General features: G+C 66.2%; 48 protein-coding genes and 1 pseudogene (1 of these 49 cut by a window edge). 15 read left to right on the top strand and 34 right to left on the bottom strand.

Features of this window, described 5'->3' with window-relative positions; genetic code table 11:
* From ACNJYD_RS00245 to sdhC, 10 genes are all read right to left on the bottom strand, one after another.
* Positions 1-1,985 carry the 5' portion of an OmpA family protein gene (locus tag ACNJYD_RS00245; RefSeq protein WP_439365030.1) on the bottom strand. It extends 193 nt beyond the left edge of the window, so only the first 1,985 of its 2,178 coding nucleotides appear in the window; it begins with the start codon at positions 1,983-1,985; its stop codon lies off the left edge, out of view.
* 185 nt (positions 1,986-2,170) lie between these two features.
* The gene (locus tag ACNJYD_RS00240; RefSeq protein ID WP_246570841.1) at positions 2,171-2,413 is read right to left on the bottom strand and encodes a hypothetical protein; all 243 of its coding nucleotides are present in this window, start codon (positions 2,411-2,413) and stop codon (positions 2,171-2,173) included.
* An 82-nt stretch (positions 2,414-2,495) separates the two neighbouring features.
* On the bottom strand, positions 2,496-2,882 hold the full coding sequence (locus ACNJYD_RS00235; RefSeq protein ID WP_212255550.1) for a VOC family protein: 387 nt from the start codon (positions 2,880-2,882) through the stop codon (positions 2,496-2,498).
* Between the two features lie 25 nt (positions 2,883-2,907).
* The gene (locus ACNJYD_RS00230; RefSeq protein WP_172788007.1) at positions 2,908-3,732 is read right to left on the bottom strand and encodes an FkbM family methyltransferase; all 825 of its coding nucleotides are present in this window, start codon (positions 3,730-3,732) and stop codon (positions 2,908-2,910) included.
* Between the two features lie 227 nt (positions 3,733-3,959).
* Positions 3,960-5,915, bottom strand: a complete 1,956-nt coding sequence (locus ACNJYD_RS00225; RefSeq protein ID WP_212255552.1) for an ABC transporter ATP-binding protein/permease — start codon at positions 5,913-5,915, stop codon at positions 3,960-3,962.
* 53 nt (positions 5,916-5,968) lie between these two features.
* Positions 5,969-8,116 carry a hybrid sensor histidine kinase/response regulator gene (locus tag ACNJYD_RS00220; RefSeq protein WP_212255553.1) on the bottom strand — a complete coding sequence of 716 codons (2,148 nt, stop codon included), beginning with the start codon at positions 8,114-8,116 and terminating at the stop codon, positions 5,969-5,971.
* Positions 8,117-8,303: 187 nt separating this feature from the next.
* Positions 8,304-9,086, bottom strand: a complete 783-nt coding sequence (locus ACNJYD_RS00215) for a succinate dehydrogenase iron-sulfur subunit (protein ID WP_172788004.1) — start codon at positions 9,084-9,086, stop codon at positions 8,304-8,306.
* A gap of 42 nt (positions 9,087-9,128) precedes the next feature.
* Positions 9,129-10,964 carry a succinate dehydrogenase flavoprotein subunit gene (sdhA, locus tag ACNJYD_RS00210; protein WP_212255555.1) on the bottom strand — a complete coding sequence of 612 codons (1,836 nt, stop codon included), beginning with the start codon at positions 10,962-10,964 and terminating at the stop codon, positions 9,129-9,131.
* 3 nt (positions 10,965-10,967) lie between these two features.
* Entirely contained in the window at positions 10,968-11,384 is a 417-nt protein-coding gene (sdhD, locus tag ACNJYD_RS00205; protein ID WP_246504571.1) for a succinate dehydrogenase, hydrophobic membrane anchor protein, read from the bottom strand.
* Positions 11,381-11,779 carry a succinate dehydrogenase, cytochrome b556 subunit gene (sdhC, locus tag ACNJYD_RS00200; protein WP_172788002.1) on the bottom strand — a complete coding sequence of 133 codons (399 nt, stop codon included), beginning with the start codon at positions 11,777-11,779 and terminating at the stop codon, positions 11,381-11,383. Before sdhC ends, sdhD begins: the two co-directional genes overlap by 4 nt.
* 519 nt (positions 11,780-12,298) lie before the next feature.
* Between sdhC and ACNJYD_RS00195 the strand changes: the two genes are divergently transcribed.
* Positions 12,299-13,159, top strand: a complete 861-nt coding sequence (locus tag ACNJYD_RS00195; protein WP_439365026.1) for a sulfite exporter TauE/SafE family protein — start codon at positions 12,299-12,301, stop codon at positions 13,157-13,159.
* 165 nt (positions 13,160-13,324) lie between these two features.
* On the opposite strand, the gene ACNJYD_RS00190 is transcribed toward ACNJYD_RS00195, so the two are convergent.
* Positions 13,325-14,854 carry a malonate--CoA ligase gene (locus ACNJYD_RS00190; protein WP_439365024.1) on the bottom strand — a complete coding sequence of 510 codons (1,530 nt, stop codon included), beginning with the start codon at positions 14,852-14,854 and terminating at the stop codon, positions 13,325-13,327.
* 86 nt (positions 14,855-14,940) lie between these two features.
* Between ACNJYD_RS00190 and ACNJYD_RS00185 the strand changes: the two are divergent.
* From ACNJYD_RS00185 to ACNJYD_RS00170, 4 genes and pseudogenes are all read left to right on the top strand, one after another.
* Positions 14,941-15,700, top strand: a pseudogene (locus ACNJYD_RS00185) (SDR family oxidoreductase).
* A gap of 309 nt (positions 15,701-16,009) precedes the next feature.
* The gene (locus ACNJYD_RS00180; RefSeq protein WP_212255572.1) at positions 16,010-16,564 is read left to right on the top strand and encodes a fasciclin domain-containing protein; all 555 of its coding nucleotides are present in this window, start codon (positions 16,010-16,012) and stop codon (positions 16,562-16,564) included.
* Between the two features lie 182 nt (positions 16,565-16,746).
* Positions 16,747-17,376: a cytochrome b/b6 domain-containing protein gene (locus tag ACNJYD_RS00175; RefSeq protein WP_439365022.1), complete on the top strand. Its 630-nt coding sequence runs from the start codon at positions 16,747-16,749 to the stop codon at positions 17,374-17,376.
* A 14-nt stretch (positions 17,377-17,390) separates the two neighbouring features.
* Positions 17,391-18,173 carry a molybdopterin-binding protein gene (locus ACNJYD_RS00170; RefSeq protein ID WP_439365021.1) on the top strand — a complete coding sequence of 261 codons (783 nt, stop codon included), beginning with the start codon at positions 17,391-17,393 and terminating at the stop codon, positions 18,171-18,173.
* 111 nt (positions 18,174-18,284) lie between these two features.
* On the opposite strand, the gene ACNJYD_RS00165 is transcribed toward ACNJYD_RS00170, so the two are convergent.
* Positions 18,285-19,475: a YbfB/YjiJ family MFS transporter gene (locus ACNJYD_RS00165; RefSeq protein ID WP_439365019.1), complete on the bottom strand. Its 1,191-nt coding sequence runs from the start codon at positions 19,473-19,475 to the stop codon at positions 18,285-18,287.
* Positions 19,476-19,774: 299 nt separating this feature from the next.
* Between ACNJYD_RS00165 and leuB the strand changes: the two genes are divergently transcribed.
* Positions 19,775-20,887, top strand: coding sequence for a 3-isopropylmalate dehydrogenase (gene leuB / locus ACNJYD_RS00160; protein WP_260381391.1), 1,113 nt, complete (start codon positions 19,775-19,777; stop codon positions 20,885-20,887).
* Between the two features lie 155 nt (positions 20,888-21,042).
* Entirely contained in the window at positions 21,043-21,681 is a 639-nt protein-coding gene (locus ACNJYD_RS00155; protein WP_439365017.1) for a DapH/DapD/GlmU-related protein, read from the top strand.
* Positions 21,682-21,863: 182 nt separating this feature from the next.
* On the opposite strand, the gene ACNJYD_RS00150 is transcribed toward ACNJYD_RS00155, so the two are convergent.
* Both ACNJYD_RS00150 and ACNJYD_RS00145 read right to left on the bottom strand, forming a co-directional pair.
* Positions 21,864-22,250, bottom strand: coding sequence for a hypothetical protein (locus tag ACNJYD_RS00150; protein WP_212255578.1), 387 nt, complete (start codon positions 22,248-22,250; stop codon positions 21,864-21,866).
* Positions 22,251-22,420: 170 nt separating this feature from the next.
* Positions 22,421-23,209, bottom strand: a complete 789-nt coding sequence (locus tag ACNJYD_RS00145) for a hypothetical protein (protein WP_212255579.1) — start codon at positions 23,207-23,209, stop codon at positions 22,421-22,423.
* Positions 23,210-23,326: 117 nt separating this feature from the next.
* Here ACNJYD_RS00145 and ACNJYD_RS00140 point away from each other — a divergent pair, with 117 nt between their 5' ends.
* A complete protein-coding gene (locus ACNJYD_RS00140) occupies positions 23,327-24,361 on the top strand; it encodes an aspartate-semialdehyde dehydrogenase (protein ID WP_036002717.1) in 1,035 nt (344 codons plus the stop codon).
* Between the two features lie 5 nt (positions 24,362-24,366).
* On the opposite strand, the gene ACNJYD_RS00135 is transcribed toward ACNJYD_RS00140, so the two are convergent.
* The 4 genes from ACNJYD_RS00135 to murJ form a co-directional block, all read right to left on the bottom strand.
* Positions 24,367-24,936, bottom strand: a complete 570-nt coding sequence (locus tag ACNJYD_RS00135) for a NifU family protein (RefSeq protein WP_212255581.1) — start codon at positions 24,934-24,936, stop codon at positions 24,367-24,369.
* A gap of 295 nt (positions 24,937-25,231) precedes the next feature.
* On the bottom strand, positions 25,232-25,726 hold the full coding sequence (locus ACNJYD_RS00130) for a universal stress protein (protein WP_172787987.1): 495 nt from the start codon (positions 25,724-25,726) through the stop codon (positions 25,232-25,234).
* A 106-nt stretch (positions 25,727-25,832) separates the two neighbouring features.
* The gene (trpS, locus tag ACNJYD_RS00125; protein ID WP_212255583.1) at positions 25,833-26,885 is read right to left on the bottom strand and encodes a tryptophan--tRNA ligase; all 1,053 of its coding nucleotides are present in this window, start codon (positions 26,883-26,885) and stop codon (positions 25,833-25,835) included.
* A gap of 81 nt (positions 26,886-26,966) precedes the next feature.
* A complete protein-coding gene (gene murJ / locus ACNJYD_RS00120) occupies positions 26,967-28,499 on the bottom strand; it encodes a murein biosynthesis integral membrane protein MurJ (RefSeq protein WP_212255585.1) in 1,533 nt (510 codons plus the stop codon).
* 124 nt (positions 28,500-28,623) lie between these two features.
* On the opposite strand from murJ, the gene ACNJYD_RS00115 reads away from it, so the two are divergent.
* The 3 genes from ACNJYD_RS00115 (at position 28,624) to ACNJYD_RS00105 (ending at position 32,059) form a co-directional block, all read left to right on the top strand.
* On the top strand, positions 28,624-29,625 hold the full coding sequence (locus ACNJYD_RS00115) for an adenosine kinase (RefSeq protein WP_439365014.1): 1,002 nt from the start codon (positions 28,624-28,626) through the stop codon (positions 29,623-29,625).
* A 509-nt stretch (positions 29,626-30,134) separates the two neighbouring features.
* Positions 30,135-30,455 carry a hypothetical protein gene (locus ACNJYD_RS00110; RefSeq protein ID WP_172787983.1) on the top strand — a complete coding sequence of 107 codons (321 nt, stop codon included), beginning with the start codon at positions 30,135-30,137 and terminating at the stop codon, positions 30,453-30,455.
* A 110-nt stretch (positions 30,456-30,565) separates the two neighbouring features.
* Positions 30,566-32,059 carry an NAD-dependent succinate-semialdehyde dehydrogenase gene (locus tag ACNJYD_RS00105; protein WP_212255589.1) on the top strand — a complete coding sequence of 498 codons (1,494 nt, stop codon included), beginning with the start codon at positions 30,566-30,568 and terminating at the stop codon, positions 32,057-32,059.
* A 188-nt stretch (positions 32,060-32,247) separates the two neighbouring features.
* Here ACNJYD_RS00105 and ACNJYD_RS00100 read toward each other — a convergent pair whose 3' ends face one another.
* From ACNJYD_RS00100 to ACNJYD_RS00090, 3 genes are all read right to left on the bottom strand, one after another.
* Entirely contained in the window at positions 32,248-32,523 is a 276-nt protein-coding gene (locus ACNJYD_RS00100; RefSeq protein WP_212255591.1) for a hypothetical protein, read from the bottom strand.
* 205 nt (positions 32,524-32,728) lie between these two features.
* Complete coding sequence (locus ACNJYD_RS00095) at positions 32,729-33,643, bottom strand: phosphoribosylaminoimidazolesuccinocarboxamide synthase (protein ID WP_212255592.1); 915 nt, start codon at positions 33,641-33,643, stop codon at positions 32,729-32,731.
* A gap of 63 nt (positions 33,644-33,706) precedes the next feature.
* The gene (locus ACNJYD_RS00090) at positions 33,707-34,624 is read right to left on the bottom strand and encodes a pirin family protein (protein ID WP_212255594.1); all 918 of its coding nucleotides are present in this window, start codon (positions 34,622-34,624) and stop codon (positions 33,707-33,709) included.
* 288 nt (positions 34,625-34,912) lie between these two features.
* Here ACNJYD_RS00090 and ACNJYD_RS00085 point away from each other — a divergent pair, with 288 nt between their 5' ends.
* Both ACNJYD_RS00085 and ACNJYD_RS00080 read left to right on the top strand, forming a co-directional pair.
* Entirely contained in the window at positions 34,913-35,968 is a 1,056-nt protein-coding gene (locus tag ACNJYD_RS00085; protein WP_212255596.1) for a helix-turn-helix domain-containing protein, read from the top strand.
* Between the two features lie 140 nt (positions 35,969-36,108).
* Positions 36,109-37,533, top strand: a complete 1,425-nt coding sequence (locus tag ACNJYD_RS00080) for a serine hydrolase domain-containing protein (RefSeq protein ID WP_439365011.1) — start codon at positions 36,109-36,111, stop codon at positions 37,531-37,533.
* A gap of 152 nt (positions 37,534-37,685) precedes the next feature.
* Here the strand turns inward: ACNJYD_RS00080 and ACNJYD_RS00075 are convergent, their stop codons facing one another.
* Positions 37,686-39,053, bottom strand: coding sequence for an MmgE/PrpD family protein (locus ACNJYD_RS00075; protein ID WP_439365009.1), 1,368 nt, complete (start codon positions 39,051-39,053; stop codon positions 37,686-37,688).
* 117 nt (positions 39,054-39,170) lie between these two features.
* Here ACNJYD_RS00075 and ACNJYD_RS00070 point away from each other — a divergent pair, with 117 nt between their 5' ends.
* Together ACNJYD_RS00070 and ACNJYD_RS00065 are read left to right on the top strand one after the other, a co-directional pair.
* The gene (locus ACNJYD_RS00070) at positions 39,171-40,286 is read left to right on the top strand and encodes an FUSC family protein (protein ID WP_260381377.1); all 1,116 of its coding nucleotides are present in this window, start codon (positions 39,171-39,173) and stop codon (positions 40,284-40,286) included.
* A 300-nt stretch (positions 40,287-40,586) separates the two neighbouring features.
* Positions 40,587-41,081, top strand: a complete 495-nt coding sequence (locus tag ACNJYD_RS00065; RefSeq protein WP_172787975.1) for a septal ring lytic transglycosylase RlpA family protein — start codon at positions 40,587-40,589, stop codon at positions 41,079-41,081.
* Between the two features lie 35 nt (positions 41,082-41,116).
* Here the strand turns inward: ACNJYD_RS00065 and ACNJYD_RS00060 are convergent, their stop codons facing one another.
* The 12 genes from ACNJYD_RS00060 to dnaA form a co-directional block, all read right to left on the bottom strand.
* On the bottom strand, positions 41,117-41,605 hold the full coding sequence (locus ACNJYD_RS00060; protein WP_439365005.1) for a DUF2867 domain-containing protein: 489 nt from the start codon (positions 41,603-41,605) through the stop codon (positions 41,117-41,119).
* Positions 41,602-42,996, bottom strand: a complete 1,395-nt coding sequence (locus ACNJYD_RS00055) for an MATE family efflux transporter (protein WP_439365003.1) — start codon at positions 42,994-42,996, stop codon at positions 41,602-41,604. Before ACNJYD_RS00055 ends, ACNJYD_RS00060 begins: the two co-directional genes overlap by 4 nt.
* A 350-nt stretch (positions 42,997-43,346) precedes the next feature.
* On the bottom strand, positions 43,347-44,642 hold the full coding sequence (gene murA, locus ACNJYD_RS00050) for a UDP-N-acetylglucosamine 1-carboxyvinyltransferase (protein ID WP_172787972.1): 1,296 nt from the start codon (positions 44,640-44,642) through the stop codon (positions 43,347-43,349).
* Between the two features lie 106 nt (positions 44,643-44,748).
* Positions 44,749-45,216, bottom strand: coding sequence for a hypothetical protein (locus ACNJYD_RS00045; RefSeq protein ID WP_439365001.1), 468 nt, complete (start codon positions 45,214-45,216; stop codon positions 44,749-44,751).
* 518 nt (positions 45,217-45,734) lie between these two features.
* Complete coding sequence (gene gyrB / locus ACNJYD_RS00040; RefSeq protein ID WP_439364999.1) at positions 45,735-48,170, bottom strand: DNA topoisomerase (ATP-hydrolyzing) subunit B; 2,436 nt, start codon at positions 48,168-48,170, stop codon at positions 45,735-45,737.
* 283 nt (positions 48,171-48,453) lie between these two features.
* The gene (locus tag ACNJYD_RS00035) at positions 48,454-49,149 is read right to left on the bottom strand and encodes a hypothetical protein (protein WP_439364997.1); all 696 of its coding nucleotides are present in this window, start codon (positions 49,147-49,149) and stop codon (positions 48,454-48,456) included.
* A 133-nt stretch (positions 49,150-49,282) separates the two neighbouring features.
* Positions 49,283-51,436, bottom strand: coding sequence for a hypothetical protein (locus ACNJYD_RS00030; RefSeq protein ID WP_439364995.1), 2,154 nt, complete (start codon positions 51,434-51,436; stop codon positions 49,283-49,285).
* 130 nt (positions 51,437-51,566) lie between these two features.
* Positions 51,567-52,310, bottom strand: a complete 744-nt coding sequence (locus ACNJYD_RS00025; RefSeq protein WP_439364993.1) for a hypothetical protein — start codon at positions 52,308-52,310, stop codon at positions 51,567-51,569.
* A 110-nt stretch (positions 52,311-52,420) separates the two neighbouring features.
* Positions 52,421-53,557: a DNA replication/repair protein RecF gene (gene recF / locus ACNJYD_RS00020; RefSeq protein WP_439364992.1), complete on the bottom strand. Its 1,137-nt coding sequence runs from the start codon at positions 53,555-53,557 to the stop codon at positions 52,421-52,423.
* A gap of 89 nt (positions 53,558-53,646) precedes the next feature.
* Positions 53,647-54,012 (bottom strand): endonuclease domain-containing protein, encoded by a 366-nt coding sequence (locus tag ACNJYD_RS00015; protein WP_439364990.1) that lies wholly within the window; start codon positions 54,010-54,012, stop codon positions 53,647-53,649.
* 209 nt (positions 54,013-54,221) lie between these two features.
* Entirely contained in the window at positions 54,222-55,340 is a 1,119-nt protein-coding gene (dnaN, locus tag ACNJYD_RS00010; protein ID WP_172787964.1) for a DNA polymerase III subunit beta, read from the bottom strand.
* A 259-nt stretch (positions 55,341-55,599) separates the two neighbouring features.
* Positions 55,600-57,009, bottom strand: a complete 1,410-nt coding sequence (dnaA, locus tag ACNJYD_RS00005; protein ID WP_172787963.1) for a chromosomal replication initiator protein DnaA — start codon at positions 57,007-57,009, stop codon at positions 55,600-55,602.
* Positions 57,010-57,067: the final 58 nt, after the last annotated feature.

The following is a 57,067-nucleotide window of genomic DNA, read 5'->3' as shown; positions in this document are numbered from 1 at the left end:
TGCGCGCGGCGGTCCGACAGCGACAGATTGTCGACCTCGTTGCCGACCGCATCGGTGTGGCCCTCGATCAGGAACACCTCCTGCGGGTTGGCCTGGAGCGCCTGGTTGATGCCGTCGGCGATCACTTGAAGCCGCGCCGCCTGGTCCGGCGGAATGGTCCACGATCCCGTCTCGAAGTTGATCGTGTTGACGTCGATGCTCGGCATCTGCATGCGAACATTCGGGCTGTAGCGGATCTCGTCGAGCGAGTAGCGCCGATCGATCCGCTGCACCGGCGGAGCCCGCATCGTTTCGTAGATCACCTGCGGCGGCGCCTCCTGGGCGTCGACGATGTAGCGATCGTAGGGAATGCTGACCACCGGCGGCGGCACGTCGACGTAGAAGCCGCCGACCGCCCGCGGATCGCGGTAGGTGTTGTCGATGATCACGATCTCGCGTCCGCGCGGGTCCCTGCGGATACGACGGAGCAGCGAGCCGTCCGGCCCGACCACGGTGATCACCTCGCTGCCATCGGGACGGATCACGACGGTGCGGGTTTCGCCGCCGACGGTGTCGGTGCGGATGTCGCGGGCGCCGTAGCGGAAGCGATAGAGATCGTTGCCGCGGACATAGGCCTGGCCGCCCGGATCGCGGATGATGATGCGGTCCGGCTCGGTGTAGACGGTGCGGCCGCCTTCGACGACCTCGCGTCGCTGGCTATGGAGATCGGCGATGGTGGCGCCGATCACGGCGCCGGCCACCACGCCGGCACCGATCGCGAGCGGCGTCAGGTCACGCTGTTGCGGACGCGGCGGCGGCGGCAAGGGCGCTGCGACCGTCGGCGCGGCGCGGAACGCGGGCGCGACCGTCGGCGGTCTGTATTGTGCCCTGTCGGGCGGCGGCGCTGCGGCGGGCGTGCCGGGGACCACGGTCGGAGCCGCGGCGCCGGCGGGAGGTGCCGGCGGCCGGGCAGGGGCACCCGCCTGCGGGGGCGCAGCCGGAGTCCCGGCGGCGGGCGCGCCGGCAGGAGGCGTTCCACCCTGTTGTCCCGGGGCTGGCGTCGCCGTCGGAGCCGGGGTGGCGCCGGGTGCGGGCGTTGCCGACCCCGGTCGTCCGGCCGGCGGCGGCGGAGTGCTGCCGGGCGCCGGCGTGGCCGTTGGCGCGGGCGTGGCGCCCGGGGCCGGTGATCCCTGAGGGGGTGGCGGCGCGCCAGGACGTACGCCGGGCGGAGGTGCGCCGGGGCGACCAGCCGGCGGTGCGCCGGGCGTGCTGCCCGGAGCCGGCGTTGCGGTCGGTGCGGGTGTCGCCGTCGGAGCCGGCGTTGCTGCCGGCGCGGGCGCGCCGGGGCGTGCCGTGGGCGCAGCTGTCGGAGCAGGCGGTGTTGCCGTCGGCGCAGGCGCGGGCGTCGGCCGGGCCGGCGGAGCCGCTGCCGGAGGCGGCGGCGGAGGGGGCGGGGTCGGGCGAGCCGCAGGCGGCGGCGTGGTCGGGGCCTGCTGCTGCGGCGCCGCCGCGGGAGGCGGCGGGGGAGCCGGGCGTGCGGCAGGCGGCGGCGCCGGCGGTGTGGGAGCGGGCCGCGCGGCAGGGGGAGGCGGAGGCGGCGGTGTCGGGGCGTGCTGCTGCGGCGCCGCGGCCGGAGGCGGCGAAGGCTGCTTCGGAGCAGCAGGCGGCGGCGGGGGCGGCGGAGGTGCCGGACGGGCCGCAGGGGGAGGCGGAGGCGGTGGCGGCGCTGCCGGGCGCGGCGGGGCAGCTGCCGGCGGGGGCGCTGCAGGCGGGTGGGGCGGTGCTGCCGCGGGCGGCGGAGCCGCGGGGCGCGCGGGTGCTGCAGGCGGCGCGGCTGCGGGCGGTCCCTTCGGCGGCTGCTTCGGTTTTCCGTCAGGGCCCGTGTCTTGCGGCTGGGCCTGCGCGACCACGAGCGGCGCGGCGTCTTGCGCATGCGATGCGGTGTTGGCCAATTGCATCGCGGTCAGAGCCGTCGTCGCAAGCAGCACGAAACGAAGGTTGGTCATGGTGGTGAACTTCCCCGGAAGGTTCTTTGTCGAAGTGTCGTGATGAACGGCTACGCGTTAGGCCGCATTGTGGCGGGCGATGCAACCGCGGCTCGATTTATTTCTGCACGCAAATCATCTCACTATGGCAACGTTCATTGCGCATTCAGAAGCTGGTTGCAATCGCCTTGCACTCGTTGGCCCTTTCACACGTGATCCCGCGGCGGAATTGCATCCGTCGCAGGATTGGGCGTAAGCGGTCCATGCGGGCCGCGCGATGGAATCTCTTCAGGCATGCGGCCCGGCAATTCGTCGGGCCGCGGCGGCGAGCCGGGCTCGCGCACCGGCGGCGTGATTTCGGGCTGCGGATTGCCGGGCGGGATTCCGGGCGGTGGCTCAGTTGGCGTAGCGGGCGTCGAGGGCGGAATCTCGGGCGGTTCGATCGGCATCGGCACCATCGGGATCGTTGTGCAGAGAACAACAACGACGGCGCAGCGCCGATGTTCCGCGCCACCCGCTTCGAAGCCCGGTTTATTCCGGCGTGTGGCAGACCGCCTCGATATTGTGGCCGTCGGGATCGAGCACGAAGGCGCCGTAATAGTTCGCGTGATAATGCGGGCGGATGCCGGGCGGACCGTTGTCGCGGCCGCCGGCCGCCATCGCCGTCTTGTAGAATGCATCGACCGTGGCGCGGTCCTTGGCGCGAATGGCGACATGCACCGGCTTGTTCATCGCGCCCTCGCCGCCGATCCAGAAATCGGGCTTGCCCTCGGCGCCGAAGCCCGCGGCCGCAGCGTGACCGGTCTGCTCGGCCGTGACTTCCATGATCAGGCTGTAGCCGAGCGGCGCCAGCGCCTTCACGTAGAACGCTTTGGCGCGCTCATAGTCGGAGACGGAGAAACCCAGATGGTCGATCATCGCTAACCTCCCTTGTTCGTCCCTGTCAGCGGGACAGAAACGTATTGCTTCGTGTCTTCCGCACGATCGTAAAGCCGCGCCCGACCATGTCGGCAATACAATCCTGCTGCCATTCGTTTTGTGACAGATGCTCGATCACCACCGCCCGCGGCCACAGCGATTGTGGCGCGTCGCGGAAGAAGCCGATCAGCACGCGGTCCTCGAAGCCCTCGACGTCGATCTTGAGCGAATCGACCTGCCCGACGCCGGCCTCCTCCAGAATGCGCATCAAGCGCAGCGACGGCACCTTGATCGCCTCGGCACTGGCCGTGCCGGTGACGACGTGGGTGGCGCCGAGATTGCCGCCGCCGCTCTCGATCATCAGCTCGCCGTCGCTGTCGCCCGCGGCGGCCTGGACCAGGCGAACCTGCGGCGTCTTCGATGCGGCGTGGTTGAAGGAGAGCCGTGCGAAGGTCAGCGGATGCGGCTCGATCGCCACCACTTTTCCTGATGGCCCGACCTGCCGTGCCATCACCAGTGCGAACGTGCCGACATTGGCGCCGACATCGACGAACACCCCGCCCGCGGGGGTGTGCTGGCGCAGGAAGTCGAGCTCGTCGAGATTGTAGTCCGGATTGAACAGCGCGCCGCGCTCGGTCGCGCTGCCCTGGTGATGGAGGCGGAACGAGGCGCCCTGGTATTGCACGTCGACAGGGCCGCTGCGCAGCAGGTTGACCAGCCGCGACATCCAGGGCCGGAACGCGCCGCGCTTCAGCCCGGATCGTTGAGCGAGGCGGATGATTGCGGCCTGCGCCGCATTGGGCGCGAACGCGCCGAACGGCGCGGACGAAGGGGCATTGTCGGACGTCAAGCAGCAGATCCTCGTTGCAGGCGCATGCATAGCCGGTTTTGCGGGGGACTCCAACGCTCGATCATCGGTGTCGTCCCGGGGCGCGAAGCGAACCTGGGACCCATAACCCCAGGGAGGAGTGTGATGCGACCCGCTCACTCCGAGTCTTCGTCAAACTTCCTTCCTGTGGGTATCGGTCCCGGATCTGCGCGCTTGGGGCGCGCTTGTCCGGGACGACGGAGAGAGCCTCACGCCGCCTTCCTTGGCGCCTTGCGCTGCCGCAAGAATCGCCCGAGCAGCCGGCGCCGGCCCTTGCGCGGAATCAGGTCGATATCGCTGACGAGCTTGGCGCCGCCCTTGCGCCGCTCCAGCACGATCTTGCGGCTGTGGAAAGCCTCCAGCTCGGCGCGGTGCGCGACGCTGACGATGGTCGCCTTGGGCAACGCGTCGGTGACCATCTTCATCATCTTGTCCTGGCTCTTCTCGTCGAGCGCGGAGGTCGCCTCATCGAGCACGACGATATCGGGGTTGTGCAGCAGCAGCCGCGCAAAGGCGAGGCGCTGCTTCTCGCCGCCCGACAAGGTCTGGTCCCATGGTCCTTCCTCCTCGATCTTCTCCTTGAGATGATCGAGGCCGACCTTGTGCAGGGCTTCGCCGATTTCGTCCAAGGTCCAGTGGTCGGCCGCGCCGGGATAGGCGACCGCCCGCCGCAACGAGCCGGAGGGCACATAGGGCCGCTGCGGCAGCATGAACAGTCGGCGATCGGCATGGAAATTCACGCTGCCGCCGCCCCAGGGCCATAGGCCGGCGATGGCGCGCACCAGCGTGCTCTTGCCGGTGCCGGATTCGCCGGCGACCAGGAGCCGCTCGCCGGGCTCGATCACCACCTCGGTCTCGCCGACCACCGCGGTGCCGTCGTCGAGCGTGACCGAGAGATCCTTCAGCTCCAGCATGGCCTCGCTGCTGGTCTCGCCGCGCTTGATGCGGCCGAGGCCATCGCCCTGCTCGGCGCGCTCGAGGCCGTCGAGCGACATCATCAATGAGGCGATGCGGCGCGCGCAGGCGTTCCAGTCGGCGAGCCGCGGATAATTGTCGACCAGCCAGCCGAACGCGCTCTGCACGATGGTGAAGGCGGATGCGGCCTGCATCACCTGCCCCAGCGTCATGGAGCCGTCGAGGAATTTTGGCGCGCAGAGCAGAAGCGGCACGACCGGCGCAACGAGGCTCGATCCTTGCGACACCAGCGTGGTGCGCATGTGCTGGCCGGCGAGCCGCGCCCATTGCCGCAGCACGTTCGTGAAGTTGCGATCGAGGCCGTCGCGCTCCTCCTCTTCGCCGCCGAGCAGTGCGATGCTTTCGCCGTTCTCGCGTACGCGTGTCAGGGTGTAGCGGAAATCGGCCTCGGCCTGGTTCTTATCCTCCGAGACTTGCACGAAGCGCCGGCCGATCACCGTGATCGATCCGGATGCGATCGCGGCGTAGAGCATCGCGGCGATCACGAGGAAGCCGGGAATGGTCACCGACGAGCCGCCGAGCGTGACGGTGAGCGCGCCGCCGATGGTCCAGAGCACGACGATGAAGGTCGCGGCCGACAGCAGCGCGGAGGTGACGCCGGCAATGAAATCGACCGGCGCGTCGGTGGCAATGCGAAGATCCTCCGCGATCCGGTATTCCGGATTCCCGTGATCGCCGCCGACGAGGTTGAGCTGGTAGTAGCGCCCGTTCTTGAGCCACCGTGTCAGCACGCTCGCGGTCAGCCAGGCGCGCCAGCGCCGCTGGATGCCCATGCGCGCGAACACCTGCACGACTGCGAGCACGATGCTGCCGATCGCGAGCGGGAAGAACATTGCGGTGAGATGGAAGACACTCGCCGCATCGCGCTTCTCGATGGCGTCGAAGATCGCACGATTCCAGACATTGATGCCGTATTGGAAGCCGACGGTCAGCACGATCAGCAGGACGAGACCGATCGAGAACGGCCAGGCGAGGCGGTCGCCGTTGCGGCCCCAGAAACCGCGGGCGCTGATCCAGAACCGCGTCAGCAGATAATCCTTGCGGACCTGCTCGGCTTCCTCCGGCGACAGTTCAGGGTCGGGTTCGACCAGCTCGGGCGGCGGCGGTGTCACGTCGTCGCCGTTCTCGCCTTGGATATCGATGATGGGCGGCTTCTTGCCCTGTTCGCGCGTCGCGGCCGGTTTGTGCATGAGCGGACAACGCGAAGGGAACTCAGCCGGTTCCCGTGAGGTTCCGCGGGCCCCTATTCGGCGGCGCCGTCCCTGACGCGCCTGATCCGGGCTGCCCGATGCAGAACGCGCGACAATTCCTCGATCGAATAGGGCTTTTGCACGAGATCGAAGCCGGCAACGCCCTCTTGCGACAGGGCCTGGCTGTAGCCGGTGGTCAGCACGACCGGCACGCCGATGCTGCGGTCGCGGATCGCTTGCGCCAGATCGAGCCCGGTCATCCCGGGCATCACCACGTCCGAGAACACGACGTCGAAGCGGTCGGCGTCCACGACGAGCTCGGCGAGCGCATCGGTCGCGTTGTCGATCAGAGTGATGCTGTAGCCGAGCTCGGTGAGGCCGTCGGCGGCGAAATTCGCCAGCTCGATATTGTCCTCGACCACCAGGACCGACATGCCGCTGCCGGCCACCGCCGGCGCCGTGTTGGGCGCCTGGCGCTGCGGCAGCAGGTCCGGCGGCACGCGCGGTAGATAGAGCGAGAAGGTGCTGCCGCGCCCCACCTCGCTCGTGACAGTCACTTCGCCGCCGGACTGTCGGGCGAAGCCGAACACCTGGGACAGGCCGAGGCCGGTGCCGTGGCCGACCTGCTTGGTGGTGAAGAACGGCTCGAAGATGCGCCCGAGCCGCGCGGCGGGAATGCCGACACCGGTGTCGCTGACGGTTACGCGGACGAAGCCGTGGCCTGCCATGCCCGGGCCAGTCGATGCCAGCGTGTCCGGAACGGCCGTCGTGGCCTCGACCTTGAAGACGATTCGCCCCTGGCCCTGCATGGCATCGCGCGCATTGGTCGCCATGTTGATCAGCGCCGTCTCGAACTGGCTGGCATCGGCATTGACGAGGCACGGCTCCGCCGGCAGCTGCATGACGATCTCGATCGCGGGGCCCAGCAGCGTGGCGAGCATGTCGTGCAGCGACTGCACCCGCGCGCCGACGTCGAACACCTCCGGCTTGAGGGTCTGGCGCCGCGCGAAGGCGAGCAGCTGCGAGGTCAGCTTGGCCGCGCGCGCCACCGAATCCGCGATGGCCGTGATGTAGCGCTGTCGCCGCTCCTCCGTCAGCTGCGGGCGGTTCAGGAGGTCGACGGAAGCGCGGATCACCGTCAGGAGATTGTTGAAGTCGTGCGCGACGCCGCCGGTGAGCTGGCCGAGCGCTTCCAGGCGCTGGCTGTGCTTCAGCGCCTCCTCGGCCTCGCGCCGCTTTGCAGCCTCCGCCTGGAGGTGCTGGGTGCGCCGCAGAGCGAGCGCCAGCAGCAGGAACAGCAGCGCGGTGGCGGGAATGCCGAACACCAGATGCTGGCCGATGGTGGCGAGCCAGCGGGCGCGGATCGCCGAGGTCTCGAGTCCGGCGCTGACATAGATCGGATATTCGGCGACGCGCCGGTAGGCGATGCGCCGCTCGATTCCGTCCGAGGGCCAGGCGACGGTGATCAGGCCGTGCTGGGGCTGGGCCGCGATTTTCTGGCCCACCGGTCCGGTCGGATCGAGCCGAAGCTCGTGGTCGAGCCGGGGAAAATGCGTGAGCATCGCGCCGTCGGTGCGGCCCATCGCAAGGAAGCTGCCGGGATCGGACCCGATTCTGGCGTAGAAGCTCTCGAAATATTCCGGCAGCACCGAAGCCTGGATCACGCCGATGAAGCGGCCGTCGTCGGACTCGCGGCGGCGGCTGACCCCGAAGAAGCGGGCGCCCTGATAGGGCGGCCGTGGCGTCAGGGCCGTGCCGATGAACGTGCCGATGCTCTGGTCGACATGGGCATAGAAGTAATCGCGGTCGGCAAAGCTCAGGTCCGGCGGCGGCGAGACGAGGCTGTTGACCAGCGCCTTCCCGTTCGCATCGAAGATCCAGGCCGATTTGAGCTGCGGCAGCGAATCGCTCAGCCGCTTCAGCCGGCGATGCAACGTCGGCTCCCGGGCGCGGATGACGTCGTCGGGCAGGCCGCGCACGACCTCGTTGAGCTCGGCGAGGCTGCGATCGATGGTCTCGAACACCTTGAGCGCGTGCTCATGGGCGACATCGACCGTGCGCTCGATCTCGCGGTCGGCGGTATCCTTGGTCGATGTGTAGGAGATCGCAGCGGCGACGGCGAACAGCGCAATCGGCAGCGCCAGGGATGCCGCCATCATCCACTGCAACAGCCTCAGCGAGTTGCGTTGCGCCCTCTGCACAGTCGCTCCGTCCCTGACGGGAGCTTAACTGAATCCCGCGTGAGGAAGGAAGCAGCTTGTGCTGGAACCGCTGGTTGTGAGCCGGAAACTTGCGCGCCCAGCGGGTCGGAGAAAATTCTGCTCGAATTGACGGCAAATGCAGGACACCCCGGCCGGTTTGGCCGGGGCGCAAAGGGGGGACTTCGCCTCAGATTTGCCGTTCGACCATCTTGAGCTTGAGCTCGGCGATGGCTTCGGCCGGGTTGAGGCCCTTCGGGCAGGCCTTGGCGCAGTTCATGATGGTGTGGCAGCGGTAGAGCCGGAACGGATCCTCGAGATTGTCGAGCCGCTCGCCAGTCGCCTCATCCCGCGAATCCGACACCCAGCGGTTGGCCTGGAGCAGCGCGGCGGGGCCGAGATAGCGCTCGCTGTTCCACCAATAGCTCGGGCAGGAGGTCGAGCAGCAGGCGCAGAGGATGCACTCGTAGAGACCGTCGAGCTTCTCGCGGTCCTCGTGGCTCTGGCGCCATTCCTTCTGCGGCGTCGGCGAGGTGGTCTTCAGCCAGGGCTCGACCGAGGCGTACTGCGCGTAGAAATTGGTGAGGTCAGGGACGAGGTCCTTCACCACCGGCTGGTGCGGCAGCGGGTTGATCTTCACCGCGCCGTCCTTCACGTCGTGCATCGACTTGGTGCAGGCCAGCGTGTTCTGGCCGTCGATGTTCATCGCGCAGGAGCCGCAGACGCCTTCGCGGCAGGAGCGGCGGAAGGTCAGCGACGGGTCGATGTGGTTCTTGATCCAGATCAGGCCGTCCAGCACCATCGGACCGCAATCATTGGTGTCGACATAATAGGTGTCGACGCTCGGATTCTTGCCGTCATCCGGATTCCAGCGATAGACCTTGAACTCGCGGAGCTCGGTCGCGCCCGCAGGCTTCGGCCAGGTCTTGCCGCCTGATATCTTGGAGTTCTTCGGAAGTGCGAATTCAACCATTCGATTAAGGCCTTCGCTGTTCGATCAATACAAGCGCGACGTTTAGTAAACGCGAGCTTTGGGCGGGATGTACTGAACGTCGTTGGTCATGGTGTAGTTGTGAACCGGGCGATACTCGATCCTGACCTTGCCGGCATCGTCCAGCCAGGCCAGCGTGTGCTTCATCCAGTTCTTGTCGTCGCGCTCCGAGAAGTCCTCGCGGGCATGGGCGCCGCGGCTCTCGGTGCGGTTGGCGGCCGAGTTCATCGTCACCACCGCCTGCGAGATCAGGTTGTCGAATTCCAGCGTCTCGACGAGGTCCGAATTCCACACCAGCGAGCGGTCGGACACGGCGATGTCGGTGATGCCGCTGTGGACCTTCGCGATCAGGTTCTGGCCTTCGCTCAGCACCTCGCCGGTGCGGAACACCGCGCAATTGTTCTGCATCACGTGCTGCATGCCTTCGCGCAGCTTTGCGGTCGGCGTGCCGCCCGAGGCGTAGCGGTAATGGTCGAGACGGCCGAGCGCCATCTCGGCCGAGTTCGCCGGCAGCTCGGGCTGCTCGGCGTTGGGCGTGAGCTTTTCCGCGAGGCGCAGCGCGGCGGCGCGGCCGAACACGACGAGGTCGATCAGCGAGTTGGAGCCGAGGCGGTTGGCGCCGTGCACGGAGACGCAGGCGGCTTCGCCGATCGCCATCAGGCCGGGGATCACCGCGTTGTCGTCGCCGTCCTTCTTGGTCAGCACCTCGCCGTGATAGTTCGTGGGGATGCCGCCCATGTTGTAATGCACGGTCGGCACGATCGGGATCGGCTCGCGCGTCACGTCGACATTGGCGAAGATCTTGGCCGATTCCGAGATGCCCGGCAGGCGCTCGGCGAGCACGGCCGGATCGAGATGGTCGAGATGCAGGAAGATATGGTCCTTCTTCTTGCCGACGCCCCGTCCTTCGCGGATCTCGATGGTCATCGCGCGCGAGACCACGTCGCGCGAGGCGAGGTCCTTGGCCGACGGCGCGTAGCGCTCCATGAAGCGCTCGCCCTCGGAGTTGACGAGATAGCCGCCTTCGCCGCGCGCACCCTCGGTGACGAGACAGCCCGAGCCGTAGATGCCGGTCGGATGGAACTGGACGAACTCCATGTCCTGCATCGGCAGGCCGGCGCGCAGCACCATGCCGCCGCCGTCGCCGGTGCAGGTGTGCGCCGAGGTGCAGGAGGCATAGGCGCGGCCGTAGCCGCCGGTCGCCAGGATCGTGGTCTGGGCGCGGAAGCGATGCAGCGTGCCGTCGTCGAGCTTGAGCGCGATGACGCCGCGGCAGGTGCCCTGGTCGTCCATGATCAGGTCGATGGCGAAGAACTCGATGAAGAACTCGGCCGCGTGGCGCAGCGACTGACCGTACATCGTGTGCAGCATGGCGTGGCCGGTGCGGTCGGCGGCGGCGCAGGTGCGCTGCGCCTGGCTCTTGCCGAACTCGGTGGTCATGCCGCCGAACGGACGCTGGTAGATCTTGCCGTCCTCGGTGCGCGAGAACGGCACGCCCCAATGCTCGAGCTCGTAGACCGCGTCGGGCGCGTTGCGCACCATGTATTCGATTGCATCCTGGTCACCGAGCCAGTCCGACCCCTTCACGGTGTCGTACATGTGCCAGCGCCAGTCGTCCTTGTGCATGTTGCCGAGCGAAGCGGAGATGCCGCCCTGCGCCGCGACCGTGTGTGACCGGGTCGGAAACACTTTCGTAATGCAGGCGGTGCGGAGGCCGGCCTCGCTGCAGCCGACGACCGCGCGCAGGCCCGCGCCGCCGGCGCCGACCACGACGACGTCATAGGTGTGGTCTTCGATCGGATAGGCTTTTCCGTTGGTGGCGGGAGCGCCGTTGCCCTTGCCATTCGTCTCAGCGGCCATGGGTTACACTCCGGAAGAAAGCTTCAGGATCGCATAGGTCGAGGCGAGCGCCACGGCGACCGAGAAGAAATTGTTGAGCATGATCGCGGTGAGCTTCAGCTTCTCGTTATGGACGTAGTCCTCGATCACCACCTGCATGCCGATCTTCATGTGCCAGGCGCTGGCGAAGATGAAGAGGAGCAGGATCACCGCAACGGGAATGGAGCTCAGGGTCTGCGCCGCGTAGACCTGGTTGCGGCCGAGCAGCATCATGATGATCACCAGCGCGGGGATCATCAGCAGCGTCATGGCAACGCCGGTGATGCGCTGGCGCCAGAAATCGGTCGTGCCGGAATGCGCGGCGCCGAGATTGCGGACGCGCCCGAGCGGCGTGCGCATCGAGGGACGCTTCGGAGAGCCGTGGGATTCGTCAAAGCTCATCGGCCGCCTCCGTTCGCATAGGCGATGATCCAGATCAGCACCGTCAGCGCGATGCCGCCGATCAGGGCGCCCCAGGTCAGCGCTTCGCGCTCATTGGCCTTGAAGCCGTAGCCGAGATCCCAGACGAAATGCCGGATGCCGCTGAGCATATGGTGCATCAGGGCCCAGGTGTAGCCGAACACGATCAGCCGGCCGATGATGCTGCCGGAGAAGGCCTGGACATGGGCATAGGCGGCCGGGCCGGAGGCCGCGGCAACCAGCCACCAGACCAGCAGCAGGGTTCCGACATAGAGGGCGATACCGGTGGCACGATGGACGATGGACAGGGCCATCGTCAGCGTCCAGCGATAGGTTTGGATGTGCGGCGAAAGCGGTCGTTCGATCCGTGCGGTCATGGGCGGCTTTTGATGTTTGTTGCGGCCCAGCATGGGGCGCGCGGGGATCGCGAGAGGTCGGCTCTATTTACGGAGTCGATTTGGCCTGCGCAATCACCAAATCGCCATAAACGGAACCTGGGTTCAGCTCTATGGCCTTGATGAACCAAGGCCAATCAAGGTCTTGGTATACCAGCATATCGGTCCGCCAACGAACGTGTGAATATAAGTTCACTTTTTGATTCCGAGCGTATGGCGCATTGAAATCACTATTGGAACGCCTCTAAGCCGCCTCGGGCCCCGTGATCGCAACTCGCGAGGGGCATCGCCGAGGGTGAACCAGCCCGGCTGCCGCCCCATCGCGGTGCTCGCCGCGCGCCACGGTTCCTGCAGCGCGGGCGGATATGCGCAGCCTGCATTCCACCCCAGCCGGGCCCCGCGACGCGTCGACCGCCGAAATCGGATCGCCTACAGCTGCCGATGCGGCCGGCTCCGAACGTGCGTATCGGGCGGGCAGACCGGGCGCCGGGCAGGTCTGAGGTGATTGCAGGTCTTGATATCAGGGACATTGTCGAGCTCGCGCTGTTGCTGATCGCAACCGGCGCGCTCTCGGGATTTCTGGCCGGCGTGTTCGGCATCGGCGGCGGCGCGATTCTCGTGCCGGTGTTCTACGAATGCTTCCGCATCGCCGGCGTGCCGCTGGAGGTGCGGATGCCGCTCTGTGTCGGCACTTCGCTCGCCGTGATCATCCCCACCTCGATCCGCTCGTTCCAGGCGCATTACAAGCGCGACGCCGTCGACATGGCGATCCTGCGGGTCTGGTGGCTGCCGATCCTGATCGGCGTCATCGCCGGCAGCGTGGTCGCGCGCTTCGCGCCGGAGCGGCTGTTCAAGATCGTATTCGTCGCCGTCGCCTGGTCAGCCGCGGTCCGGCTGATCTTCGCCCGCGAGATCTGGAAGCTCGGCGATGATCTGCCGAAGGGCGGATTGATGCGCGTCTACGGCTTCTGTGTCGGCATCCTCTCGACCCTGATGGGCATCGGCGGCGGCCTGTTCTCGAACCTGCTGATGACCTTCTACAGCCGTCCCATTCATCAGGCGGTCGCGACCTCCTCGGCGCTCGCGGTGCTGATCTCCATCCCCGGCGCGCTCGGCTACATCTATGCCGGCCGGCCTGCTGCCGCGAACTATCCGGCCGTCGCAGCGCTGCAAGTGCCATTCGCGCTCGGCTACGTCTCGCTGATCGGCGCCGTGCTGGTGATGCCGATGAGCCTCGTCACCGCGCCGCTGGGCGTGAGAGCAGCGCATGCGATGTCGAAGCGCGCGCTGGAGATGGCGTTCGGGTGCTATCTGTTGATCGTCGGCAGCCGGTTTGTGCTGAGCTTGGTCGGCGGGCTGTAAGGGGTTGGGGCGCGCGCCCCACACACTCAGTGTCATTCCCCGCGAAGGCGGGGAATCCAGTATTCCAGAGGCGACAGTGATTGAACGAGAGGTCGCGGCGTACTGGATGCCCCGCCTTCGCGGGGCATGACAGCGAGCGGGGGGCGCGCCTAAAGCTCGCGCCCCTCACTTCCTCGCGTAGATATCCTTGTACGTCTCGCGCAAGACATTCTTCTGCACCTTGCCCATCGTGTTGCGCGGCAGCTCGTCGACCACGAACACCCGCTTCGGCATCTTGAATTTCGCGAGGCGCCCTTCGAGGCCCTTCAGCACGGCTGCTTCATCGATGCTCGCGCCGGGCTGGCGCACCAGCACCGCGGTGACGCCCTCGCCGAAATCGGCATGCGGCACGCCGATCACGGCGGACTCCACCACGCCGGGCATGGCGTCGATCTCGCTCTCGATTTCCTTCGGGTACACGTTGAAGCCGCCCGAGATCACGAGATCCTTGCCGCGGCCGAGGATGTGCACGTAACCCTTCGCATCGATCTTGCCGAGGTCGCCGGTGATGAAGAAGCCATCAGGCCGGAACTCGGCCTTGGTCTTCTCCGGCATGCGCCAATAGCCCTTGAAGACGTTCGGCCCCTTCACCTCGATCATGCCGATTTCGTCGCGCGGCAGCTCTTTCCCCGTCTCGGGATCAGTGACGCGCACAGAGACGCCCGGCAGCGGGAAGCCGACCGCGCCGGGCACGCGCTCGCCGTCATAGGGATTCGACGTGTTCATGTTGGTTTCGGTCATGCCGTAGCGCTCGAGCACGGCATGTCCGGTGCGCGCCGACCATTCGCGATGGGTCTCGGCCAAGAGCGGCGCCGAGCCCGAGATGAACAGCCGCATGTGCTTGGTCGTCTCATGCGACAGCGCGGGGTTCTGCAGCAGGCGGGTGTAGAAGGTCGGCACACCCATCAGCACCGTCGCGCGTGCCATCAGCTTGATGATCAGGTCCGGATCGAGCTTCGGCAGGAAGATCATCGAGGCGCGCGCGAACAGCGTCACGTTGGTCGCCACGAACAGGCCGTGGGTGTGGTAGATCGGCAGCGCGTGGATCAGGACGTCCCTATCGGTGAAGCGCCAATAGTCGACGAGCGAAAGCGAGTTGGACGCCAGATTGTCATGCGTCAGCATGGCGCCCTTGGAGCGGCCGGTGGTGCCCGAGGTGTAGAGGATCGCGGCGAGATCGTCGTTTTCACGCGGCACTGTCGTGAACTCGCGGCTCGCTCTGTCGGCGGCTTCCGTCAGCGAGCCCTTGCCGTCAGCCCCGAGCGTCTCGACCTTCGCGTTCACCTTGGCGGCGATCGGGGCGAGCCCTTCCGCCTTGGCGGGATCGCAGACCACGAGCGACGGCTCGGCATCGCCGATGAAGTAGTCGAGCTCGTTGAGCGTATAGGCCGTGTTCAGCGGCAGATAGACCGCGCCGGCGCGCACCGTGCCGAGATAGAGCACGATGTTGGCGACCGACTTCTCCACCTGCACCGCGACGCGGTCGCCGGGCTTCACGCCGCGGGCGACCAGCACGTTCGCCATCTGGCCCGCGCGCGCGATCAGATCGCCATAGCTGATATGGGCGCCGTCATGCGTCTCGATCGCGAGCCGCTTCTGATCGGCGAGGCCCTCGAACAGGCGGGAAAACAGGTTGGCGTTGGCAGCTTGGTTCATGCAACATTCCTCGCCGGCACAGGCCGGTCAAAACCGAGGGCTGGATTAGCAAAAACCGCCCCGATGAAGCAACGGAGACAGTTTGCATGTCAAAAAGCGGGAAACGCGTGGCCTGGGTCGGGCGGTGGCAGCGGGATCGGGGAGGCCGGCGCCGAGGCGCTAGCGGCCGACGGCTGGACGGTAGTGGTGTCCGGCCGGCGCAAGGATGCGCTGGAGGCCGTGGTGGCGAACATCACTGGGGAAGGTGGGGCGGCCGAGGCCATTGCACTCGACGTCTCCAGCGCGGCCGCAGCCCAGAAGGCAGCCGACCAGATCGTCGCAAAGCACGGCCGCATCGACCTCCTCGTCAACAATGCCGGCATCAATGTTCCCAAGCGCAGCTGGAAGGACATGGAGCTGGAAGGCTGGGACAGACTGGTCCAGGTCAATCTCAACGGCGTGCTCTATTGCATGCGCGCGGTGCTGCCGACGATGCGCAAGCAGCAAGACGGCGCAATCATCAACGTCTCGTCCTGGGCCGGCCGCCACGTCTCGAAGATGCCGGGCCCGGCCTACACCACTACCAAACATGCGGTGCTGGCGCTGACGCATTCCTTCAACATGGACGAATGCGTCAACGGCCTGCGCGCCTGCTGCCTGATGCCGGGCGAGGTGGCGACGCCGATCCTGAAGCTGCGTCCGGTGGTGCCGAGCGAAGCGGAGCAGGCGAAGATGCTGCAATCGGAAGACCTCGGCCGCACCATCGCCTTCATCGCGGGCATGCCGGCCAGAGTCTGCATCAACGAAGTGCTGATCAGCCCGACGCATAATCGCGGATTCATCCAGACCCCGAACAACAGGGATTGAGGCGAGGCGGAGCCGCAAACTCGTCATTGCGAGCGAAGCGAAGCAATCCAGAAATGTGCCCGCGGAGACAGTCTGGATTGCTTCGTCGCAAGGGCTCCTCGCAATGACGGCGGATGGGCCCCCACGAACATCCCCGCCGATAGTTTCACCCATCACAAAGAATTTTTCCTCGAAACCGCACCACAAACCCTCCCGTAGTTCGGTCCAACGACGGCACTGCTGCATCACCCCTCGACTGTCACAGGCGCCGTTGTTGCCCCAACTCAACGCCGGCCATCGCCGGTCTCAATTCAATCGGGAGACTTTCTCATGTCGAAGCGCATTGCCTATCTCGCTGCCGCCGCCTTCAGCGCCCTGGCCATCACTGCGACCGTCGTCGCGCCCGCAAGCGCCGAGGAAAAGACCGTCATGGTCGGCGGCGCCGCGATGTTCCCCTCGAAGAACATCGTCCAGAACGCGGTCAACTCCAAGGACCACACCACGCTGGTGGCGGCGGTGAAGGCCGCGGGCCTCGTGCCGACGCTCGAAAGCAAGGGCCCGTTCACCGTGTTCGCGCCGACCAACGCCGCCTTCGGCAAGCTGCCGGCCGGCACCGTCGACAGCCTCGTCAAGCCCGAGAACAAGGCGACGCTGACCAAGATCCTCACCTACCATGTCGTGCCCGGCAAGCTCGAAGCCTCCGACCTCACCGACGGCAAGAAGCTGAAGACGGCGGAAGGCGAGGAGCTGACGGTGAAGAAGATGGACGGCAAGGTCTGGATCGTCGACGCCAAGGGCGGCACCTCCATGGTGACGATCTCCAACGTCAACCAGTCCAACGGCGTGATCCATGTGGTCGACACCGTGCTGATGCCGGCCTCGTAACACCGCGCGATCCTGTTTCATCCCCGAACAGGATGGTCTCAGACCGCGAGCCGGGGATACCCGGCTCGCTTTTTTGTGACCACAATAGCCTCGCGGCATCGATTCGATGGCGGGCGGGATGTAACGAAAGCCGAAACACCGGCGTATAATTGCTGTCACACGACCTCAGAATGGAACCCGCCATGGCGAGCCTCACAGTCACCGACGAGCAGGTCACGGCTATCAAGTCCAAAGTGATCCAGCCGACCTGGGTGCGGGTCATGCACTGGGTCAACGCTTTCGCCATGATCCTGATGATCCTGTCGGGCTGGCAGATCTACAACGCCTCGCCGCTGTTCGACTTCCGCTTTCCGCGCGAGTACACGCTCGGCGGCTGGCTCGGTGGCGGCCTGCTCTGGCACTTTGCGGCGATGTGGCTCTTGATGATCAACGGCCTCGCCTATCTCATCACCGGCTTCGCCACCGGCCGCTTCCGCAAGAAACTGCTGCCGATCACGCCGTCGGGCGTGCTCCACGACGTCAGGGCTGCCCTGACCTTCAAGCTCGGCCATGACGATCTCACCGTCTACAATTACGTGCAGCGCCTGCTCTATGCCGGCATCATCGTGGTCGGCGTGCTGATCGTGCTCTCAGGCCTCGGCATGTGGAAGCCGGTGCAGCTCTATTATCTCGTGATGTTGTTCGGCGACTATCCGACCGCGCGCTACGTGCACTTCTTCTGCATGGCCGCGATCTGCGCCTTCCTCGTCGTTCACGTCCTGCTCGCGCTGCTGGTGCCGAAGAGCCTGCGCGCGATGATCATTGGCCGCTGATTAGGAGAATTATCATGGCCAAGCGTCCGTTTCTGATCCCCGGCGTCGACAAACGATTGCTGATCAAGGACTCCATCAAGACCATGCCCGACGTCACCCGCCGCCGCTTCATCGCCGGCGGCGCCAGCCTGGGCGCGCTGACGCTGCTGACAGGCTGCGACGTCGTCGACTCGTCCTCGGCCGAGGAGATGCTGAAGAGCGTCTCGAAGTTCAACGACGCGGTGCAGGCCTTCATCTTCAATCCCGACGCGCTGGCGCCGACCTTCCCCGAGAGCGCGATCACAAAACCGTTCCCGTTCAACGCCTATTACGATCTCGACGACGCGCCCGAGGTCTCGGCCGCGGACTGGAAGCTCGAGGTGCGCGGCCTCGTCGACAACAAGAAGTCCTGGACGCTGGAGGAGCTCTACAAGCTGCCGCAGGTGACGCAGATCACGCGACACATCTGTGTGGAGGGCTGGAGCGCGATCGGCAGCTGGACCGGCACGCCCTTGCGCGATTTCCTGAAACTGGTCGGCGCCGACACGCGCGCGAAATATGTCTGGTTCCAGTGCGCCGACAAGGACGGCTACAACTCGCCGCTGGACATGCGCGGCGCGCTGCATCCGCAGACGCAGATGACGTTCAAATACGCAAACGAGATCCTGCCGCGCGCCTACGGCTTCCCGATGAAGATCCGCGTGCCGACCAAGCTCGGCTTCAAGAACCCGAAATACGTGGTCTCGATGGAAGTCACCAACGACTACAAGGGCGGCTATTGGGAAGACCAGGGGTATAATTCGTTCAGTGGGAGTTGAGGCGAACTCCACTGCCGTAGGGCGGATTAGCGAAGCGTAATCCGCCATGCGTCCGCGCTTGCCGAACGAAGTTGGTGGATTACGCTTCGCTAATCCACCCTACGGCACCGTCTATTTGGCTGGGCCCACCTTGCGCTGGCACAGCGCCGCTACCGCCCCCAGCGCCAGCAGCGCCGCCGACACATTCAGCGCGTAGCTCAAGCTCCCCAGCGCATCGGTGATCGCGCCGACCACGATCGGCCCGAGCGTCTGGCCGACGCCGAACGAGATGGTCATCGCCGCGATGGCGGTCGGCCACACAGGCGGCGCATAGTTGAAGCGGACGAAGGCGGTGGTCGAGCCGACCACGGCGAAGAAGGCGACGCCGAATACAACCGCGGAGACCGCGAGCCAAGCCGGCGAATGCCCGAGCATCGGCAGGGCTGCGCCCAGCGCGTTGGTGCCGAGGATGATGGCGGTGGCAAGTCCGCCGCGATCGAGCGCCAGCACGGCGCGCCAGGCCCAGGGCGTCACGAAGGCGGACAGGCCGATCAGGCTCCAGAACGCCGCCTGCGCCGCGGCTCCGCCGCCGCCGTCGCGCACATAGGCGATCATGAAGGTCATGTAGGCGATGTAGCCCGCGCCGAACAGGAAATAGGCGGCGAGATAAATCAGCACGGGCAGGATCGCGAACGCGGTGTGGCCGCCTTCCGAGAAGCGCGCGCCGCTCTCGATGCGGATCAGGAACAGCGGCACGGTCATCGCGACCGACAGCAGCGTCAGCGCCCACCAGACGATCCACCACGAGCCCGGCCCGAAATATTGCAGCGTGAACGGAGCGATCAGCCCCGAGGACAGAATGCCGATGCCGGGCCCGGCATAGAACAGGCTCAGCAGGAAATTGGCCCGCTCCGGACGCGACTGGGCGATGGTGGCGGCAAGCGCGCCGCCGGCGACGAAGCCGGCCGCCGCGCCCAGGCCCAGCACGAGGCGCGCCAGGCTCAGTGCCACGAAATTGCCGGTCAGTGCGCAGGTCGCGAGCGCGGCGACGCAGGCGAGGGTTCCGCCGCGGATCGCGGCGGCCCAGCCGACGCGCTGGATCAGGCGGGAGGCCACCAGCGCGCCGACGAGATAGCCGACGGCGTTGATCGTGTTCATGAAACCGGCCGCCGAGTAGGACCAGCCGAGGTCCTCCCGCATATCCGGCAGCACCAGCGCATAGGCAAAGCGGCCGATGCCGAGCCCGACCGTCGCTGCCAGCGACAGGGTCAGGATCAGCCGCGCGGGATGCGCGTCGGGCAGGGGGCGATCAGGCGCGTGCAAGGGGTACTCCGGCCTGCCCAGTGTGGCAGGCCCCGCCCCCCTTGCACAGCCGCACCCCGGCAATGGTGTCTTGCCAAGCGTGCAACGCCGCTCTAGCACTCCGGCCGACCTGTCATTCCGGGGCGCACGCGAAGCGGGCGAGCCCGGAATCCATAACCCCGGCTGGTGGTTATGGATTCCGGGCCCGCGCATCCAAGTCGGCTGTTGCCGACTTGGACAACCAAGATGCCGAACTCGGGTAAACCCGAGGTCGGCGGCGCGTCCCGGAATGACGAGAGAGGATCAAGAAGGACACGACCATGGCGACCCACAAATTGCTGCTGCTCCCCGGCGACGGTATCGGCCCCGAGGTGATGGGCGAGGTGAAGCGGCTGATCGACTGGCTCAATGCGGCCGGGATCGCCAAGTTCGAGACCGACACCGGCCTCGTCGGCGGCTCCGCCTATGACGCGCACAAGGTCTCGATCTCCGAGGGCGACATGGCCAAGGCCAAGGACGCCGACGCTGTGATTTTTGGTGCGGTCGGCGGCCCGAAGTGGGATGCCGTGCCTTACGAGGTGCGCCCGGAAGCCGGCCTCTTGCGCCTGCGCAAGGATCTCGCTTTGTTCGCCAACCTCCGCCCGGCCGTGTGCTACCCGGCGCTGGCGGATGCCTCGAGCCTGAAGCGCGAGGCGGTCGAGGGCCTCGACATCGTCATCGTGCGCGAGCTCACCGGCGGCGTCTATTTCGGCGAGCCGAAGACCATCACCGATCTCGGCAACGGCCAGAAGCGCGCCATCGATACCCAGGTCTACGACACCTATGAGATCGAGCGCATCGGCCGCGTCGCCTTCGAGCTTGCCAGAAAGCGCAAGAACAAGGTGACGTCGATGGAGAAGCGCAACGTCATGAAGTCGGGCGTGCTCTGGAACGAGGTCATGACCCAGGTCCACAAGCGCGAATATCCCGACGTCACGCTCGAGCATCAGCTCGCCGATTCCGGCGGCATGATGCTGGTGAAGTGGCCGAAGCAGTTCGACGTCATCGTCACCGACAATCTGTTCGGCGACATGCTGTCCGACATCGCGGCGATGCTCACCGGCTCGCTCGGCATGCTGCCCTCGGCCTCGCTCGGCGAGGTCGACGTCAAGACCAAGAAGCGCAAGGCGCTGTACGAGCCCGTGCACGGCTCGGCCCCCGACATCGCCGGCAAGGGCCTCGCCAATCCCATCGCGATGATCTCGTCCTTCGGCATGGCGCTGCGCTATTCCTTCGACATGGGCGATCTCGCCGACAAGGTCGACCAGGCGATCGCCGCCGTGCTCGCCAGCGGCCTGCGCACCGCCGACATCAAGTCGGAAGGTACCACGTCCGCCTCGACCACGCAGATGGGCGAAGCGATCCTGAAGGAATTGCAGAAGCTGCACGCGTAAGCGGAAAGCACAGAAACGTAGGGTGGGTTAGCCATGCGGCCTGCGCGAAGCGCAGACTGCAAGGCGTAACCCACCTCTTCTGTTCTCCGCGGAAACCAGAGTGGTGGGTTACGCTGCGCTAACCCATCCTACGCACCTGTTCTCGGAGCCCGCTCATGGATGCCTCACCCCGCCCCAAGATCGCGGAAACCATCATCCATGAGACGGTGCGCTTGCGCGAGGCGCAGATCGGGCGGCGCTGCGAGGTGCTCGCGGGCACGCGCATCGAATATGCTTCGCTCGGCGACTACTCCTATCTCGGCGAGAATTGCGACGTCGCCGACGCCGTGATCGGCAAGTTCACGGCGATCGCCAATTCGGTGCGGATCGGTGCGCCGAACCATCCGATGGGCCGTCCCTCGCAGCACCGCTTCACCTATGTCCCCGAATATTACGAGGCGGGCGCGACGCGCGACCGCGACTTCTTCGCAGGTAGGCGCGGCGACCGGGTGATCGTCGGCAACGATGTCTGGATCGGCCACGCCGCCATCCTGCTGCCGGGCGTGAGCGTCGGCGACGGCGCGGTGATCGCCGCGGGCGCGGTCGTCAGCCGCGATGTCGCGCCCTACACCATTGTCGGCGGCGTTCCCGCCCGTCCCATCCGCAAGCGCTTTGACGGGTCCGTTGCCGCAAGCCTGCGCCGCATTGCCTGGTGGGATTGGCCGGATGAGCTGATCTTCGAGGTCCTCGGCGATTTCCGCTCGGAAGCGATCGAGGAGTTTTGCAGGCGCTACGATCCGGCTGCGAAAGCGTAGCCTCAAGCCGTCATTGCGAGGAGCGAAGCGACGAAGCAATCCGGAATCTGCCCGCAGAGAGTTCTGGATTGCTTCGCTGCGCTCGCAATGACGAGGGAGAGGCAGGTGTGCCCTACGGCATCTCGCCAAAACAAAAATGGCCGGACTTCGGCCCGGCCATTTTGACTTCAAGTCGACCCGCCTCAGTACAGCGGGAAGTTCTGCGGATAGCCGCCGACATCCTGCGGCGGCGAGAGCGGCTGGCGGTCGATCGGACGGTTGAGGTTCTCGCGGGCGAAGGACGGATAGCCCACGGCCGGCGGGAAGGCGTAGTCGGTGAACTTGCGGTCGCCCGGATTGACCTCGGTGCCGCCGTCGAGCCAGGAGCGCTTGCTCACATAGATGCGGGTGCGGCCCTGCTGGTAGACCGCGTTGGGGCCGCTCGGGCCGTAATAGGGCCGGCCGCGCTCGTCATAGCGCTGCTTGGTCCTGGTCTCGGCGGAAGCCGGGGTCGCGAACGCGATGGCAATCGCGGCGCCCGCCGCAAGCAATGTCGCCAGTTTGTTCGCGGCAGAAAATTTCAAGCTCATCACGTCCCCTTCAGGCGGCAGGCCGCCAGTCGATTTCACCCCATACTAGCCCGGCCAGGGCGGATGCAACTAGGTCAATTGGGTCACACCAGCGCGGAATAATCGTGCGCGCCGGCAAAAGTTGCATGCAAACCAGCCACTTGAGCTTGATGCAGAATCCTTGATGCAGGTCAAAGCGCTCCGCGCAATTGCGCGTTCGCGGCGCCGAGCAGCCAGTCCGGCGAGCCCTGCGGGGCACAGCCGCGGCGCCTGAGCTCGGCATGGGCGAACAATTCGGCCAGCTTCGGCTCGTTGCCCGAGGCCAGCAGCGTGAGCCGGTTCAGCGTGCAGGCGATCGCCGCGCGGCGGGCGGGCAAGCTGTCGCCCTGGCAAGAGAAGCCGGAGATCTGCAAGCCTGGCTCCTCATAGCGCTTGAGATAGCCGAGGCAGGCCCGCGTCCCCTCCGCCGCGCCGACCGGTCGGAACAGGGCAACGGGGCCTAATTTGGTGTCGATCAGGCCGGCCTGCTCGAGCGGGGCATCCGCACCCAAACCCATCTGAGCGGCCAAGCCTGCGGCTGCCGGCCGCGTCACGTCGAATTCGGCGCCCTGGCGGTAGATTTCGAGCTCGGCCACCGGCTTGTCCGCCGCGTCGGTCCAGCGCAGCACGTCCCTGCGGCCGCCTTCGGGATGCCGAAAGATGGTGTAAGAGGCTGTTTTCTCTGATGAATCGATCCGACTGACGGCGAAGCGCGGATGCGAGCGGTCTGCCGTAGTCCAGCTTGGCTTGTCCGCGGGACCGTCACCGCGCAGGTCAGGCAGCTGTCCCAGGCCTGCGAGGGCGAGGATGGCAAACAGGGCGAGCGCCCCCACATACACGACCAGATGCGCGAGCGTGCCGACCACCTCATCGGCGATAGCCAAAAGCCTCAGCTGGATCTGGGTAGGGCTAACGGCCGTGCTGGCCTCAGGCGACTGCATCCACGTCCCTAAGGCATGGTCTTGACGTTGTCTTGAGGCCGGTTCTCGCATAGAAGCGCTGCTCTTCCTGTTTAAGCGTCAGCTTCGGGAACGGGCTTTTTCATCGGAGAGTGAACGATGGGTTACAAAGTCGCAGTCGTCGGCGCGACCGGCAATGTCGGTCGGGAAATGCTCAACATCCTGGATGAGCGCAAATTCCCCGCGGACGAGGTCGTGGCCCTGGCGTCGCGCCGCAGCGTCGGCGTCGAGGTCTCCTATGGCGACCGCACCCTGAAGGTCAAAGCGCTCGAGCATTACGACTTCTCCGACGTCGACATCTGCCTGATGTCGGCGGGCGGGTCGGTGTCGAAGGAATGGTCGCCGAAGATCGGCGCCGCCGGCGCCGTGGTGATCGACAATTCCTCGGCCTGGCGCATGGACCCGGACGTGCCGCTGATCGTGCCCGAGGTGAATGCGGCCGCGACCGAAGGCTTCAAGAAGAAGAACATCATCGCCAACCCGAACTGCTCGACCGCGCAGCTCGTGGTCGCGCTCAAGCCGCTGCACGAGAAGGCGACGATCAAGCGCGTCGTGGTCTCGACCTATCAATCGGTGTCGGGCGCCGGCAAGGACGCGATGGACGAATTGTTCTCCCAGACCAAGGCCGTCTACACCAATGACGAGCTGGTCGCGAAGAAATTCCCCAAGCGCATCGCCTTCAACGTCATTCCCCACATCGACGTCTTCATGGAGGACGGATACACCAAGGAAGAGTGGAAGATGATGGCGGAGACCAAGAAGATCCTGGATCCCAAGATCAAGCTCTCCGCCACCTGCGTGCGCGTGCCTGTGTTCGTCGGCCATTCCGAGGCCGTCAACATCGAGTTCGAGAATCCGATCACCGCCGATGAAGCGCGCAACATCCTGCGCGTGGCGCCGGGCTGCCTCGTCATCGACAAGCAGGAGCCCGGCGGCTACGCCACGCCGTATGAAGCGGCCGGCGAGGACGCGACTTACATCAGCCGCATCCGCGAGGACGCGACGGTGGAGAACGGCCTCGTGCTCTGGTGCGTGTCCGACAACTTACGCAAAGGCGCTGCCCTCAACGCGATCCAGATCGCGGAAGTGCTGATCAACCGCAAGCTGATCACCGCGAAGCAGAAGGCAGCGTAAGGGGCTTACATCGGCCGGACTTCGACCACGTCAGGCACGAAGTGCTTGAGCAGGTTCTGGATGCCGTGCTGGAGCGTCGCCGTCGATGACGGGCAGCCGGAGCAGGCGCCCTTCATGTTGAGATAGACGACGCCGTCCTTGAAGCCGCGGAAGGTGATGTCGCCGCCGTCATTGGCGACCGCCGGCCGCACCCGGGTCTCGATCAGGTCCTTGATCATGTCCACGGTCTCGGCGTCGGCTTCGTCGAAGAACTCGTCCTCGTCGTCGAGATCGGACTCGCTTGTGGCCGTGCCGTCGGCCAGCAGCGGCGCGCCCGACATGTAGTGCTCCATGATGGCACCGAGGATTGCGGGCTTGAGCTGCTGCCATTCACCGCTCGCTTTGGTCACGGTGATGAAGTCCGATCCGTAGAACACGCCGGTGACGCCGGGCACCTCGAACAGCTTTTCGGCCAGCGGCGAACGCACGGCTGATTCGCGGCTCGAAAATTCCATGGGGTTGCCGTCGGTCACGACGCGGCCGGGAATGAACTTCAGCGTGGCGGGATTGGGGGTCGCTTCGGTTTGAATGAACATGATTTTCTCCAGACGTCGCCGGTTCAAGGCCGGCGCGTGCTCTATCCCCTAGCAGATGGCGACGGCGAACGCACGGTCAAGGGGAGGCAGGATATTAGCTCATAAAAATCAGAGGGTTGGCCCGACCTCTCCTGGAGGGGGAGGGTCGATCGCGCGCAGCGCGAGCGGGGTGGGGTGATCTCTCCCCACGGGCAGCGTTCGAGGTGGAGAGACTGTCACCCCACCCCGTCTCATGTCTCGCTTCGCTCGACACGAGCCGACCCTCCCCCTCCAGGGGAGGGTAAGAGCAGCGCAGCTACGACAGCGAATCCACGCTTTGGTCGCTGAGGGCGCCCGAGATGATCGTGACCGGCACCGGGAACGTGCCGAGCGCATGGGCGAGCAGCGAAACCAAAGGACCGGGTCCTTCCGCGCCGGGATTGGCGGCGAGCACCAGCATGGCGATATCGGGGTCCTCGTCGATGACAGCGAGCAGCTGCTCCAACGCTTCGCCTTCGCGGATCACCCGTTCCGGCGTGATGGCGGCGATGCCGTTGGCGCGCCCGGCGGCGCGGTCGAGCGCGGCTTCGGCGGCTTCCTGCGCCTCGGCGCGCATGATGTCGGCCACTCCGAGCCATTCCTGGCTCTGCTGTTCCGGCTCGATGATGCGCAGCATGACCACGCCGCCGCCGGCGCGGATCGCCCAGCGGCTGGCGTAATAGACGGCGCGATCCCATTCGGCGCTGTCGTCGACGATGACGAGGCATTTGGGCTTGTGACCCGGCTCGTAGCAAAGTCGCTTGCTGGTCATGCATGTCCCGGATTGTGCACGGCAAGCATGCTGCCACACTCCCGCAACGTTTGGGAGAGGAGAAGCGGCCGGCGCCGTGGCGCCAGCCGGTCTTGCAATGGCGGCTCTAGCGCCGGCGGATGAAGCCGACGATGTCCTTGGAGAGCTTCATGGTCTCGTCGGCGATCGCGCGCGCCCGGTCGGATCCCTCGTTCAGGATCGCGTCGATATGGCCGGGATCGGCGACGAGGCGCTTCATCTCGCCGGCGATCGGCGCGAGTTTTGTCACGCACAGCTCCGCCAGCGCGTTCTTGAAGCTGGAGAACTGGCCGTTGCCGAATTCACGCAGCACGTCCGCCTTCGACCGGCCGGACAGCGCGGCGAAGATGCCGACGAGATTGTCGGCCTCGGGCCGCGCTTCCAGGCCCTTTTCTTCCGTCGGCAGCGGCTCCGGATCGGTCTTCGCCTTGCGGATCTTCTGCGCGATGGTGTCGGCGTCGTCGGTGAGATTGATGCGCGAATTGTCGGAGGCATCCGACTTCGACATCTTCTTGGTGCCGTCGCGCAGGCTCATCACGCGCGTCGCCGGACCCGTGATCAAGGGTTCCGGCAGCGGGAAGAACAGGCCGTCATTGGTGCCCTGCGCGCGGATGGAGTCACCAAAGTCGTTGTTGAACTTCTGCGCGATGTCGCGGGAGAGCTCGAGATGCTGCTTCTGGTCCTCGCCCACGGGAACGTGGGTGGCGCGATAGAGCAGGATGTCGGCGGCCATCAGCACGGGATAGTCGAACAGGCCCACGGAGGCGTTCTCGCGGTCCTTGCCGGCCTTCTCCTTGAACTGGGTCATGCGGCCGAGCCAGCCCATGCGCGCGACGCAGTTGAAGATCCAGGCGAGCTCGGCGTGGCCCGAGACCTGGCTCTGGTTGAACACGATGTGCTTCTTGGGATCGATGCCGGCCGCGATGAACGCCGCGGTCACCTCGCGGGTGTTGCGCGCGAGCTCGACCGGTCCGCCCCAGACGTCCACCCCTTGCGTGATCGCGTGCATGTCGACGACGCAATAGATGCAATTGTGGGTTTCCTGCATCTTCACGAAGTTGACGATCGCGCCGAGGTAATTGCCGAGGTGCAGATTGCCCGTCGGCTGGACGCCGGAAAAGACCCGTTCAACGAATGGCATGGTCAGCCTTCCCATAGGTATTCGGCCGTCGTTTCCAACAGCGGCGCTGCCCCGTCAAGGGTCTTTCGCGCGGGCCGTGGGTCAGCCGGGTCGTTTCAGCGCGTTAACCGCCTCGCGCCAGGAGGCGGCACCGAGGATCTGCAGCAGCAGGCCGTAGACCGCGATCCCGGCCGCGATCTGCACACCCAGCACGACGAAGCGGATCAGGCCATGCGCCTCCGCAGGCATCAGATCCGCGGACAGCCAGAGCAGGGCGCCCATCGCGGCCGCGGCGAGCACGATCCGCGGCAGCCGTCTTCGCGCGGCATCGTCCGCCGAGAAGCCGAACTCGCGCGTGCCCTTTCGGAGCAACGAGAGCGCGCTGCTCCAGGCGCCCGCCGCGATGCTCGCCGCGATCCCGCTCGCGCCGAAGAGATGGCCCAGCAGTACCGCGAGGGCGACCGCGACCACAAAGCCTTTGGCGGTGGCCATGAGCGGCGTCATCGTGTCGCTGCGGGCATAGAACGCCGGCGACAGCGCCTTGATCAGCACATGGGCCGGCAAGCCCAGCGCCAGCCACATCAGCGCGCGCGCGGTGGCCGTGCTGTCCTCCGCACCGAACGCGCCATGCTCGAACAACAGCCGCACGATCGGCTCGGCGAGCACGATCAGGCCGAGCGTCGCCGGCAGCGCCAGCCCGGTCGCAAGCTCCAGCGCACGGGATTCGGCGTGCGCCACCGCGTCGCGATCGGAGCTAGCCACCGCGCGCGTCAGCTCCGGCACCAGCACCGTACCCATGGCGACGCCGACGATGCCGAGCGGCAACTCGATCAAGCGATTGGCGAAATAGAGCCACGACACCGCGGACGGCGTCGCGGACGCGACGATCGCGCCTGCCACCATCAGCCATTGCGGCCCCGAGCTTGCGATCATGCCGGGGATCGCCTTGGCGAAAAAGCCGCGCATCTCCTTGTCGAAACTGGCGCGCAGCGGCGTCGCGAGGCGCGCGCTTCGCTGCGACAGCAGCATCATCAGTTGCAGCAGGCCGGCAAGACCAACGGTCGCAGCCAGGATCCACGCGGCGAAGCCGGCCTCTGCCCGCCCGACGAGCAACATCGCGATCGCGGCGATCAGCGCAATGTTGAACAGCAGCGGCGCGAATGCCGTGAGCGCGAAGCGTCCCTGCGCGTTGAGCAGTCCCATCAGCACGGTGACGGGACCGGCGAAGGCGAGGTAAGGCAGCATCAGCCGCGCGTTCTGAACCGCGAGATCGAGCGTGCCGCTGCCGAGGAATCCCGGCGCGATGACCGTCATGATCAGCGGCATCAACAATGCGATCAGGAGCGAGATCGCGACCAGCGCTGCGCTGACCGTGCCGAGCACGCGCCCGGCGAACGCCGCGGCTTCCGCCACCCCGTCGCGGTCCCGCACCCGCAACCAGGCCGGGATCAGCGCCGCGTTCAGCGCACCCTCGCTGAGCAGCCGCCGCACCACGTTGACGAGCTGAAACGCCGCCAGAAACGCGTCCGCCACGGCGCCGGTGCCGAGCAGCGCCGCAATCAGGGAATCGCGGGCAAAACCCAGGAGGCGCGAGGCCAGCGTTCCCGTCGAGACGGTCAGGAAGGAGCGGATCATGCTCTCGAAAATACCGTTGCTTGCCCGCCAAGGCCCGGTCGTGATAGGCCGCGAGCTTGGATTTCAGGCCGACAGGAAGCGGATTTCCGTAAGGTCCGCAATCCGGCAAACAGGATCAAGGTGAATGGCTGACGTGAAATATGACGTTCTCGGCATCGGCAACGCGCTGTTCGACGTGCTGGTTCGGACCGACGAGGCCTTTCTGGCCAAGCATGGCATGACCAAGGGCAGCATGTCGCTGATTGACGAGGCGCGGGCGGCGGCCATCTACAAGGACATGGGGCCGGCCACCGAAGTCTCGGGCGGCTCGGCCGCCAACACCATCGTCGGCATCGGCAGCCTGGGGGCACGCGCCGCCTATGTCGGCAAGGTCAAGGACGACCAGATCGGCAAGCTCTACGTTCACGACATCCGCTCAGCCGGCGTCGCCTTCAACACGCCCGCCGCCAAGGACGGCCCCGCCACCGGCTGCTCCTACATCCTGGTCACCGGCGACGGCGAGCGCACCATGAACACCTATCTCGGCGCGGCGCAGGACCTGTCGCCCGCCGACATCGATCCGGACGAGATTGCTGCTGCCGGCATCGTTTATCTCGAAGGCTATCTCTGGGACCCCAAGAACGCCAAGGAGGCCTTCGTCAAGGCGGCCAAGATCGCCCATGACGCCAAGCGCAAGGTGGCGCTGACGCTGTCGGATTCCTTCTGCGTCGATCGCTATCGCGACGAGTTTCTCTCGTTGATGCGGGGCGGCACCGTCGACATCGTGTTCGCCAACGAGTCCGAGCTGCACTCGCTCTACATGACCTCGGACTTCGACACCGCGCTGAAGCAGCTGCGCAACGACGTCAATCTCGGAATCGTCACTCGCAGCGAGAAGGGCTGCATGGTGGTGTCGTCGGAAGACGCGGTCGCAGCGCCGGCCTTCCCGGTCGAGAAGGTGGTCGACACCACCGGCGCCGGCGATCTCTTCGCTGCCGGTTTCCTCTACGGCCTCGCGCGCAACTTCGGCTACAAGCAGTGCGGCGAGCTCGGCGCGCTCGCCGCTGCCGAAGTCATCCAGCACATCGGCGCCCGCCCGCTCGTGTCGCTTAAGGAGCTGGCGGAGCAGCGCGGGTTGACGGGGTAGAGCAAGGCTCTCTCCCCGTCATTGCGAGGAGCGCAGCGACGAAGCAATCCAGAGTCTCTCCATGGCGGCAGACTGGATTGCTTCGCGGAGCCTGTCATCGGGCCGCGCTTCGCGCGGACCCGGTGGCTCGCAATGACGATGGTGATGCAGATGCGCGCCTTGGACTCTGCTGTCTGCATGGCGTTCCTCGGGTTTGATTATTGTTTGAAGTAATCGACTGCCTTCCCGCGCGGCAAGCGCATCCATGCAGCTGCGCCGGTCGCGATGTCGTGACTTGACCGCCTTGGTCCCAGGCACGACGACAGCGGGACTGAACGGCGACGCTCTCTCACAATCTGCGGTGGATTGCCGGACGTCGCCTCACCTCGGAAGGGCTCGAGGCGATATAGTTTCGGCAGCTTGAAACATTTCGTGAGCTGCCGCGTTCAGCACCCGGCCCGGCTCATGGGCTGATTAAGATTTGATGCAATGTCGCCGCCCGCGCATGGGCGGCGAGGGGGGGACCTCAGATGATATCGACCTGGAGCGAATGGAAGCGCTATCCCCGTGCCGGACGGGGCGAGAACCTGGAGGCGCCGATTTCGCCCGGGATTTACGAGGTCCGCATTGCCGGCACCGGCGCGCTCTATTCTTTCGGCGCGGTCGACAATCTGGCGCAAGCGCTGGCGCTGCTGCCGGTCGGCTCGAAGTCGTGGTTCGGCCGTCGCGACACCTCCCACGTTCCCGATCTCGAATACCGGACCTGCGCGACGTCCTCCAAGGCCGACGCCAAGGCGGCCGCCGAGCGCATGATCGGCCGGCGCGAGACCTATATGAGCGGCGCGGCGTAACCTCGCGGCTCCGAGTTTAATTCCCATCAGATGTGCGTTGCGGGGCGGTGCATTGCGCGCCGCCTGTCCCTATATTCCGGGCCAATCCGATCGCCCGCAGGGAGAACGCCATGACCCCGACCGCCGCCGCCCGCGCCACTCAATCCACCGCCACCCTGCGCGACCGGTTGAAGGACCCCTCGCTGCTGAAGGAGGCCTGCTATATCGACGGCGCCTGGGTCGGTACGCCGGTCTTCGCCGTCAACAATCCCGCCACGGGCGTCGAGCTGGCAAAGGTGCCGCAGCTTGGTGCTGACGACACCACCAGAGCGGTCGAAGCCGCAGCGCGTGCCTTTCCGGGCTGGGCCAAGCACACGGCCAAGCAGCGTTCCAACATCCTGCGCAAATGGTTCGAGCTGATCACCGCCAATCGCGAGGATCTCGCGCTGATCCTCACCTCCGAGCAGGGCAAGCCGCTCACCGAGGCGCTCGGCGAGGTCGATATCGGCGCCGCCTATATCGAGTTCTTTGCGGAAGAAGCCCGCCGCGTCTATGGCGAGACCATTCCGAGCCAGCGGCCCGATGCGCGCCTGCTCGCCATCAAGCAGCCGATCGGCGTCTGCGGCGCGATCACGCCGTGGAATTTCCCGAACTCGATGATCACGCGAAAGGTCTCGCCGGCGCTGGCCGCCGGCTGCACCGTGGTGCTGAAGCCCGCCAACGAGACGCCGCTGTCGGCGCTGGCGCTCGCCGTGCTCGCCGAGAGGGCCGGCATCCCCAAGGGGGTGCTCAACATCATCACGGGTGACGCACCGCCGATCGGCAAGGTGCTGTGCGAGCATCCGGCGGTGCGCTTTGTCGGCTTCACCGGCTCGACCGCGGTCGGCAAGATCCTCTATCAGCAGGCCTCGGTCGGCGTGAAGCGGCTCGGCCTCGAGCTCGGCGGCAACGCCCCCTTCATCGTGTTCGATGACGCCGACATCGAGGCTGCCGTCGAAGGCGCGATCGTCTCGAAGTATCGCAACATGGGCCAGACCTGCGTCTGCGCCAACCGCATCTACGCCCAGGACAAGATCTACGACGAGTTCGTGCAGAAGCTGTCGAAGAAGGTCGCGGCGATGAAGATCGGCGACGGCACCGAGAGCGGCGTCACGCAGGGCCCGCTGATCAACATGAAGGCGGTCGACAAGGTCGAGCGCCACATTGCGGATGCCGTCAAGCGCGGCGCCAAGGTCGTCACCGGCGGCAAGCGCAGCGAGCTCGGCCGCTCCTTCTTCGAGCCGACCGTGCTCGCCGACGTCAAGCCGGACTCGCTGGTGTCGCAGGAGGAGACCTTCGGCCCGCTCGCACCCGTCATCCGCTTCAAGGACGAGGCCGACGTGATCGCGATGTGCAACGCCTCGCCGTTCGGTCTCGCCTCGTACTTCTACTCCCGGGATCTCGGCCGCGTCTGGCGCGTCGCCGAAGCGCTGGAGTCGGGCATGGTCGGCGTCAACACCGGCCTGATCACCACCGAGGTCGCGCCCTTCGGCGGCGTCAAGGAAAGCGGCCTGGGCCGCGAAGGCTCGCGTCACGGCATGGAAGAATATGTCGAGATCAAATACGTGATGATGGCGGGGGTCTAAGCCACCATCATCTCTCCACGTCATTGCGAGCGCAGCGAAGCAATCCAGAATCCCTCCGCAGAGGCAGCCTGGATTGCTTCGTCGCATCAGCGCAAAATTGCTTCGCAATTTTGTCGCGAGCTCCTCGCAATGACGGAGCTGACGTCGTAGCCCGGACCGGCGATTTGCGTTCGCCGGCGCGAATGGCATCAGCGGCAGACGTAGGCGCCGTTCACATAGACACGGACGCATGCTGCGCCGGCAGCTGCCGCACCCACCGCCGCTCCCCCCACGACCGCGCGTCGCGTGGTTCGACGTGCGACGCCGGCAACGCTCACTGGGGTTGCCGGCCGGCCGACCCTGGCTTCAGCGCTGGGAACGCCGAACGCGATGACGGTGTCGTTTGACCAGTCGGTCGAGCCGAAAATTCCGCAGCCCAGGACGGCTGCAAAAAGTAACGTTCGCTTGGTGCCTACCAGGGTCATGGCGATCTCCCTCGTTTGTTGTATCAAGCCGAGGTGATCAGCTTTCTCTAATCGTTGGCTCCCGGCTTGATCTGGATCAATGGAGGCGAGATCGCAGCCCCAGAGCCCTTCGGTCGGCGCAAAGCGTCAAAGGCGTGTCCATACTTTGCTGTTGTCCTGCCGCGAAGCGCGCCAATCCAGACATGCATCCGTCAGCAAACCGCGCCTAAATCCTCAGCTCCGCTCCGGTCACGCGCCGATACGCTTCCAGATATCGCTTGCTGGTCGCGTCAACCACGCTGGCCGGCAGCGGCGGCGGCGGGGCGTCGCCGTTCCAGCGGCCGGCGCGGCGCTCGACGTCGAGATAGTCGCGCAGGGGTTGCTTGTCGAAGCTCGCCTGCGGCTGGCCGGGCTTGTAGGCGTCCACGGCCCAGAAGCGCGAAGAATCCGGCGTCATGACTTCGTCGATCAGGATGATGCGGCCGTCCTTGTCGCGGCCGAACTCGAACTTGGTGTCGGCGATGATGATGCCCTGCTCGCGGGCGAGCTCCTCGCCGAGCGTGTAGATCGCCCGCGTCATGCTCTCCAGCGTGTAGGCGACCTCGTCGCCGACCACCGCGCGCATCTTCGCGATGGTGATGTTCTCGTCATGGCCGCTCTCGGCCTTGGTCGCCGGGCTGAAGATCGCCGGCTCCAGCTTCTCGCTCTCGACGAGGCCCGTCTTCAGCTTCTCGCCGGCGAGCGTGCCGCTGGCGGCGTATTCCTTCCAGGCGGAGCCCGAGAGGTAGCCGCGGATCACGCATTCGATCGGAAACACGGTGGTCCGCTTGCACAGCATGGCGCGGCCGAGGATCTCGGCGCGGTGCGGCTGCAACGCCGGCACGGCCGCGACGATCTCGTCGGTGTCGGCGCTGATCATGTGATGCGGCACTACGCCTTCGAGCTCGTTGAACCAGAACGCGCTGATCTGCGTCAGCACTGCGCCCTTCATCGGGATGGTCTCGCCCATCACGACGTCGAAGGCGCTGATGCGGTCGGTGGTGACGAGCAGCAGGCGGTCGTCGTCGACGGCGTAGATATCGCGCACCTTGCCGCGTCCGATCTTGGATAGAGGCAGGTCGCTGGAGAGCATGGTGGTCATCGGCAAAGCCTTCGCGCAGGACATCCGGCCGCGTCTGACGGCGCGACCGGAGACCGGATTAGCCTATTCCGGCAGCGGAATGAACTCATGTTCCTGCGGAACTGCCGCGAAGCGGCCGGTTTTCCAGTCCTGCTTGGCCTGCTCGATCCGCTCCTTGCTGGAGGAGACGAAATTCCACCAGATGTGGCGCGGGCCTTCCAGTGCATCGCCGCCGAGAAACATCATCCGCGTCGCCTTCAGCGCCTTCACGGTGATGCGGTCGCCGGGCCGGAAGATCAGGAGGCGCGGTCCCTCATAGCGCTCGTTCGCGATCTCGACCTCGCCGTCGACCAAATAGATCGCGCGCTCCTCGTGATCGGGGTCGAGCGGCACGCTCGCGCCCGCGACCGCCGTGACCTCGGTGTAGAACCAGGGCGAGACCATCGACACCGGCGAGGCGATGCCGAAGGCGGAGCCCGCGATCACCCGCGCGGTGAAGTCGCGCTCGGAGATCATCGGCAGGTCGCCCGCCGCGTAATGCTGGAACGATGGCGCGATCTCTTCGGAGCCCGCCGGCAGCGCGATCCAGCTTTGCAGGCCGAGCATCTTCTGGCCCGAGGCGCGCTGCGCATCCGGCGTGCGCTCGGAATGTGCGATGCCGCGCCCCGCCGTCATCAGGTTCATCGCGCCGGGCGCGATCTCCTGGACGTTGCCCTCGCTGTCGCGATGCATGATCGCGCCGTCGAACAGATAGGTGACGGTGGCAAGCCCGATATGCGGATGCGGCCGCACGTCCATGCCTTTGCCGGAGACGAACTGCACCGGGCCGAAATGGTCGAAGAAGATGAAGGGCCCGACCATCTGCCGCTTGCCGTGCGGCAACGCGCGGCGCACCGCGAACCCATCACCGAGGTCGCGCGTGCGCGGCACGATGACGAGATCGAGCGCATCGCAGGACATGGGATCGCCGAGCACGGGATCGTTCGAGGGCTGCCAGCTCATGGTGGACTCCTTTTAGCTTTGTTGAGCGCGATCGTAGCAGGATTTCGCATCGCCGTCGCGACAAAGGCCGAACCACATACTCCCCTGTCATGCCCCGGCTTGACCGGGGCATCCAGTACGCCGCAGCCCGTCGATTCAATCACTGGCGTCTCGGTGTACTGGATCGCCCGGTCAAGCCGGGCGATGACAGCGGTGGGCGCCGCTAACCCTTGCGTACGGATGGTCCTTGAAAAAACGAGCGCAACGAACGATGTTCGGCTGCCTTCAACCGCACCGTCGCATCACCCGATGACACTTGCCACAACCGAGCTCGCCTTCCGCGCTGCCAGCGTCGCGCTGCTGCTGGTGCTGGCGGCATCATTGCTCTCCGAGTTCCGCAATGTGCTGGCAGCCCGGCTCGGTGCGGCCTTCGCGCTCGGCTCGGCGGCGCATGCCGCGAGCTATTCCATCGGCGTGTCGTCGCTCGTTCCGGTCTGGCACGCGCCGCTGATTGCACTGTCGACCGGCAATATCGTCGTATTCTGGCTGTTCACACGCGCGCTGTTCGACGATGCCTTTCGCCTGCGCTGGTGGCACGGTTTGATCTGGGCTGCCGTGACCGCCTTCAGCTTCGTCGGGTGTCTCTGGATCGCGCCCGGCGGCAACGCGCGGTTCTCCGTGACTGTAGTGAACCTGATCGTGCTCGGTTTCATCGCGCTTGCAGTGGCGCAGACGATCCGATCATGGTCCGCCGATCTGGTCGAGCGTCGCCGCCGCGTGCGCGTCTTCATCGTCTGCGCTGCCGCGCTCTATGGCGGGTTGAATGCGGTGCTCCAGATCCTCGTTGCCTTCAGCGTGGGCGATGTCGCCAACACGATCAATACAGGCGTGCTCGCCTGCATCGTTGCAGCGATTGCCTATACGATGATGCGCGTCGATGGCGCCGACCTGTTTCCGATTGCGCCAGAGCCCGCACTCCCGGTCGCGCTGGTCCAGCCCGCGGCCGAGGACTCCGACCAGAAACTCGTCGATGCCCTGATGCGCCTGATGGCGGACGAGCGGATCTATCGCCAGGAGAACATCACCATCGGCGTGCTGGCGGGCCGGCTGAAGATTCCCGAATACCGGCTGCGCCGGCTGATCAACCAGCGGCTCGGCTATCGCAACTTCAATGTGTTCCTGAACAACCATCGGATCGAGGAAGCCAAGGCCGCGCTCGCCGATCCCGCCCAGGCCGAGGTCCCCGTCATCACCATCGCCATGGACGCCGGTTTCCAGTCACTGGGGCCGTTCAACCGGGCGTTCAAAGCGGTGACGGGCGTGACCCCGACGGAGTACCGGCGGCTGAAGACAAGTGCGGCCTAATTCCAAGCCATTCTAATCACACCGAAATTCTGGAATCGGCGAGGTCAGTTCGGTTTCAACAAGGCCATTTTCCAAATCCGGCGAGCGCACCTCCGGCTGCTCCGGCTTCCTCCAGCATGCGTCCCAGCCGGAGAAAGCCCGTGACCCGCCGCAAGATCCTCCTTCTCACCACCGCCATCGCCGCAGCCGGCCTCGCACTCGGCGCGGCCCGGGCCCGCGACGTGCCGAAGGTCGCCACCGGCTTCGTCGCCGACATCCTGTGCGCCGAGACGTTCGTCTCCGGCCTCGATCCCAGCCGCAACTTCGCCGAGACCACCGACGCCATGCCCGGAGCGAGCCTGATCGGCTGGGCGATGGAGTACAGGGTCGATTCCGTCCGCAAGGATGTCACGGTGACGTTGTTTGGCCTCGGCCGCAGCCGTGCCGTCTATCGCGAGGGCCTCGGCTGCACGCTCGATCACGGCACTGGCATTGCCGCCGTCGCGCCGCCGCCTGGCGACAAACGGCCCGCCTTGCTGCCCGAGATCGCCGGCCCCGCGATCGTGTCGCCGCAAAACCCCTCGCTCGCCGCCGCGCTCGACCGGGCCTTCGCCGAGCCCGCGCAGCCGCCTCACCGCCGCACCCGCGCCATCGTCGTGATGAAGGCCGGCCGCGTCGTCGCCGAGCGCTACGCCGACGGCATCGGCCCCGAGACGCCGCTGCTCGGCTTCTCCATGACGAAATCGGTGATCTCGGCGTTGATCGGCGTGCTGGTGCGCCAGGGCAAGCTGAAGCTCGACGCTCCCGCGCCGGTCGCGGCCTGGAAAGATCCCGATGATCCCCGCCATGCCATCACCGTCGATCAGCTGCTGCGTCACACCGCGGGCCTTGCGCTCGGCAGCTCGCTACAGGCTTCGCTCGGCTCCGCCTTCGAGCCCGTCAACCGGATGAAATTCGCCGAGAAGGACATGGCCGCCTATGCCGAGACCATCCCGCTTCGGACCGCGCCCGGCACCGCGTGGAATTATCACGACGGCAACGTCCTCATCCTCTCGCATCTGATCCGCGATGCGGCCGGTGGCACACCGGAAGACGCGCTGCGCTTTGCGCGCCGCGAATTGTTCGCCCCGCTCGGCATGCGCCATGTCGTGCTCCAGCTCGACGGCGCCGGCACGATCGAAGGGTCGAGCGAGATGCTCGCCTCCGCGCGCGACTGGGCGCGCTTCGGCCAGCTCTATCTCAATGACGGCGTCGCCGGCGGCAAACGCATCTTGCCGGAAGGGTGGGTGGACTATTCGGCGACGGCCACGCCGAATGCCTGGGTCGGCATCGGCGCCGGCTTCTGGACCAACCAGGGCGACAGCTTTGGCGCAAACTTCCGCGTGGAGCATGGCTGGCCGCGCGATGCCTTCTTCGCCAAGGGCACGATCGGGCAATACGCCATCGTGATCCCGTCGGAGCAGCTGGTGATCGTGCGGATGGGCCGCTCGCCGAACGCGCCGCCGCAAGCCGACGGCGTATTCGATCTCGTGCGGGACGTGGTCGCGGCAACGCGCGAGAAGGGGAAGCTGGCGGGAGTGGATTAGCTCAACCTCTCCCCGCTTGCGGGGAGAGGTCGGATCGCTCTTGCGATCCGGGTGAGGGGGTACAGGTCCCTCGACGATCTCACGTGTGGAGAGAGGCCCCTCACCCCAACCCTCTCCCCGTAAGAACGGGGAGAGGGAGAAGAGAGAGAGCCCTACCTTCCCAATTCCGTCGCCTGCGCCACGCGGTCGAACCGCTCCAAGGTCATGATCGCATCCGCAAACTTCTCCGCGCGGGCGTTCAGCACGGGGCGCGCCAGCGTCAGGAATTTCTGCTGCATCGCCTGCGTGTCCGGGAATGAGGTCGGCTCGCCCGACGGGTCGGCATAGAGCCGCTCGTGCACGCCGTCATCCGTCGTGATGCTCACGCGCGCGCCAAAGGGATGGGTGCGGCCGATCTCGAGCCGATCGTCCTGCACCACGTCGAACTTGTCGGCGAGCGCGTCGATCGCGGCATCACCGAGCCGGTTGTAATCGTCCCAGCCGAACGAGCCCTGGTCGAGCGCGAGCGCGCCGGTGAAGAACATCGAGAACTGGCCGCCGACGATCGAGCGCGGATGGCGCTTGGTGGCGGCATCGCCGGTCAGCGTGATGCCGTTGCGGTGCAGGCCGATCTCGACACGCTTGACCTGGTCCGGGGTCAGATTGTGCTCGCGCCGCATCGCGATCAGCGCATCGATCGCGGCATGGGTATAGCGGCAACTCGGATACGGCTTCACGCCGATCTTCATCGTCTCATAGGTCTTGCCGAGCTCGGCGACCGCCTTGTCCGGATGCGCATCGTCGGTGTAGCCGGCGAGCAGGCCGTGCTTGCCCTCGACCGACTCGGTCGCGCCGACGAAATCGTTGCGCGCCAGCGTCGCGGCGATCACGCCGTTCATCGCGGCGGCACCGACCTGGTAGCGCTTGTTCCAGGCGCCGTTGACCAGAAATTGCAGCGAGCCTGCGGCCTGGCTGCCGGAGACACCGAACGCGGCGATCAGCTGCTTCTCGGACAGGCCGAACAGCTTTCCGGCCGCCGCGGCGGCGCCATAGGTGCCGGCGGTCGCTGTGGGGTGGAAGCCGCGTGCATAATGCGAGGTCGGGTCGAGTGCGTTGCCGAGCCGGCAGCAGACCTCGTAACCGGCAACGATCGCCGTCAGCACGTCGCGGCCCGACGCGCCGACCATCTCGCCGACGGCGAAGGCGGCCGGCACCACCGGTGCGCTCGGATGCAGCGAGGAATCGGCGTGGGTGTCGTCGAAATCGAGCGAATGGCCGAGCGCGCCGTTGAGCAGCGCCGCGACCGCCGGCGTCCAGGTCTTGGTATCGCCGAACACGGTGGACTCGCCCTTGGTGTCCAGCGCCAGCGCCTCCAGCATCTTCAGCATCGACGGGGTCGATTCCGCCTCGCGCCGCGCTCGGATTGCGCTGCCGAGAAAGTCCAGCGTCAACACTTTGGCGCGCTCCAGCACCTCGGTGGGAATATCCTGGTATTTCAGATTGAAGACATAGGCGGCGAGCGTTGCGGTTTCGTGAGCCATCGTGTTTCCTCGTTTTGGCGCGCAAGTTAGGCGGGTCGATTTGGCCTTTCAAGCGGCCTTGCGGGGGCGGGGATCAGCCATGCTTTTGGCTTGGCGCAAAGGATCGGGATATTCCGTATGACGCGCGCAAGGCAGCTGTTCGACCGGGTTCGAGCGCGGCGGACGCAATTGGGGCTGGCGATCCGGGTCACGGTCGCCGCGACCGCGGCCTATGCGATCGCCACCGCGCTGCATCTGCTGTTGCCGCTCTGGGCGGTGCTGACCTCACTGATCGTGACCCAGATGAGCGTCGGCCGCTCGCTGAAGGCGACGCGCGACTACATGCTCGGCACCATCGGCGGCGCGATCTATGGCGGCGCCATCGCCATCCTGATTCCCTATTCCAGCGAGGCGGGCCTGCTCGGCCTGCTGGTCCTCTCCGTCGCCCCGCTCGCCTTCATCGCCGCGATCAATCCGAGTCTCAGCGCCGCCACGGTCACCGCCGTGATCGTGCTCCTGGTTCCGACCCTGCATCATGCCGATCCCCTGACCTCGGCGATCGATCGGGTCAGCGAGGTCGGCGTCGGCGCCGTCACGGGATTGCTGGTCTCGTTCCTGGTGCTGCCGTCGCGCGCAGTACGGCAGATCCGCGCCAGCGCGGCGGTTCTGCTCGAGCTGATCGCCGATGCCTTCACCGAGCTGCTGGCAGGCCTCACGCGCGGCCGCGACAACGACGCGCTGCACCGGATCCAGGACGGCATCGGCTCCGCGATGGTCAACCTAAATGCGATCGGCTCCGAGGCCGAGCGCGAGCGCGCCGCGCGGCTGTCGAGCGGCCCGGACACCGGTCCGTTGTTGCGAACCATCCTGCGGCTGCGCCACGACGTCGTGATGATCGGCCGCGCCACGGTGGTGCCGCTGCCGGTCGAGGTGCAGCTGCGGCTGGCTGCGCCGCTGACGGAAGTCTCGACCGTGATCGCGCGCTTCCTGCGCGCGGCCGCTAGCGCCTTGCGCGAAGGCGCCGGCGCGCCGCCGATCCATCCCGTGCACGTCGCGCTCCAGCACTACGCCGAGGCGGTCGCGTCCGTCCGTCAGGACGGCCTGATCCGCGGCCACGCAAGCGACACCGCTGAGCGCTTCTTCGCGCTCGGCTTCTCCTTGGAGCAGATGCACCAAAATCTCTGCGACCTCGACCGCGTCGTCGGCGAATGGTCGGAAACCGCAACCGACAAGTCAGTTCGGGTGGCGGAGTGAGTCGAACGCATCCTCGTAGACTCGTTTCGACCGCGATGCATACGTCGCGCGATTCAGCCGTGATCGCTGCCTGCGTCTTCTGACGCTGCACGCCAGGTTCCATCGGGTCATGTTGCTGACGCAATCTCTGTCTTAACCGGTAAACACGACGTGAGGACCACGCCGGTTCACACAACGGTTCCGTAGCCAGGGGTTGGCTCGAATCCGCAAAACGATTGGCGCAAGTTGATGAACGCTGCTGCGTTCGCTTGACCAGTTTTGCGGTTCTGGAACCGGACAATCTAAAAAATAACAGGACTTATGATGCTCTTCCGCTCGAGCGCCGCAATTTGCGGCGCCCTGGTTACGCTTGCCTTTTCCGTTTCAGTTGCTCGAAGTGAAACGCGTGGGGATCACTCAAGTGCCGTCGTCGATGCCGCTTCCGGTAATGCGATCGTTGGCGCGGCGTCCACCTACAATCCGTTCAAGCCCGGCAAGGAGGAGGGAGGTCCGAAGACAGCCTCCGGCGAGCGTTATGATCCCTCTGCCTGGACGGCTGCCATCAAGACGAGCCTGCGTCGGAAATTTGGTGGGGTCGAATTTGGCGCGAGGCCGAAATATGCCCTCGTCGAGGCTGTCGGCAAGAAGGTCATCGTCAAGATAAATGACGTGGGACCGCTCAGACCCGGCCGCATCATCGACCTCAATGAGCGGGCGATGCGCCATTTCGATCCGAGCATGGACCGCGGTGTCATTCCTGACGTGAGAGTCAGTCCGCTCGCGGGAGACAATTGGACCCCGGGGCCGGTGGGCTGAACGCGGACGTGTTCATCAATCTCGGCCCGCACAGTTCAGCGGGCCGGCGCCACGATCCGTCCCATCATGTTGCGGACCACGAGCTTGTGGAAGGGCATGATCAGCGCGAGATAGGTCCGGCCGAGCAGGTTGTGCGTGCGCACCAGCGTGGTCGAGGTCACCTGCCGGCTCGCGGCATTGCCTGAAACGTCGACCACGATGCGGAAATCGAGGTGCAAATCATCGAAGCCCGCCACCAGCCGCTCGGGCGTTTCGTCGACCACCGGAAACAGGCCGATCATGCCGCCCGGCGCCGGGGCGCCTTCGCCTGATGTCTTCAGTCCGAACGGCGTCACCAGAATGTTGCGCAGGCGCAGCAGCGCGTCGATCCAGCGCGGTCCGTGCAGCACCATCCTGGTGCAGGCTTCGCGGGCATTCACCGCCGCGGCGCCGATGTCCACGCGGAATGCGTCGATGAACTGCGCGCCGGCGAGCAGCGCATCGGCATCGACCTCAGGCGCGACTTCGCGGACCGTCCCGATCATTCCGCCAGTTTGCGCGCCAGCATCCGGAAGCGCAAGATCAACAGCCCGGCATAGACGAACGTGCCGACCGAGAATCCGATCCAGACGCCGACCGCGCCGAGCCCTGTGTGGAACGCCAGCATCCAGCCGATGGGAAAGGCGACGCCCCAATAGCCGATCGCGGCGAATAGCAGCGTCATCCTTGTGTCATTGATGCCGCGCAGTGCGCCGCCCATGATGGTCTGCAGGCCGTCGGCGATGAAGAAGCTGGCCCCGACCAGCAGCAGCGTTGCCGTCAGCTCGACCGTTGCCGCGCTTTCGCTGCCGCTGCCGAAAAACAGCCGGCCGAGCTGATAGCGACCGATCACGATGGCGATCGTCAGCGCGGAGACCAGCGCGACGCCGAGCACGGCTGCGACGAGCCCTGCGCGCTTCACCGCCTCCGGATCCTTGCGGCCGTAGGCGTGACCGACCCGCACCGTCGCCGCCATGCCGATGCCGAGCGGCACCATGAACAGCACGGCGGTGACCTGGAGCGCGATCTGATGCGCGGCAATCGCGGCGGTCGAGATCAGTCCCATCAGCAGCGCCGCCGAGGAGAACAGACCATATTCCAGCAGCAGGGAAAACGAGATCGGCGCACCGATCGCGATCAGCTGGCGCATCAACGGCCAATCGATCCGCCACAGGCGGGCGAGCGGATGATAGTCCGCGAACGGTTTTCGCCATGCGGCAATAGCGAGTGCGGCGATGAAGGTGCCGAGATTGACCAGCGTGGTCGCAAGCCCCGCGCCGAACAGGCCGAGCTCCGGCAGGCCGAACAGGCCGTGGATCAGCGCGTAGACCAGCGCGGCGTTGACCGGGATCGCCGCCAGTGTGATCCACAGCGGCGCCTGCGGCCGGCTCACCGCGCTCATCATGCCGCGCAGCGCGATGAATCCGAGCGCCGGCGCGATGCCCCAGGCGAGGCCGTTCAAATAGTGCTGCGCCAGCGCGGCGGCTCGCGGCATTTGACCCAGCGCGAGCAAAATCTGCTCGCCATAGAGCGGCGAGGCCATCATCGGCAGCGAGATCAGCAGCGCGGCCCACAGACCGACGCGCAACGAGCGGCGAATGCGCCTGGCGTCGCCGGCGCCGAACGCCTGCGCCGCCAGCGGCGACACTGCCGAGGTCAATCCGAGCCCGAACGTGAAGCTGACGAAATAGACCGTATGGGCCAGCGCCGCCGCGGCCACCGCCTCCTCGCCGAGTCGGCCGATCATCGCGAGATCGGTGGTGATCATCGCGATCTGCCCGAGCTGGGTCAGCATCATCGGCACGGCGAGGCGCAGCGTCTCGACGAATTCTTCGGCAAGATGATTCGGCGGCACGCCGGCATGCGGCTGCGCATGATGTTGGACGGTGTCGAGCATGGCGCTCAATAGCACAGCCGCGCGACGAAAACATGGCTCGTGTCCCGGACGCGCGAAGCGCGAGCCGGGACCCAGAAGCCGCGAGCGTGGCGCGTAGTCGCATGGGCCCCGGCTCAGCAGCGCATCGCTGAAGAAGCGCTGCGCTGCGTCCGGGGCACGAAACCGATGTACGATGCGAGAGGCTTACCTCTTCCCCTCTCCCCTTGTGGGAGAGGGTGGCTCGCCGCGAAGCGGCGAGACGGGTGAGGGGTTTTATCCACGAGTCCAACTCTCACCGGAATTTGTGGAGGCATACCCCTCATCCGGCGCTTCGCGCCACCTTCTCCCACAAGGGGAGAAGGAAGAACGCCTCAGCCCTTCCGCTCCGGCACGCGCTTGATCTTCGCACCCAGCGCGTTCAGCCGTTCCTCGATGCGCTCATAGCCGCGCTCGATCTGGTCGGCATTGTTGATGGTCGAGGTGCCCTCGGCGCAGACGGCCGCGAGCAGCATCGCCATGCCGGCGCGGATGTCGGGCGAGGTCATCGTCGCGCCGTGCAGGCGGCTGGGGCCGGCGATGATGGCGCGGTGCGGATCGCACAGCACGATGCGCGCGCCCATCGCGATCAGCTTGTCGACGAAGAACATCCTGGATTCGAACATCTTCTCGAACATCAGGATCACGCCCTCGCATTGCGTGGCGGTGACGATCGCGATCGACATCAGGTCGGCCGGGAAGGCCGGCCAGGGCTGGTCCTCGAGCTTGGGCACATGGCCGCCGAAATCGTCCTGGATCTTCAATGTCTGGTTGGAGGGCACGATGAGGTCGTCGCCCTCGATGCGGCAGACGATGCCGAGCCGCTCGAAGCCCATGCGGATCGAGCGCAGATGCTCGACGCCCGCGCGCGTGATGCGCAAGGGCGAGCGCGTCACGGCGGCGAGCCCGATCAGCGAGCCGACCTCGATATGGTCGGGCTGGATCCGGTAGGTGGCTCCGCCGAGCGTCGCTGGTCCATGGATGATCATGGTGTTGGTGCCGATGCCTTCGATCCTGGCGCCGAGCGCGACCAGGAAATTGGCGAGGTCCTGCACATGCGGCTCGGAGGCCGCGTTGCGCAAATAGGTGGTGCCGTCGGCGGCGACCGCCGCGACCAGCGCGTTCTCGGTCGCGGTGACGCTCGGCTCGTCCAGGAATACGTCCGCGCCCGCAAGCTTGGGCGCGCGGAATTCGAGCCGGTCGGTCGCGGTGACCTTTGCGCCGAGCTGCTCCAGCGCGAGCACATGTGTGTCCAGACGCCGGCGGCCGATGACGTCGCCGCCCGGCGGCGGCAGCATCACCTCGCCGCAGCGGGCGAGCAGGGGCCCGGCGAGCAGGATCGAGGCGCGGATGCGCACGCACAGCTCGGGGTCGAGATCGGCGGCACGGATGCTCTTGGCGTGGATGTGGAGCGTGTTGCGCGCGGACCATTCCGCCGACGCGCCGACCGAGCGGACCAGCTCGACCAGCGTCTCGGTGTCACGGATCCGCGGCACGTTCTCCAGCACGACCGGATGTTCGGTCAGCAGTGCGGCGGCGATGATCGGCAGCGCCGAATTCTTGTTGCCGGACGGCTCGATCGAGCCCGAGAGCCGGTGACCGCCCTCGACGATGTATTGGATGGGCGCCACGAGGTTCTCGCTGTCCTGTTGGGTGGGCTGTTTCGGGCGGAAACTACAGAGATTTGACCGCGGGAGCAATTGTGCTGGCTGGGACCCGCACCCGTCAAAGCGCCCCTCAAAACAGCCCGATGATATTCCCGATCACGTAGAGGATCGCGATCAGGATCAGGGCCCCCATCATGAAGAAGGAGATTTCGATGGCGATGGCGCCGGTGCCGAGTGTGGCGGCGACCGCGGCGAGGAGCCACTCCTCCCGGAAGATCAGGGAGAGCACCGAGAGCAGGATGGCGAGCAGGCCGAGCGAGATTGCCGTGACCGATGCGGTTTCACTCCAGCTTCGTCCGGCCGATTTCTCGACCTTCGGAGCCTGATACTCCACGCCCTTCACCTTCGCGACGATGCGGTCCTTGATGCGGTGTCCGGTGTCGACGATCACCTTGTCCGCCGGCGGCGGCGGAAACACGATCGGCACGACCCAATGCGGCAGCACAGCCGCCATCAGTGCCAGCACGCCGACGATGCTGCCGATGATGCCGAGGCGGCGTGAGGGCGCAGCGGAGCTGGTCGTAGCAGAGGCGGTCATGGCGCGACACTTCCCGGCCGGAATGGGCCTTGCGGGTTCATGCCATTTCGTCGCGATGGCGGGTGGGGAGGTTCAGGAGCGGCCTAGAGTGCAGTGGGGCTCGTAGCCAGGACGGCGGTGCGCTCCCTCCCCCGCTTGCGGGCAGGGCAATCGCATTTGAGAGCCCTTCCCCGCGGCCATCCTTCGAGACGCCCGCTTGAGGCGGGCTCCTCAGGATGAGGACGGAGTGCGTGGCTACGGTTCAAGAGGCACTGACGCTGATGAGCCTCATCCTGAGGAGGCGCGCCAGCGCCGTCTCGAAGGACGAGGCGTGCGCACCGGCCGCCGCGAGAAGTCATATGCGATAGCCCTGCGCTTGCGGGGGAGGGCGGGGGAGAGGGTGTCTCCGCAATGGGACAATCCCCTAGAGGAGAAAGCCCTCACCCGCCACGCTCTGCGAGCGTGTCGACCTCTCTCGCAAGCGGGAGAGGTGCAGCGAGTGCTTGGCTGGCACCGAGAGCTACGAGCTTGGGAGGCGATCAAATATCGATCGTCGCGCTCAGCGAATGTTCCTGGATGAAATCGCGGCGCGGCTCGACCACGTCGCCCATCAGCTTGGTGAAGATGTCGTCGGCCTCGTCGACCTCCTTGACCTTCACCTGCAGCAGCGAGCGCGCCTCGGTGTCCAGCGTCGTTTCCCAGAGCTGCTCCGGATTCATCTCGCCGAGGCCTTTGTAGCGTTGCAGGGTGATGCCCTTGCGGCCCGCGTCGGTCACGGCCTCGAACAGATCGACCGGACCGTGGACCATGTGCTCTGTATCCTTGCGCCGCAGCTTGCCGGAGCGGGCATAGACGTCCTGGAGCCTGGTCGTGTACTCGTCGAGCTTGCGGGCCTCGGCGGAGCCGAGCAGCGCGTCGTCGATGACGGCGGCTTCCTTGACGCCACGCACGGTGCGCTCGAACAGGAAACCCTGGCCCTCGACGAATTGTCCGACCCAGCCGCGCTCGACCTCCTCGGCCTGGTTGTCCAGCCGGCTCGCGATGTATTGCGCAGCGGCCGCCGCCTTCTCGGGATCGCCGTAGATTTCCTTGTTCAGCACGCCGGTGATGGCGGCCTGCTCGACCACCTTGCGGTTATAGCGGCTGTGCAGGTTGCGCAGGATGCTGCGGACTACGCGGGCGTCGTCGACCAGCGCGCGCAGATCGCGCCCGGAGCGGTCGCCGCCGGTGCCGGGGATGTACACGCAGTCGTCGAGGCCGGCGTCGATCAGATAATCTTCCAGCGCGCGCTCGTCCTTCAGGTATTGCTCGGACTTGCCGCGTGAGACCTTATAGAGCGGCGGCTGGGCGATGTAGAGATAGCCGCCGTCGATGATGTCGCGCATCTGCCGGTAGAAGAACGTCAGCAGCAGCGTGCGGATGTGGGCGCCGTCGACGTCGGCGTCCGTCATCACGATGATCTTGTGATAGCGCAGCTTCTCGACCGAGAACTCGTCGCTGATGCCGGTGCCGAGCGCGGTGATCAGCGTGCCGATCTGCTCGCTCGACAGCATCTTGTCGGGACGCACACGCTCGACGTTGAGGATCTTGCCGCGGAGCGGCAAGACGGCCTGGAACTCGCGGTTGCGGCCCTGCTTGGCGCTGCCGCCTGCGGAGTCGCCCTCGACGATGAAGAGCTCGGACTTGGCCGGATCCTTTTCCTGGCAGTCGGCGAGCTTGCCCGGCAGCGAGGAGACCGAGAGCGGGCTCTTGCGCGTCAGCTCGCGCGCTTTTCGTGCAGCTTCACGGGCCGCCGCGGCCTGGATCACCTTGCCGACGATCATCTTGGCTTCGCTCGGGTGCTCCTCGAACCAGGCCTGGAGCGCCTCGTTGAGGACGTTCTCGACCACGGGGCGCACTTCCGAGGACACCAGCTTGTCCTTGGTCTGCGACGAGAATTTCGGGTCCGGCACCTTCACCGAGAGCACGGCGGTGAGACCTTCGCGGCAATCGTCGCCGGTCAGCGCGATCTTTTCCTTCTTGGCATTGGCCTCGGCATAGCCGTTGACCTGGCGCGTCAGCGCGCCGCGGAAGCCGGCCAGATGGGTGCCGCCGTCACGCTGCGGGATGTTGTTGGTGAAGCACAGCACGTTCTCGTGGTAGCTGTCGTTCCACCACAGCGCCGCCTCGACGCCGATGCCGTTGGCTTCCGAGCGCACCATGATCGGGGCGGGCACCAGCGCCTTCTTGTTGCGGTCGAGATATTTGACGAACTCCTCGACGCCGCCGGAATAGTGCATCTCCTCGCGCTTCTCGACCGCGTGGCGCATGTCGGAGAGCGCAATGTTGACGCCGGAATTGAGGAAGGCGAGCTCGCGCAGCCGATGCTCGAGGGTAGCGAAATCATATTCGATGTTCTTGAAGGTCTCGGTCGAGGCCAGGAACGTCACTTCGGTGCCGCGCTTGCCCGGGGCGTCGCCGACGACCTTCAGCGGCGCCACGGCATCGCCGTGGGCGAACTCGATGTAATGCTCCTTGTTGTCGCGCCAGATGCGCAAGCCGAGCTTGCTCGACAGCGCGTTGACGACGGAGACGCCGACTCCGTGCAGGCCGCCGGAAACCTTGTAGGAGTTCTGGTCGAACTTACCGCCGGCGTGCAGCTGGGTCATGATGACCTCGGCCGCCGAGATGCCTTCGCCCTTGTGGATGTCGACGGGAATGCCGCGGCCGTCGTCGCGCACGGTGACGGAATTGTCGGCATTGAGGATCACGTCGACACGCGTGGCATGGCCGGCGAGCGCCTCGTCGATGGCGTTGTCGACGACCTCATAGACCATGTGGTGCAGGCCCGAGCCGTCGTCGGTATCGCCGATATACATGCCAGGGCGCTTGCGGACGGCGTCGAGACCCTTGAGCACGCGGATCGATTCCGCGCCGTAATCGCTCGCGTTGGAGGGCTCGTTTTCGGCAGCGTGCTGCCGAGCAGGTTCTGTCATGAGAGGCCTTCGAGATGTCGCCCGAATCAGCGGCGCAAAAGGCGCTGATTTGCGAGCTATTTGTGCCATGAAAGACCGCTTGCGCCTAGCGCAAAGTATCTCCCGGCAACCCTTTGAGCAGATAGGGTTTTTCGGCAAGTTTTCAAGGCTTTTGCCGGGCGATTCCGGGCGCTGCAAAAAGCCCGATTCGTGGGCGGTTTTCGGCCGTGGAAGGCGTGGTTTTTGCGGTGACATGGATGCCTGTTCCGAAGGCGCCGTGCTGCCCCGGAACGGGCGATCGGGTTCAGTAGATCTGGTCCGGCTTCTTATCCTCGTCCCCCAAACTGAGGGACCAGGCCTCGCCGGCGGCCACGGTGATGGTGTCGGTGTGCACCCGATGGCCCGACACCAGCAGCGCGTAGGAGTATGTGCCGGGCGGCAGATCCAGCGTTTGCGGATGGTTGACGCCGCCCGCGATCTCGATGGTCTGGCCGTTGATCGCGAGCGAGGCCACATCAGGTACGAGATAACCGAAGATCAGCCGCGCGTGTCCTGCGATCGGCAGGAAGTTGGCCTTGGCCGCAACCTCGGTATTTCGTTGCACGAGGTCGATTGTGGTCTCGCTTTTGACGCGGTCGAGCGTCAGCGTGCCCGGCCCCTTCGGGGAGGCGAAGACGAGCCGCGCGTGATCGGCGGCGACCATCGCGCCATCAGGCCTCTCCTGCCAGCCGCGCTTTCCGAGTTCTGTGCGGTAGAACGCCAGGACTTCGCTGAGCTCTGCGGGTACATGGGCTTTGAGCTCGCGTCGGAACGGGACATCGATGCCGGACGCGCGCATGGTGCTGAAGCTGGAGTGACTGGCTCGCGTCGGCACGGGCATGTCGGCGCGGGGATCTGCTGCGGTCAGGGGCTCCTGAGAGCAGCCTGCAAGAAGCGCGAGGCCGCACACCAACAGCCGCCACCGTGCCGGGACCTTCGCCCCGTGCCTTGCCGTCGTCATGCCCACTCTCCAGGAATACCGCGATCTCTGCGCGATGCAGCGGCTGCGACACGGTCGCCGCCGCCTTCTCGACGACTAGTCGCCCCACGAACCGGACGGGTTCAACGAGGCCCATACACCCGCGAACATGAGATCAGTACATCTGCAGCGGCAGCACGTCGCCGCTCGGGCCCACCAGCAGGCCCCAGGCCTCGCCGGCGACAACGGTGAGGGTCTCGGTGCGGGCCGGGCGTCCGGGCAGGCGTAGCGCGTATTGGTACTTGCCCGGCGGCAAGTCGAGCATCGGGCCTTTCGGTGATTGCGGGCCGCCGGCGCCGGCTGCGATCTTGACGGTTTGCTTGTTGATCGTGAGCGAGGCTTCCTTGTCGCCCATGTTGCCCATCATCACCCGGGCCTGTCCGGCCTTCGGCATGATGTCGGCCTTCGCCGCGGCATCCGCATTCTTCTGCGCCAGATTGACAATGGTCTCGCCCTTGGCGCGGCCGAGCTTGAGCACGGCCGGGCCTTGCGGCGAGGTGAAGTCGATCTGCGCGCGTTCCGCGGACGCGGCCGCGCCGCCGGTCTTTTCCTGCCAGCCGAGCTTTGCAAGCTCCGCACGGTAGAAGGCGAGGACCTCGTCGAGCGAAGCGGGGATGCTGGCCTCCAGCTCGCGGCGGAACGGCGTCTCGCTGCCCGGCATCTTCGAGGTGGCGAGCGATTTCGACGAGCGCTGCGTCGGCACCGGCAGCGGGGATTCGGGATCCGGCTTCAGCGGATCGGCGGATTTGGCCTGCACCTCCGGGACGGCCGCCGGCCTGGCCGCGGCCATCACCAGGCCCGATCCGCTGGCGCTCACATTCACCTTCGGTCCCATCTGCATCACGGTCATCGAGATCGACTTGCCGCCCTTGGAAAATTCCATCACCGCCATGTTGGGTTGGTTGATGACGGAAGGCTGCTCCTTCCAGCCGGTGGGCTTGAGCGATGCGCGATAAAACGCGGTGAGCGCCTTGACGCTCGAGGTGGAGGAGAATTCGAGATGGCCGTCGCCGCCTTCGAATTTCACGCCTTCGGCGCTCTCGGGCAGCGGCACTGGCGTGTTGCTGTCGGCGAGCGCACGGAGCGGCGCATCGGACAGGGAGGTGGCCTGCGCCTTGCGCCTCGCCTCGTCAGCGGCGATGAGCTGCTGAGCCGCACCAAGCGCATCGCCGAGGAACTTCGCGTCGGCCTCCTTCTTCGCCTTGGCGCGGGCGGCGAGCGCGGAGTCCTTCACCTGCGCGGTGAGGCTGACCATGGTGAAATCATATTTGCGGCCGAGCCGCAGCACGCCGGTTTCATCGGTGTTGGAGATCTTGATCGCCACCTCGTCGCCGGGTGCGAGCGGCGCGCTGCCGTCCTCCTGCCAGCCGCGTGCGGCGAGCTCGCGCTGGTAGAAGGCGAGCACGGCGGGCAGCTCGGCCATCGCGGCGGCCGAGATCTCGCGCTTGTTGGAGCTGGCGCTGCCGAGGCTCCGCGCGGATTTGGTCGGCTTGGGCCGCGGTAGGCCGGCCATCTCGCTGTCGGCCTCGAGCACCTCCGGCAGCGCGAACGGCGCGACCCGGATTTCGACATTGGTGCGGCCATCGTCACGGCGGGTCAGCGTCAGCATCACCGGCTTCTGCTTGGAGAAGCCGGTCTCCTGGTTATCAGGGTGCGCGTAATACGCGCGCAGACCGTTGGGGATGGTCTCATCCAGATTGCTGGTCCAGCGCGCGGCGGTCTCCGCCGTGAGCTTCTGCCAGCCGATCGCAGCCATCTCGCGGCCAAAGAAATCCGACGTCGCATCGAGCGCGGTGGGCGCGATGCAGCCGAGATAAGGCCTCGTGCCATCGAACATGATGTCGGTCGCGCCGTCAGGGAACGGCACGTTGCCGTAGATCCGGTCGGAGGCGTAGGTGACCATGGATTGATCCGGGCGGCCGACGCCTTGCGTGAAATGAACCGACAGGCCCTGACGTCCCTTCTTGAAATTCAGCGTCGTGCTCTTTTCGTCGAGCGGCCGCAGATAGGGCACCCAGCCGTCGGCGCCGAGGAGCTTTTTCAACGCCGGCGCCGTCACCGCTTCCGACGTCGGCATGCGATATTCGAGGCGCCAGGATTCGGACCGTGCGGTGTCCTCCACCGCACCCTCGAGCTTGGGCAGCGCGTGGACATCGACGATACCGCTGTCCGCGGCAGCCGCGATCGAGCAGCTCGCTACCAGGACGAGGCCGCAGGCCAACAGCCGCCATCGTGCCGGGACTTGCGTCCCGCGCGGGATCATCGACATCGTCAAGCTCCTGGATGGCGCGGGGTCGTCATGCCCGCGCATTTGCAGGCGACGCCCCCATCGGCGCGGCCTCAGACCAGAAGTCGCGGCAGGAACCGGCCAGGTTCAACAGCCATGGCCGAACAGCGGCTCAGTACAGCTGCAGCGGTGGCCACGCCTCGCCGTCGCGCCCGATCGTGAGCTCCCAGGTATCGCCGGCTGCGACCGTGAGCATGCTCGTTCTGGCCGGATGGCCCGGCACGCTCAGTCCGTAGCTGTATGTGCCGGGCACAAGGTCCAGCGCGACGGCGTTGGCGCCGGCGGGGCGCGGGATGGTCCGCTGGTTGATCGTGAGCACGGCTTCGTTCTCGCCGATATTGCTGAACACCAGCTTGGCCTTGCCGGGTTCAGGCAGGACGTTGGCGCGGGTCGCGGCCTGCGAATTCTTCTGCACGAGCTGCACCGCGGTGCTGCCCTCCTTGCGGTCGAGCTCCAGCGCTGCCGGCCCGATCGGGGAGACGAAGGCGAGGCGCGCGTGATCGGCGCCGACCACCGCGTCATCCTGCTGCTCCTGCCAGCCGAGCTTTCCAAGCTCGGTCCGATAGAACGCGAGCACCTCACTGAGCGCCGCGGGCACGCGGGCCTCTAACCTGGTCCGGAGCGGCGCCTCGATGCCAGGCATCACGGTGGTGTGGATCCCACGATAGCTATAGCGGGTCGGCGCGGGCAGCCTGGCCGCGGGATCCAGCGTCAGCGCGGCCGGGAACAGCGGCGGCAGGTTCGACACGAAGGCGCCGGCGCTTGCCGCGAGCAGGCAGCTTGCGAGGAGAGCAAGGCCGCACGCAATGAGTTGCCATCGTGCCGGAGCTTGCGCCCCACGCCCCACCGTCGCCATGCTCATGCTCCAAGGATATCGCGCCAGTTGTGAAATCCTGCGCGATGGCCGCCTCTTGCAGCCACAAGCAGCTAGTCGTGGCCGCAAACAAGCGGGTTCAATGCGGCGGCCTAGCTGCGGGCCGAGACTCGTCCGCTCTCGACGTCAAACACTTCGCCCCCTGCGCCGATCTCGGCGAAGGCCGCAGGATCCGCACCGGTCAGCCACACCTGCGCGCCGAGCTTCTTCAGCTCATCGAACAGCGCCGCCCGGCGGTTCGGATCGAGATGCGCAACCACCTCGTCGAGCAGCAGCAGCGGCACGATGCCGGTCATCTCGGCGACCAGGCTCGCATGCGCCAGCACGAGGCCGATCAGGAGCGCCTTCTGTTCGCCGGTCGAGGCATCGCGCGCCGGCATGCTCTTCGGCGCATAGAGGACCGCGAGGTCGGTGAGGTGCGGGCCGTCGGTGGTGCGGCCGGCGATGGCATCGCGCGGGCGGTTGTCGCGCAGGATCTGGCGGTAGCGGTCCTCGACCGAGGTCGCGGTCTCCGTCAGCAGCGCGTTCTCCATCCAGCCGTCGAGCGCGATTTGCGCCGACGGAAATGCGGAGGCTTGCGCGCGCGCGTTGAGCATGCCGGTCAGCCTTGCCGCGGTCTGGCCGCGCGTGGCCGCCACCGCGACTGCGAGCTCGGCGGTCTCGCGCTCGATCGCGTCGCACCAATGGTCGTCGTAATTGCGCGTCTCCAAGAGGCGGTTGCGCGAGCGCAACGAACGCTCGAGCGCGTTGATCCGGCTGGAATGCTCGCTGTCGATGGCGAGCACGAGGCGGTCGAAGAAGCGCCGGCGCTCGGAGGCCGCGCCCATGAACAGCCCGTCCATCGCCGGCGTCAGCCACACCATGCGGATGTGATCGCCGAAGGCGCTGGCCGAACCCACCGGCTCGCGGTCGATGCGGCAGCGCCGGCTCACGGCAGCGTCCGGGCGCGGCGCATCGATGCCGGTGCCGAGCGTGGCGAGCCCCAGCGCGCCCTCGACCTGCGCCGACACCGCCCAGGAGCCGTCGCCCTGGTTGTCGGCGACATCCTCCAGTGTCGCGCGGCGCAGGCCGCGGCCCGGCGACAGGAACGAGATCGCCTCGATGCAATTGGTCTTGCCCGCCCCGTTCGGCCCGACCAGTGCCACCAGGTCAGCCGCCGTCTCGAGCCCCGCCGCCCGATAATTGCGGAAATGCGTCAGCGTCAGGCGATGAATGCGGGAGGGGGTCATGAGTTCTTTGTCATGGACGCGCTTCTTCCCCTCTCCCCTTGTGGGAGAGGGTGGCGCCTCACGAAGTGAGGCGACGGGTGAGGGGTATCTTACCGCCCGGCAAGCTTTGCAAGGATATCCTCCAACACAGAGGTGGGCTGCTGAAGTACGTCGTTGTTCCAATAGCGCAATGTCCAAAACCCTTCGGCAGCAAGCGTCGCCTCGCGCGCCGCATCTCGCTGCGATTCCGCGTGTTGGCTACCATCGATCTCGATCACGAGGCGCTTCTCGAAGCAGACAAAGTCAAGGATGAAATTCTTGAACGGGACCTGCCGGCGGAACTTGAACGCGGACAGCCGGCGATCCCTCAGCAAGCGCCACATCGCAGCTTCAGCATCCGTCGGCTCATGTCGCATGTTCTTCGCGAACTGGCGGAGACGCTTGGCGACTGGCCGATGGGACGGCTCCTGCGGCACGAACCCCTCACCCGACCGAGTGTGTATCCGTCAGCGGAGATGCCCTCTCCCACAAGGGGAGAGGGCACAGCAACCTGCATCGCGCTTGTTCCGACGGAGAAGGCTGTCGCTTCACCCTCTCCCCCTGTGGGAGAGGGTGGCTTCGCGCAGCGAAGCCGGGTGAGGGGTTGTCTCCACACGGAAAGTGTCGCGCGAGGAAGACCACCCCCTCACACCCGCATCGGCATCAGCACATACAGCGCGCTCTTGTCGTCGCGGTCCTGCACCAGCGTCGGCGAGCCGGGGTCGGCGAGGCGAAGCGTTGCGACGTCGCCTTCGATCTGGGCGGCGATGTCGAGCAGATAGCGGGAGTTGAAGCCGATATCGAGGGCGTCGGAGGCGTATTCGACCTCGAGCTCTTCGGTCGCGCTGCCGGAATCCGGGTTGGTCACCGACAGCACCAGCTTGCCCGCCGACAGCGACAGCTTGACCGCGCGGCCGCGCTCGCTCGAAATCGTCGAGACGCGGTCGACCGCGTTCTCGAAATCCTTCTTGTCGACCACGAGCTCCTTGTCGTTGTTCTGCGGGATGACGCGGCCGTAATCGGGGAAGGTGCCGTCGATCAGTTTCGAGGTCAGCACGACGTTGCCGATGGTGAAGCGGATCTTGGCCTGCGACAGCTCGATCGTCATCTCGGCCTCGGTGTCCTCGATCAGGCGCTGCACCTCGCCGACCGTCTTGCGCGGCACGATCACGCCGGGCATGCCCTCGGCGCCCTTGGGCTGCACCAGGTCGAGCTGGGCGAGGCGGTGGCCGTCGGTGGCGACACCGCGCAGGGTGGCGGCCTTTGCCGTGCCGGCGGCATGCAGATAGATGCCGTTGAGGTAATAGCGCGTCTCTTCGGTCGAGATCGCGAACTGCGTGCGGTCGATCAGCCGCTTGACGTCCTTGGCGGCGAGCGAGAACGAGTGCGACATGTCGCCGGCCGCCAGATCCGGGAAATCGTTCTCCGGCAGCGTCTGCAGCGTGAAGCGGGAGCGGCCGGCGCGGATTGCCAGCACCGCGCGGTCGCCGTCGGCCTCCAGCACGATCTGCGAGCCGTCCGGCAGCTTGCGCACGATGTCGTAGAACATGTGCGCCGGCACCGTGGTGGAGCCCGCGGTCGCGGTTTCCGCCGGCAGCGTCTCGGTCACCTCGAGGTCGAGGTCGGTCGCCTTCAGCGACAATTTCGCGTTCTCGGCGCGCACCAGCACGTTGCCGAGGATCGGGATCGTGTTGCGGCGCTCGACCACGCGGTGGACATGGCCCAGCGACTTCAGCAATTGCGCGCGTTCGACCGTAACCTTCATTGCACTACTCGCCCGATCCCCAAGGAAAACACAGCGTTGAGAAGGCCGGGCGGCGGGACGCGCGCCACGGCATCGAAGACCCCGCAAGGCCGGATCATTCCTGCCGATATGACCAAAGCCGCCTGGGTCGCGCAAGGTGCCGCGGATGCCCCGGCGATTCAAGGGATGGGGGCCAGTTCCCCACGATTTACCGCCCCAAAACGAAGACCGCCGCCCAGGCAAGCCGGGGCGGCGGGAGCAGGGCGGGAGCCCTAGGCCTTTATTCCTGAAGCTGGCGCTTCAGCGATTCCACTTCCTCGGACAAAGCGGTGTCCTTGGAGACCAGCGCCTCGATCTTGCGCACGGCGTGCAGCACGGTGGTGTGGTCGCGTCCGCCGAAGCGGCGGCCGATCTCGGGCAGCGAACGCAGGGTCAGCGTCTTGGCGAGATACATCGCCACCTGGCGCGGGCGCACCACGTTGGCGGTGCGGCGCGAGGAGAGCAGGTCGGAGCGGCTGACATTATATTGCCGTGCCACCACGCGCTGGATGTCCTCGATCTTGATCCGCTTGGGCTCCTGCGGCCGCACCAGGTCGCGCACCTCGTGCTCGGCCATCTCCAGCGTCACCGGCCGGTTGTTGAGCTTGGAATGCGCGAGCAGGCGGTTGATCGCGCCTTCGAGGTCGCGGCCGTTATGGGTGATGGTGCGCGCCAGATAGTGCAGCACCTCCTCGGGCACCTCGAACGTCGCATGATGGGCGCGGGCCGCCGCGACGCGCGATTTCAGGATGCCGTGGCGCAGCTCCTCGCCGAGCGAGCCCATCTCGACCACGAGCCCGCCAGCGAGCCGCGAGCGCACGCGGTCATCGAGGCTTTCGAGATCGGACGGCGGACGGTCGGCCGCGATCACGACCTGGCGGCCGGCGTCGATCAGCGCGTTCAGCGTGTGGCAGAACTCGGCCTGCGTCGACTTGCCCTGCAGGAACTGGAGGTCATCGATCACCAGCACGTCGATGCCGCGCAGCGCTTCCTTGAAAGCCAGCGCCGTCTGCGTCTTCAGCGCGGCGACGAAGCCGTACATGAATTTTTCCGCCGTGAGATACAGCACCTTGCGCTCGTTGCCGGAATTGCCGGCCCAGGTCACCGCCTGCAACAGATGCGTCTTGCCGAGGCCGACGCCGGCATGGATGTAGAGTGGGTTGAACATCACGGGGTCGCCGCGACGTCCTTCGGCGACCTGGCGCGCGGCCGCATGGGCCAGCGTGTTGGAGCGGCCGACGACGAAGCTCGCGAAGGTCAGGCGCGGATCGAGCGGCGAGCCGCCGAGCGCGTCGTGATTGGCCGAGACCGGTGCGGTCGCGGTCGAGCGCAATTCCGGTGTCGGCGCGCGGCGCGCCTCGACCGGCGCGGGCGCCTCCTTCGGCTGCGCCGTCGGACGCACGGCGGACCGCACCGTGAGGTCGATGCGATGCACTTCCGGCATCTCGGCCTGCCAGCACGACAGCACGCGCTCGGCATAATGGGCCTGGATCCAGCTCTTCAGGAACCGCGTCGGCACCGACAGCCGCACACTCTCGTCCTGCACGCCTTCCAGATCCATGCGTGCAAACCAGCTCGTGTAGACGTCCTCGCCAACGCTCGAGCGCAACCGACCCTTCACGCGTGACCAGCGATCCTGTTCCATTGTCATCGTCAGAAAACTTCTCTTGAGAGATATAGTTGCGTTGTGAGCGCCATGCAGGGTTCTT

The organism is Bradyrhizobium sp. SPXBL-02, from assembly GCF_051853065.1.
In the GTDB taxonomy this organism is placed as follows: Bacteria; Pseudomonadota; Alphaproteobacteria; order Rhizobiales; family Xanthobacteraceae; genus Bradyrhizobium.
Note: the sequence above shows the minus strand (reverse complement) of the source record. Positions and strands in the feature narration are given on the sequence as shown.

Excerpts from the sequence above, each read along its gene's own strand:
- ACNJYD_RS00240 (WP_246570841.1), bottom strand. The coding sequence starts at position 2,413 with ATGCCGATCGAACCGCCCGAGATTCCGCCCTCGACGCCCGCTACGCCA.
- ACNJYD_RS00235 (WP_212255550.1), bottom strand. The coding sequence starts at position 2,882 with ATGATCGACCATCTGGGTTTCTCCGTCTCCGACTATGAGCGCGCCAAA.
- ACNJYD_RS00225 (WP_212255552.1), bottom strand. The coding sequence starts at position 5,915 with ATGCACAAACCGGCCGCGACGCGCGAACAGGGCAAGAAGCCGCCCATC.
- ACNJYD_RS00215 (WP_172788004.1), bottom strand. The coding sequence starts at position 9,086 with ATGGTTGAATTCGCACTTCCGAAGAACTCCAAGATATCAGGCGGCAAG.
- sdhA (WP_212255555.1), bottom strand. The coding sequence starts at position 10,964 with ATGGCCGCTGAGACGAATGGCAAGGGCAACGGCGCTCCCGCCACCAAC.
- sdhD (WP_246504571.1), bottom strand. The coding sequence starts at position 11,384 with ATGAGCTTTGACGAATCCCACGGCTCTCCGAAGCGTCCCTCGATGCGC.
- sdhC (WP_172788002.1), bottom strand. The coding sequence starts at position 11,779 with ATGACCGCACGGATCGAACGACCGCTTTCGCCGCACATCCAAACCTAT.
- ACNJYD_RS00190 (WP_439365024.1), bottom strand. The coding sequence starts at position 14,854 with ATGAACCAAGCTGCCAACGCCAACCTGTTTTCCCGCCTGTTCGAGGGC.
- ACNJYD_RS00180 (WP_212255572.1), top strand. The coding sequence starts at position 16,010 with ATGTCGAAGCGCATTGCCTATCTCGCTGCCGCCGCCTTCAGCGCCCTG.
- ACNJYD_RS00175 (WP_439365022.1), top strand. The coding sequence starts at position 16,747 with ATGGCGAGCCTCACAGTCACCGACGAGCAGGTCACGGCTATCAAGTCC.
- ACNJYD_RS00170 (WP_439365021.1), top strand. The coding sequence starts at position 17,391 with ATGGCCAAGCGTCCGTTTCTGATCCCCGGCGTCGACAAACGATTGCTG.
- leuB (WP_260381391.1), top strand. The coding sequence starts at position 19,775 with ATGGCGACCCACAAATTGCTGCTGCTCCCCGGCGACGGTATCGGCCCC.
- ACNJYD_RS00155 (WP_439365017.1), top strand. The coding sequence starts at position 21,043 with ATGGATGCCTCACCCCGCCCCAAGATCGCGGAAACCATCATCCATGAG.
- ACNJYD_RS00150 (WP_212255578.1), bottom strand. The coding sequence starts at position 22,250 with ATGAGCTTGAAATTTTCTGCCGCGAACAAACTGGCGACATTGCTTGCG.
- ACNJYD_RS00145 (WP_212255579.1), bottom strand. The coding sequence starts at position 23,209 with ATGCAGTCGCCTGAGGCCAGCACGGCCGTTAGCCCTACCCAGATCCAG.
- ACNJYD_RS00140 (WP_036002717.1), top strand. The coding sequence starts at position 23,327 with ATGGGTTACAAAGTCGCAGTCGTCGGCGCGACCGGCAATGTCGGTCGG.
- ACNJYD_RS00135 (WP_212255581.1), bottom strand. The coding sequence starts at position 24,936 with ATGTTCATTCAAACCGAAGCGACCCCCAATCCCGCCACGCTGAAGTTC.
- ACNJYD_RS00130 (WP_172787987.1), bottom strand. The coding sequence starts at position 25,726 with ATGACCAGCAAGCGACTTTGCTACGAGCCGGGTCACAAGCCCAAATGC.
- trpS (WP_212255583.1), bottom strand. The coding sequence starts at position 26,885 with ATGCCATTCGTTGAACGGGTCTTTTCCGGCGTCCAGCCGACGGGCAAT.
- murJ (WP_212255585.1), bottom strand. The coding sequence starts at position 28,499 with ATGATCCGCTCCTTCCTGACCGTCTCGACGGGAACGCTGGCCTCGCGC.
- ACNJYD_RS00115 (WP_439365014.1), top strand. The coding sequence starts at position 28,624 with ATGGCTGACGTGAAATATGACGTTCTCGGCATCGGCAACGCGCTGTTC.
- ACNJYD_RS00110 (WP_172787983.1), top strand. The coding sequence starts at position 30,135 with ATGATATCGACCTGGAGCGAATGGAAGCGCTATCCCCGTGCCGGACGG.
- ACNJYD_RS00105 (WP_212255589.1), top strand. The coding sequence starts at position 30,566 with ATGACCCCGACCGCCGCCGCCCGCGCCACTCAATCCACCGCCACCCTG.
- ACNJYD_RS00100 (WP_212255591.1), bottom strand. The coding sequence starts at position 32,523 with ATGACCCTGGTAGGCACCAAGCGAACGTTACTTTTTGCAGCCGTCCTG.
- ACNJYD_RS00095 (WP_212255592.1), bottom strand. The coding sequence starts at position 33,643 with ATGACCACCATGCTCTCCAGCGACCTGCCTCTATCCAAGATCGGACGC.
- ACNJYD_RS00090 (WP_212255594.1), bottom strand. The coding sequence starts at position 34,624 with ATGAGCTGGCAGCCCTCGAACGATCCCGTGCTCGGCGATCCCATGTCC.
- ACNJYD_RS00085 (WP_212255596.1), top strand. The coding sequence starts at position 34,913 with ATGACACTTGCCACAACCGAGCTCGCCTTCCGCGCTGCCAGCGTCGCG.
- ACNJYD_RS00075 (WP_439365009.1), bottom strand. The coding sequence starts at position 39,053 with ATGGCTCACGAAACCGCAACGCTCGCCGCCTATGTCTTCAATCTGAAA.
- ACNJYD_RS00070 (WP_260381377.1), top strand. The coding sequence starts at position 39,171 with ATGACGCGCGCAAGGCAGCTGTTCGACCGGGTTCGAGCGCGGCGGACG.
- ACNJYD_RS00065 (WP_172787975.1), top strand. The coding sequence starts at position 40,587 with ATGATGCTCTTCCGCTCGAGCGCCGCAATTTGCGGCGCCCTGGTTACG.
- ACNJYD_RS00060 (WP_439365005.1), bottom strand. The coding sequence starts at position 41,605 with ATGATCGGGACGGTCCGCGAAGTCGCGCCTGAGGTCGATGCCGATGCG.
- ACNJYD_RS00055 (WP_439365003.1), bottom strand. The coding sequence starts at position 42,996 with ATGCTCGACACCGTCCAACATCATGCGCAGCCGCATGCCGGCGTGCCG.
- ACNJYD_RS00045 (WP_439365001.1), bottom strand. The coding sequence starts at position 45,216 with ATGACCGCCTCTGCTACGACCAGCTCCGCTGCGCCCTCACGCCGCCTC.
- gyrB (WP_439364999.1), bottom strand. The coding sequence starts at position 48,170 with ATGACAGAACCTGCTCGGCAGCACGCTGCCGAAAACGAGCCCTCCAAC.
- ACNJYD_RS00035 (WP_439364997.1), bottom strand. The coding sequence starts at position 49,149 with ATGACGACGGCAAGGCACGGGGCGAAGGTCCCGGCACGGTGGCGGCTG.
- ACNJYD_RS00030 (WP_439364995.1), bottom strand. The coding sequence starts at position 51,436 with ATGTCGATGATCCCGCGCGGGACGCAAGTCCCGGCACGATGGCGGCTG.
- ACNJYD_RS00025 (WP_439364993.1), bottom strand. The coding sequence starts at position 52,310 with ATGGCGACGGTGGGGCGTGGGGCGCAAGCTCCGGCACGATGGCAACTC.
- recF (WP_439364992.1), bottom strand. The coding sequence starts at position 53,557 with ATGACCCCCTCCCGCATTCATCGCCTGACGCTGACGCATTTCCGCAAT.
- dnaN (WP_172787964.1), bottom strand. The coding sequence starts at position 55,340 with ATGAAGGTTACGGTCGAACGCGCGCAATTGCTGAAGTCGCTGGGCCAT.
- dnaA (WP_172787963.1), bottom strand. The coding sequence starts at position 57,009 with ATGACAATGGAACAGGATCGCTGGTCACGCGTGAAGGGTCGGTTGCGC.